The sequence below is a fragment of the Phaeobacter italicus genome (assembly GCF_001258055.1).
GTDB lineage: Bacteria > Pseudomonadota > Alphaproteobacteria > Rhodobacterales > Rhodobacteraceae > Phaeobacter > Phaeobacter italicus.
Genome location: NZ_CVRM01000033.1, coordinates 168,628 through 226,298, shown reverse-complemented (window position 1 = coordinate 226,298; position 57,671 = coordinate 168,628). Strand labels below are relative to the sequence as shown.

Below are 57,671 nucleotides of genomic sequence, written 5' to 3'. Positions count from 1 at the left end.
CGCAGCGCCCGGATCAGTTCCAGCGCCTGCGGCGTCGCTAGCCCGCCGATTTCCGGCGTACCGGTTCCCGGTGCATAGGCTGGGTCCAGGCTATCGATATCATAGGACACATAGACAGGCCTATTTCCGATATCGCGACGAATTTCCGCACCCAAGCCATGCAGAGAACGGTGCCACAGCTCGCTCGCTGGGAAGTGCTGAAAGCCCCAGCGCTGCGCTTCCTTGAAGTCCTCAGAGCCATAGCCCGTGCCGCGCAACCCGATCTGGTAGGTCTTGTCCGGGACAATCAGCCCCTCTTCATAGGCGCGACGGAACACGGTGCCGTGGGTCTCCCGCTCGCCGAACATGTCGTCATTGACGTCAGCATGTGCATCAACATGCACCAGTGCGACAGGCCCGTACTTGCCTGCGATGGCCCGCAGGATCGGCAGGGTGATGGAATGATCGCCACCCATTGCGACCGGGATGACATCGCCTGTCAGGATCGCCGCATAGCTTTCCTGAATGATGCGCAGGCTGTCCGACAGCGAAAATGTGTTGATCGCCAGATCGCCGATGTCACCGATATTGAGGCTGTCAAACGGCGCAGCGCCGGATGTCATGTTGTAGGGACGGATCATCGCACTTTCGGCACGGATCTGTTTTGGGCCAAACCGCGTTCCCGAACGCCAGGAGGTGCCGATATCCATCGGCACGCCCAAAATAGCCACATCCAACCCCTCAAGAGAGGTCGCTTGCGGCAGCCGCATAAAGGTGTTGGGCCCGGAGAACCGAGCAAGATCATTGCCGCTGATGGGCTGATTGAAATCGGTCATCGGCCTGTGATCCTCCAGCCAAGAAGACAAAGGATGCTCATCGCGACATGCGCCCCCGCGATCGCTGTCGCACCTGTGGTGTCAAAGGGCGGCGAGACCTCGACCACGTCGCCGCCGAGAATATTGATCCCGCGCAGCTCCTTGAGGATCGCCTCTGCCTGCGCAGAGGTGAGGCCACCCCAGACCGGCGTGCCTGTCCCCGGTGCATATGCGGGATCCAGACAGTCGATATCAAAGGTCAGATAAACGGGCCTGTCCCCCAGAACCTCGCGGATGCGGCGCGCGGTTTCGACAGGGCCGATGGCATGCACGGTGGGCGCATCAATGGTCGGAACGCCCAGATTGTCTTCGTTCGTGGTACGAATGCCCACCTGGACGGATGTTGCGGGATCGATGACCCCGGATTTCACCGCCTTGTAGAACATGGTGCCATGATCGACACGGCTGAAATCATCATCCTGCCAGGTGTCGCTATGCGCATCGAAATGCAGCAGGGAGATGGGCCCGTATTTCTCGGCATAGGCCTTGAGGATGGGGAACGACACATAGTGATCGCCGCCAATGGCAACGGTTGCTGTATCCGTCGCGAGGATCCCGCGGATGTGATCGGTCAGCGTGTCGGGAAAGGCCGCAACATTTGCATAGTCAAACGCCAGATCACCGTAATCCACGATCGCCAGCTCACTGGCCGGGCAGATGTCCCAGCCATATGGTGCATCGGGGCTTTGCAGGGCCGAAGCCTCGCGCACCGCACGCGGGCCCAGACGGGTGCCCGGACGATTGGTCACTGCCTGATCAAAGGGGATGCCGGTGACGGCAATATCCGCATGTGTCAGATCTTTGGTGTAGCGGCGTCGCAGAAAGGACGTGGCGCCCCCAAAGGTGTTTTCAAAGCTCAACCCTTTCAGGTCTTCGCGGGTGAAGGCCTGATCGACCTGTGTTTTTGCGTCTTCTAGCGCCATGCGGACTGCTCCCTCTTCTCGGGTTATGGCCACCTCCTAGCGAAAGCGCGCAGTCTTGTCATCTGAAAGGCCGCGCATTGCCGTCAGATCAGGTTGCGGGCTGTGCTCTTTCGACCAGCCGGGCAAAGAATGACGCGCCAATGGGCGAAATCTCATCGTTGAAATCATACTTCGGATGGTGCAGCCCTGCGCTCTCTCCCTGCCCGAGGAAGAGATAGGCGCCCGGTCGTGCCTGCAGCATGTAGGAAAAGTCCTCCGCGCCCATCTCGCGTCCGCCTTCGCTCTCGACGTTGTCAGCCCCTGCGATTTCCGAGGCCACATCCACCGCAAATGCGGTTTTTGCTGGGTCGTTGTAGGTGGCGGGATACCCCTCCTCATAGTTCAGCTCGGCCTCGACACCATAGCTGGCAGCCTGGCCTGCCACGATTTCCTTCATGCGCTGCATCACCATCTGCTGCACATCCGGGTCAAAACTGCGCACGGTGCCGTTGATGTAGGCCGTATCGGGCACAACGTTGTCGGTGGTGCCTGTGTGGATTTGGGTCACGGACACCACGAGATCCTGCAGCGCATAGTGGTTGCGGCTGACGATCGTCTGGATCGCCTGCGCGATGCCGCAGGCTGCCATCACCGGGTCGCGCGTCTCATGCGGCATGGCGGCATGCCCACCGCGCCCGTTGATATGGATGTGAAATTCATCCGTTGCGGCCATCAGCGCACCGGGCGTTGTCAGGAATGCCCCCACCGGCAGGCCGGGTGCATTGTGCAGCGCATAGACCTCTGAAATGCCAAAGCGGTCCATGATGCCTTCTTCCACCATGATGCGCGCACCGCCAATCGCCTCTTCTGCGGGCTGGAAGATCAGCGCGACACGACCGCTGAAATTGCGCGTCTCCGCAAGATACTTGGCAGCGCCCAAAAGCATGGTTGTGTGCCCGTCATGCCCACAGGCGTGCATGTTCCCCGCATGACCAGAGACATAATCGACCCCTGTTTCCTCCGGGATGGGCAGGGCATCCATATCCGCGCGAAGACCGATCGTGGGGCCAGTGCCTGCATCATTCCCCTGCCCGTTGATGATCGCCACCATGCCGCTGGTCGCAATCCCTTCGTGCAGCTCATCCACCCCGAATTCGCGCAGGCGTTCAGCCACAAAAGCGGCTGTCTTGGGCAAGTCCAGCGCCAGCTCTGGTATCTGGTGCAGGTGCCGACGCCAGGTCTTCATCTCTTCGGCGTAATCGGCAATTCGGTTCACAACCGGCATTGGGGTGGACTCCTTGGTCAGACTCGGGATTGATGCATCTGACACCGGAATAAGTTGGCCTGCAATGCAAGAAAATCACCTCATTCACGATGAAACTGCCGGAATTGAACGGCTCTTGGAAATCATGCGTCGCCTGCGTAACCCAGAGGGTGGCTGCCCCTGGGATATCGAGCAGGATTTTGCCAGCATCGCGCCTTATACCATTGAAGAAGCATACGAAGTTGCCGACGCGATTGAGCGTGAGGCGTGGGACGAACTGAAGGGAGAGCTGGGCGATCTGCTGTTTCAGTCGGTGTTTCATGCCCAAATGGCGGCAGAGGCCGGGCATTTCACCTTTCAGGATGTGGTCACAACCATGTCAAACAAGATGGTGTCGCGTCATCCGCATGTCTTTGGCGATGAGAGCCGCGAGAAATCGGCCGAACAGCAGACAGCCGATTGGGAAGCCATCAAGGCGGCAGAACGCGCTGGAAAGGCGCAGCAGGGCACGTTGGATGGTGTGGCAGTCGGCCTTCCTGCGCTCTTGCGGGCATACAAATTGCAAAAACGCGCAGCGCGTGTCGGGTTTGACTGGCCCACGACCAATGAAGTCATCGACAAGATCGCGGAAGAAGCCGCTGAGCTTGTTGAAGCCCGCGACAGCCTCTCCCAGGATGAGGTTGAGGAAGAATTCGGTGATCTGATGTTTGTCATGGCCAACCTTGGTCGTCATCTCGGCGTAGAGCCCGAAGCCGCCCTGCGGCGGGCAAATGCCAAGTTCATCCGACGGTTTGAGGGCGTGGAGGCGAAACTGGCGGCCCGCGGCAAACGGCCGGAAGACAGTGACCTTGCAGAGATGGACGCCCTCTGGGACGAAGTGAAGGCAGACAGCCGCGCCGAGAGCAACAGCTAGCTTGCCCCGACCCCCTTTGCCCCCCATATCTTTGTCATGCTTCGCTTAACCCCAATTCTCCTTGCCGTGATCTATGGTCTCGTGATGTACCGCTTCTCCGTGTGGCGGACGCATCGGGCACTGGATCAGCAATCGACACAGCTGGCAGATGCCCGGCTGCGGCAGCTGACCGACCAAATGGCCGCCGCTCTGGGAGTGAATTCCATCCCGGTCTATATTTACGAAGTCGACCCTGTGAACGGTCTCGCCGCCCCTGATGGGCGGATCTTCATCACGCGGGGCTTTTATCGAAAATACCGCAACGGCGAGGTGAGCGATGCCGAACTCGCCTCGGTCATTGCGCACGAATTGGGCCATGTCGCCCTGGGTCATGCAAAAAAGCGGATGATCGACTTTTCCGGTCAAAATGCCCTGCGCACGGCGCTGATGCTTATCATCGGGCGTTTTGTTCCCTTTGTCGGTCCTTGGATTGCCAATCTTCTCACCACCTTGCTGGCCGCGCGGCTGTCGCGCAGTGATGAATACGAAGCCGATGAATATGCCGCCGCACTTTTGGTCAAATCAGGCATCGGAACGGAACCGCAAAAGAGCCTGTTCCGCAAGCTGGAAGCCCTCACAGAAGCTCGCGCCGGGATGGCGCCGGCCTGGTTGATGAGCCACCCCAAAACCGAAGAGCGGATTGCTGCTCTCGAACGGCTGGAGGCCAAATGGGACAAGGCGTGAAGATGAGCTTCACCCTGTAACCATTTGCAAAACATGGTTAACACAAGTTAACCACCCCCTTTTGCCCCTTACCCCTTGCCGCCGCCCCTAACCTTCCCCACATGGGAAGGTAGTATTTCACTGCCGCCCTTTTCTTGGTGCAAACGGGCGGCACATTTGCCGGAGCCTCCATGCGCTATTCTGTTCTTGATCTTGCCCCCGTACCTGATGGGCAGACTATCGCGCAGTCCTTGCACAACAGCACAGAGCTGGCACAGAAGGCCGAAGCCTGGGGATACCACTGCTATTGGCTGGCCGAGCATCACAACATGCCGGGCATTGCCAGCGCGGCGACAGCGGTTCTCATCGGCCATATCGCAAGCCAGACGCAGACAATCCGTGTCGGGGCTGGCGGCATCATGCTGCCCAACCATGCGCCCTACATGGTCGCCGAAGCCTTTGGAACATTGGCGAGCCTGCATGGCGACCGGATTGATCTGGGGTTGGGCCGTGCACCGGGCACCGATATGCAGACTGCCCGCGCCCTGCGACGCGGCATGGCCTATGACCATGCCTCTGGTGACAGCTTCCCACAGGATGTTCTTGATCTGATTGGTTTTCTTGGCGCAGATGATCCACACCGCCCGGTTCGGGCTTTCCCCGGACAGGAGACATATGTTCCGGTCTGGATCCTCGGCTCCAGCCTTTATGGGGCGCAGCTGGCCGCCAACCTGGGACTGCCTTACGCCTTTGCGTCTCATTTCGCCCCCGCTGCACTGGAAGAGGCGCTGGAGGTCTATCGCCGTCAGTTCCGCCCATCTGCTACGCTGAGCAAACCGCACGCGATGATGGCAATCAATGTCTTTGCAGCTGACAGCGACGCCGAAGGCAGCCGACTGCGCACGACCATGCAGCAGGCCTTTGCGCGTCTGCGTCTCGGAAAACCTGGAAAACTCCCCGCGCCCGTTGATGATATCACCGACCACATACCAGCGCCGGTGCTTGCTGGCGTGAACGAGGCGCTGCGGATCTCGGCCACTGGCAGCAAAGACACGGTCCGCGCAGAGCTATCCACCATTGTCGCGCGCTATCGCCCGGATGAGGTGATCATCACGGGTCAGATTCACGATCATGAGGCGCGGCTGCGCTCTTTTGAGACAGCGGCAGAGATCCTGAGCGAGATCTGAGCCAGAGCGTCAGGCCGCAAGCGCCTTGGCCAGCCGTGGCAGGCGGGCCTTTTTCAACAGGGGGCGCATGTCCCAGCCGCCATCTGACAGGCGGTTGGCCTCGTCCAGCACCCTGCCTGCAACCTCGGCAAGGCCGTCGGGATCCTTGAGCCAGAAATCATAGAGCAGTTGATCGGGTCCGATACGGTCCAGCCCCTCCTCTGCCAATGTGTGGCGGGGGAAGTCCTTGTTGTTGACCGTGACAATCGCATCTGCGTGCCCTGCAACCGCAGCGGCCAGAACGTGGATGTCGGCCGGATCCGGCAACCAGAGCCGTGCCTCGACCCCTGCCACCGGTGGAACGCTCGCATTTGGCCAGGCCCCACAGATCAGGGCGATTTCCGCGCGCGCCTGCGCCTCTCCCGTCGGGCCGATCTTGCGCGCGGCGCGGGCCCATTCCTCAAGGATGCGGGCAGACCACAGCGGTTCAAAATGCCCCTGACGGGCCGCGCCCAGCAGCATCTCCCGCATCACGGTTGGATACAGAACACAGGTATCAAGAAGCAGCTTCATCGGGCGCGCCCCCTTGCAAGAGGTCTCAATCGAGCCGGAAGAACACAGCCTTCAGATAGCCGCTCTCGGCCAGTTGCGGCAGCTGCGGATGATCCGGCCCGGCATAGCCCGTGTGCAACAGCTGGCCACGACGCCCACCCCGGCCAATGCCACGCGCAGATGCGTTGCGGAATTTCGACAGATCTGCAGCATGTGAACACGAACAAAGCCCCAGATAGCCACCCGGGGCAACCAGTGGTGCCGCCAGCTTAGCCACGCGTTCATAGGCGCGCAGGCCCGCTTCAAGCGCGGGTTTGGACGGGGCAAAGGCCGGCGGATCACAGATCACCACATCAAACTGCGCTCCCTCCTCGCCAAGTTTTGTCAGCTCTTCAAAAGCATCGCCCTGACGGGCCACAAAACGGTCAGCCATGCCGCCCGCCGCAGCCCCCTGTGCAGCCAGATCCAGCGCGGGAGCAGAGCCGTCCACACAGGTCGCCTCAGATGCCCCCGCTGCCAGCATCGCCAAACCGAACCCACCCACATGGGAGAAAACATCCAGAACCTTGGCACCGGGTTTCACCAGCCGCGCGGCAAAGCCGTGGTTTTCCCGTTGGTCATAGAACAGGCCGGTTTTCTGCCCGCCCGTCAGATCCGCCATATAGGTTGCACCATTCATGCCCACGGCAATCGGCGCCTCAGGTGCGAGCCCCAAAAGGGTTGCGTTCTGATCGTCCAGCCCTTCCAGACCGCGGGCGCGGCCGGTGGCGTTTTTCAGGATGGTGGTGACACCTGTGACCGCGGCCAGCGCCTCGGTCAGGGCCTCCAGGTGACTCTCTGCCCAGGCCGCGTTGGGCTGCACCACGCAGGCATCTCCAAAGCGGTCGATCACCACCCCCGGCAGACCATCGGATTCGGCGTGAACCAACCGGTAGAATGGCGCATCATAAAGCTGCTCGCGCAACTCCAGCGCGCGGCGCAGGCGAATTGCAAACCAGTCGGTGTCGATCACCGCCGCCGGATCGCGATCCAGAATGCGTGCAATGATCTTGCTCTCGGAGTTCATCGCAACCAACCCAAGCGGGGTCATTGCCTCATCCTCCAGCACCGCCAAAGTGCCGGGGGCAAGCTTGCGCGTGCGCCGGTCAGTCACGAGTTCATTGGCATAGACCCAGGGAAAGCCGTGGCGCAGAGCACGGGCGTTTGCCTTGGGTTTCAGTTTTACGCGGGCGCGCTCAGGCGCGGAGGAAGAAGCTGTCATGCGCCTCTCTTACCTGCAAGATCTCCGCGTTGGAAGAGCGTCCCACACGCAAGACATCGACACACGCAAGACGCCAACGCCCCCATCCAAGCCACACCGCTGCACTGCGCGGCGCAGAAGACGCTAGCGGTCGCGCGATCGCCAGCCGCCGCGCCTGCGTGGTTTTGCAGCGGCCTCGGCTCCGGCGCGCAGCACCTGCGTCATCGGATGATCGGGCTGCGCTTCACCGTAGGCTGCGAGCAAGCCGGGGATTGCCGCCCGGCTGTCCTGACCATCGGGCAGGCTCAGAGCCCAATCAAGAAAGATGCTGCGACATTCCCCTTCGGATATGCCGTCCATGCGATAGGATTCGCGGATCAGCCCCTTGGGATCAAGGGCCGGATCCTGGCCGGTCGGCCCGCTTGTGGCGGTTGTGCTGTCTTGTGTCTCACTGCTCATGATCTGCCTCGCCCCTCCCTGTTCAGATGCCGCTTTGGCCTGTAGCCTTGGCCCGCGGCGGTGGTCCGCATCCATCGGACGATTGTAAAATCTGGCCCCGCAAAGCCAGCCACAGATATGCCAACCCCAGCTCGCCCCGTCCGTTCTGGATATGCCCTGACCCTGTCCGGTTTCAAGGCGATCCAGTTTTCAACCCAGGCCAGTTTTTACCGCTGCCCTGTCAGGTCTCATCGGCGTCATGAGCCCCGACCTGTGCCAATCCCTCTGCGATGATCTTCGCACAGGCAGCATAGGCCGTTTCCAATGCTTCGCGCAGCTCCGCCAAACTGTCATGGCCTGTGCTGCGACACAGGAACTGCGCACCACCCTCACCCATCGTATCCTCGTCGATCGCCTTGCCAGACACCAGCCGCGCGGCGGTCTGCACGGACCAGAATAGGTCGTAGCCGCGTTGCAACTCTGCCGCTCCAGCGGCATCCAGCCATCCGCAGGCGACAGCGCCGCGCAACCCGCTGGCCACATCCTGCGCCGTTTCCCCGCTCAGCAAAACACCGGCCTGCCCGATCAGTTCGATATCCAGCATCCGCCCTGCCCCGGTCTTTGCGTCCCAGGGGCCTGCGGGCGTTTTTGCAGCCGCCAATCGCTCACGCATGCTTGCCACTTCTGCCAGAACCGTGTCGCGTGGCCGGGGCTGTGACAGGAACCGTTGGCGAAATGCGCGGATGTCATCGGCGAGCGCCTCGGAACCGGACTGATCTTCCCCGGCAAGGGAGGCCACGACACGGGCGCGGGTCAGGGCCAGATGCTCCCACACCCAGGCATCGTTTTCCTGATAGGTGGTGAAGCTGTCAAAACTCGTCGCAACGGGGCCCTGTGTGCCAGAGGGGCGCAGCCGCATGTCCACCTCGTATAGACGCCCCTGTGACATCGGCGCGGTGAGCGCGGTAATCAGGGCTTGGGTCAGGCGCGCATAATACGGCCGGGTTGCCAATGCTCGCGGCCCTTCCGAGGCCTCCTGGCCAGCGGCGTCGTAGATCACGATCACATCCAAATCGGACTGGGCGTTGATCCGCCCCGCGCCAAGTGACCCCATCGCCAACACAGCCGCCCCGCGCCCCGGAGGCGTGCCGTGTTTGCGGGCAAACTGCGCCACCACCAGCGGCGCCAAAGCCGCAATCACCACCTCGGCAAGCTCGCTGTATTGTTTTCCCGCTGTTTCAGCGTCGATCAGGCCGCGCAGGTGATGGACACCAATGCGGAAATGCCATTCCTTGCACCAGCGCCGGGTCGCATCAAGCTGGCTTTCGTAATCCTCCTCGCGCGACAGCACCGCATCCAATGCGGCACGCAGCTCTGACCGCTCCGGCCAGGCATCAAAGAAGGATCCACCAAGAACCGCATCAAACACCCCTGAATTGCGCGACAGGTAACTTGCCAACGTCCCAGAGGTGCCAACGATGTCGATCAGCAGGTCGATCAGCTGCGGGTTCGCCTCAAACAGCGAAAACAGCTGTACCCCTGCTGGCAGACCCGCCAGGAAACCATCCAGCGCCACCAGCGCCTCACCCGGCTGTGCAGTGCGCGACAGACGGCTGAGAAGCTCCGGCTTCAACCGTTCAAAGATCTGCGCGCCCCGTGCTGATCGCAATGCCGGATAGGTTGGCCAGCGCGCGATGATATCGCCATCCAGCTCTTGGGGGACCGCAACCACCGGCGCGGCAGGCTGCGCATCCGGGGCAAAAAAGCCCTCCGTCAGCTCATGCACCTCGCTCAGGCGGGCTTTGACGTCTGCCATCAGATCATCGACATCCCGTCCCATCAGGCAGGCCACACGAGCAATGCCATCTTCGGACTGGGGCATCCGGTGGGTCTGGGCATCATGCACCATCTGAATGCGGTGTTCGACCTCTCGGTGGGCCACATAGTGGTCGATCAGCTGATCGCAGACCTCCTGTGGCACCCAGTTGCGCGCAGCCAGCGCCCGCAACCCATCAAGCGTTCCGCGCGGGCGCAGGGTTTCATCCCGCCCCCCGGCAATCAATTGGCGCGTCTGGGTAAAGAACTCGATTTCGCGGATGCCGCCGCGACCCAGCTTCATATCATGTCCGGGCACCGTGATCGGCCCACCGGTGCCTTTGTTCTCTCGGATCCTGAGGCGCATGTCATGGGCGTCCTGGATCGCCGCGAAATCAAGATGGCGCCGCCAGACAAACGGGCGCAGCGTGGTCAGGAACCGCGCGCCTGCCTCAAGATCCCCCGCACAGGGGCGCGCCTTGATGTAGGCGGCACGCTCCCAGGTGCGGCCAAGGCTTTCATAGTAGCGCTCTGCCGCCTCCATCGCCATGGCAACAGGGGTCACCGACGGATCCGGGCGCAGGCGGAGATCCGTCCGGAAAACATACCCATCCGCCGTACGTTCGCTGAGCGTGGTGCACATATTGCGGGTCGCGCGCACCATGCCCTGCCTTGCCTCGTAGAAATCCGCCGGATCAAAACGGGTTTCATCAAACAGGCAGATCATGTCGATGTCCGAACTGTAGTTCAGCTCATGCGCGCCCATCTTGCCCATCGCAAGAAGGGTCAGCCCCCCGGCACTCTCGACATCGTCATCCGACAATCCCGGCAGCTTCTTGCGCCGGATCAGCGCCGCGATCTCGACCTTGATCGCAACATCGGCACAAAGTGCTGCAAAATCGGTGAGCGTGCCAGTCACCTGCATCAGATCCCAGGCCCCAGCCAGGTCACACAGCCCGCTCAACAAGGCAACGCGCCGCTTGGCCTGCCGCAGGCCCGGCTTCAGCTGATCTGGTGCCAGTGCACGCACATCCCCCATGACAGCGGATATCGCCGCGTCTGGGTCGGCCAGCGCCTCTGGCAGCCAGCCCGCCTCTCGCAGCGCGAGTTCCTTGAGATAGGGGCTGGAGCCGGCCGCCCCTTTCACAAGCGCGGCTTGATCGCCGGAAAGATCCGGCAGAGAGACCAGCGCGTCCTCGCCCAGATCTGGATCAAAAGCGCGTGGAAGGCGCTGAATATCAATAGGATGTGCCATAACGCGAGACTGTGCAAATCCACCCGCAAGGTCAATCTGTGAAAGCGACGCAATGGTCTGGAAAAAGGACTGATGTGCCAACACATGACCCAAGGGTGACGCTGGGTAAGGAATACCGGAATGGTTGCTGGCTGGCAGTGCCGCTAAAACGGTCTGAGTGGTTGCGTCCGTCACGCCGGGGGTAAGTCGGGCGTATTTTTTTGACGAGTGATTGATTGCCCTACTCACATTTAGGGGGTGGACCAACTCTCGATCTGTCCAGAGCGCTGAGTGGCCCGCCAAAGGGAACGCAGCCCGACGACGCGACGCAACCGCTGTTCCATTCCTCTCAGCAGCTTTTCGAGATGATAAGGGGGCCCGCGCTGGCCATGCAGTTGCCCCTACTCCTGCCTTCGTTTTGTGGTTCTTTTACGCCCGTCGGCAGGATACGTTGGGGGCGGCGGCCAACCACCGCACAGTGACGATCAAGGGCCAGACGACAGATGAAAAGATCCAAGCCACCCACGCCGCGACCTCGCCGGGCAAAAGGGGCCAAACGGGCAACCGGTCGCAGACCTGGCATCATCTTCAACGCCCTACCAACCCATCGTGATATCCAAGTCCAGCTGACGCAACGCGGCGAACCAGTGATGATTTTCCCCGGTCGCACAGTGCTGTTTGACGATATGAAGTCCTATCTGGCCCGCCTTTCGCGCCCTTTCTGGCATCCAGGAAGCGAAGGACAGACCCTTCGCAACTTCGACTGGATCGTCAATATGCTTGCCGATCCGGATCATTACGATCAAGCCCTGCGGTTTCTGGACAGGAACTTTGCCGCGAACCCTCTGCCAATCTTCAATCGTCCCGCCGAAGTTCTGAAGACCCGGAGAGATCTCGTCACACATCACCTATCGGGTATCGACAGCCTGATCTGCCCGACATGCCTGAGGTTCAGCCCAACATCCCCGCAATGTTTCAGGGAAACATTCGAAAAGGGAGAGTTCGCCTATCCAGTTCTGATCCGACCCGCGGGCTCTCACACAGGGCATGATCTGCTGAAGATCGACACAGCAGAGGATTGGGACAAAATCCACCAGATCCCTTGGGGTGGGCGGACGTTGTACATGACGCAATGGATAGATTTCCGCTCGGACAAGGGGGAATGGCGCAAACTTCGGTTGTCGATCACCTCGGAAAGCGTCCGGTTGCGCCACATTCTCTATGGGGACAGCTGGCTGATCCACTCTGCCCATCGTGACACCGATATCGTGAATCGCGAACTGGACATACTTCTGAACGCCGATGATTGGGCCGCGTTGCAAACCCTCGGGCAGAACATCCGAAGCCGCCTGAAACTGGATTTCTTTGGCGTCGATATCGGCTGGAAATCCGACAGTGCCTTTGTCCTGTTCGAGGCAAACCCCTCTATGTCGATCCTATCTTATCACAACATGCCAACCCTGCGCCGCGAAGACTACACCGCCAACCTGCAACGCATCGAACAAGATGTCTGGCGGGCACTTGAACGTGTCACCAAGATCAAGCGCACCGGTAAGATCGGCAAATAATACAGCACCCACACCCCTTAATTCCCCCATCAAAACAACGACCCACCCTAAAAATGTGAAAAACATTTACATACACGCTTGAAAGCCGACGGGGCAATGCCGATATGCATTGATGTGAAGCGCATTAACATTGCGACGGCACATCAACGCTAACCTGGAGACCGCAATGACGAGTTACACTTCTACCGCCCCGCACCCGTCCGAACAGGGTTGGTTTTCCCGCACGGAGGCCTGGCTCGACCACAAGGGCAAAGGGGCCTGGATTGCCGCAATGGTTCTGGGCTTCGTCTTCTTCTGGCCTGTCGGCCTCGCCCTCTTGTTTTACATGATCTGGAGCAAACGCATGTTCTCGAAATCCTGCCGCCGCCGCACCTCCTGGACCCGCCACGGCATGTCGGCGATGAAATCCAGCGGAAACAGCGCCTTTGACGCCTACAAAGCCGACACGCTGCGCCGCCTGGAACAGGAGCAAAACGACTTCGAGGCCTTCCTGGAACGCCTGCGCGCTGCCAAGGACAAGTCTGAGTTCGATCAGTTCATGGACGAACGCGCGTTGAAAGCAGACGAGGATACACGCCTTGATGAAGACGACAGCGACGACGACGGCCCACGCGGCGGAAAACGTCACTGACAATCTGATCCACAGGCCCGGATTTTCCGGGCCACCGTGGACGCCAACGCCGAACAGAACGACCCGGGGGCGCCCCCATCCCGCCCCTGCCCTGCCCTGACCTGACCTGACCTGATGCACACCCAACCTGTCGATTGCTATCCAGAAAAGGAAACGCCGATGTCCGCCCTGCCTGACCCCGACTACCAGGCTGAATTCTATCAGTCCGTCGCCTCCAAGCGGCTTCTTGCCTGGGTGGTGGACAGTGTGTTCATCTTCATCCTTGCAAGCCTTGCCGTTGTCCTGACCGCCTTTACCGGGCTGTTCATCTGGCCGCTGCTCTATCTGGTGATCGGTTTTGTTTACCGGGTCGCCACCATTTCAAACGGTTCCGCGACCTGGGGGATGCGATTTGCTGGCATTGAGCTGCGCGACCAGCGCGGGCGTCGACTGGACGGCTCCCTCGCGCTTTTGCACACGGCCGGATACTCGATCTCGGTTGCGATCCCGGTGCTGCAGGTGATTTCCGTCCTGATGATGTTGACCTCCTCTCGTGGTCAGGGCCTGACCGACGCGCTGCTCGGAACCGTAATGCTGAACCGTCGGGGCGTCCGCCTGTAACTGCGAGATGCCAGACCTGCACGACCATGACGCGGCTGGGGTGAGACCCTGCCACAGCATCTTGTAAACCTTAATGCGATCTGGCCCCTTGGCGCAGTGCAGAGCCGTTGTTATCATCCAGACAAACCCTGCGGCCAGATCGCCCCGCGCAACCGCGAGCCATTCGCGGTTCCGGGGCGTTTTGCCCACCCCAAACGGATCACCGCGACCCGATGCGCCATACACTGCCCATTGCACCCCAGTTCTATGTGACCGCGCCCCAACCCTGCCCCTATCTGGATGGCCGGATGGAGCGTAAGCTGTTCACGGCGCTGCAGGGCGATGGGGTGGAGCAGCTGAACAACAGCCTGTCTCAGCAGGGCTTTCGCCGCTCGCAGAACGTGCTTTACCGTCCGTCCTGCTCCGAATGTTCGGCCTGCCTGTCGGCCCGGATCGACGTCGCGGCCTTCACCGCCAGCCGCAGTCAAAAACGCACACTCAAGCGCAACGCCGATCTGGAGCGGCGCGCCACCTCCCCCTGGGCGACCGAGGATCAGTACAGCCTGTTTCGGGACTATCTCGACAGCCGCCATGCAGACGGTGGCATGGCTGACATGGACGTCTTTGAATATGCCGCCATGATCGAGGAAACCCCGATCCGCAGCCGCGTGGTGGAATATAATGACCGCGAAACCAATGCGCTGACAGCCGTATCCTTGACCGATGTGCTCGAAGACGGGCTGAGCATGGTCTATTCCTTCTACAGGCCGAACCTGCCGCAGCGATCGCTTGGGACCTTCATGATCCTCGACCATATCGAAATCGCGCGCGAGGCGGGGCTACCCTATGTCTATCTCGGCTATTGGGTTCCGGGCAGCGCCAAGATGGGCTACAAGGCCAAGTTCACCGGACTTGAAGTCTATCACGGCGGCTCCTGGCAGGTGATGTCCGACCCGAGCGCCTTTGAAGATACGGCGCATCCGCTCTCGACCGACCCAATCGCTGAGCAGGTCGCCAACATCCACTTGCCGGAAACGCGCAAACCATACAGGTAATCCATGCAATTTCTTCATGCAGTCACGCTGGTCGTCCCCGATTACGACCCGGCGATCGAATTCTATTGTGGCACGCTTGGCTGGCAGCTGGCCGAAGATGTCGATCAGGGCGGCAAGCGGTGGGTGCGTATCCTGCCGCCGGGCGCAAGCCAGGGCAGCCTGATCCTCGCGCGGGCCGATACGGACGCGCAACGCGCCATCATCGGCAACCAGTTCGGCGGCCGCGTGGGGCTATTCCTGACCACCGACGATTTTGCCCGCGACCACGCCGCAATGGTGGCAGCCGGTGTGCAGTTCAACGAAACCCCTCGCCACGAGCCCTATGGCACTGTTGCAGTCTGGCAGGACCCTTTTGGCAACCGCTGGGATCTGATCCAGCCAGCCTAGGCACGGCAACTTGGCAGGCGTCATCTGTCATCAGAAACACCCACACGCAAAAAAGGGCCCTCCGATGGAGGGCCCTTTTTCAGTCATATGGATCGCAAGATCAGTTCGGGATCAGCGCCGGGACAATCGTCACGATCGACGGGAAGGTCCACAGAATGCCCAGACCAACCACCTGGATCAGCACGAATGGCAGGATCCCGCGGTAGATATGGCCAGTCGTCACCTCTTTTGGCGCAACCCCGCGCAGGTAGAATAGCGCAAAGCCGAAAGGTGGCGTCAGGAACGAGGTCTGAAGGTTCACCGCAACCATGATCGTCACCCACTTCGGATCGAAGGAACCACCGTAGATAACCGGACCAACGATGGGGATCACGATGTAGATGATCTCCAGGAAGTCGAGCACGAAGCCCAGGATGAACAGAACCACCATGACGATCAGGAAGACCTTCAGCTCGCTGTCAAAGCTCTTGAGGAACTGCTGGATGTAGTGTTCGCCACCAAAGGAGATCACCACCAGGTTCAAGAGCTGCGAGCCGATCAGGATGGTAAACACCATCGAGGTCACCTTGGCCGTTTCGCGGACAACTGGGGTCAGAACCCCGCCCTTGAACAGCACCCAGCAGCCGTAGATCAGACCGAACAGTGCAAAGATATATGCACCATATGCCACACCAAAGGCGATGACGGTTTCGGCGCTGACACCTTCCTGGCCGTTGATGCGCAGATCGAAGTTCACGCCAACCAGGATACAGATTGCCACGGCAAAGGTTGCCCAGATGATGATCTTGCCCGATTTGCCCTGATCCTGCAGCTTGCGATAGGCTGCCAGCATGATCGCGCCACCTGCACCCAGGGCCGCTGCGGGCGTCGGGTTGGTGATGCCACCAAGGATGGAGCCAAGCACGGCCACGATCAGAACCAGAGGCGGGAACACCACGCGGATCAGATCATTCTTGGCACAGCGCGCAGCTGCGGCCTTGCAGCCGTAAAGGACCAGAAGCGTCGGCAGAGCAATCAGCAGAACCGTCACACCCGGGCTCGTCGTCGGGGCAATCGCCACCACGTCGACCAAGGCAATCAACAGAACGCCGATGGCGCCAATGATCAGCGGTTTGGGATCAGCCGAGGGCGACACGCCGCGACCCACTGCCAGAACCAGACCTGCCATGACCATCAGGACAGTCAGACCGGTGCCGATCGGTGCAGCTGCTTCGATCTTCGCGATGCGGGCCGCTTCCAGTTCTTCTTCGGTCAGCTTGGTCGCCTCTGCCACGCCGCCAGCCGCGTCGATGGCTTCCTGTTCTGCAACCGCAGTATCCCAGGCCTCCTGACCATGCAGATCGATCATGGCCGCCTTACAGTCTTCGCCGACGTTGGTGCGCAGCGATGCTGTCTGACCTGCGTCAGAGAAGGCAGAGACGTTGACGTTCTGGCTGCCGATCAGGTTCACCTGACCAAGAAGCATCGCACCTGCAATGATTGCCACCGGAACACCCAGGAACCAGGTCAGGCCTTCGCCACGGGTGATTGGCTCGCCGGTCCCGCCTTCCAGCACCACAGCCGGGGCCTTGGACGGGTTCAGCATGGCATAGCCAAAGGCATAAAGCGCATAAAGCAGAGCCAGCATGATGCCTGGCAGCAGCGCCGCCTGGAACAGTGTCCCAACCGAAACAACGGCCGGCTCACCCAGATAGGTCAGCGCATCAGAGCAACCAAACTCCTGCGCGCGCGTTTCCTGCGCGGTGGAGTAGAGATCCCCCGCCAAGGTGCCGAGCAGAACGATAACGATCGAGGGCGGAATGATCTGCCCAAGCGTACCGGAGGCTGCGATCACCCCTGTCGCCAGTTCCGGCGAGTAGTTGTTGCGCAGCATGGTCGGCAAGGCCAGCAAGCCCATGGTCACAACCGTCGCGCCCACGATGCCGGTGGAGGCCGCCAGGAAGGCGCCCACAACAACGATGGACACAGCCAGACCGCCGGGCAGCGGGCCAAAGACGCGCGCCATGGTGGTCAGCAGATCGTTTGCAATCTTGGAGCGTTCCAGAGTGATGCCCATCAGAACGAACATCAGAACCGCCAGCAGGGTCTCGATCGATGCACCGGCCAGAACACGTTCGTTCATGCGGTTCACGATGAAGGAGATGTTGCGGTCCATCGCAACTTCCCACCCCTGCGGGAAGACCGGCTCGCCAATTCTGGGCAAGTCCGGATATCTGAATACCGAGACTGCATCTGTTTTCACGCCAGTGGCGAGCAGATCCCGATAGGCCTGCGACGAGGTGTCGATGGCCTGGTGGATCAGGATCCCCGCGCTGTCCAGCGCGGCAATGATCCCGAAGGAGATGACCCCGGCACCACCGATGGCAAAGGCCACCGGAAAGCCAGAGAGGATACCCCCGAAGAGGCAGAAAAAGACAATGATTAGGCCGATTTCAACGCCATCAAGTCCGAATAGCATGGGTGCCGTCCCTTATTTAATGCGCGCCTTCATAGGCTTCTTCACCTTCACCAAGGCTGTCCTTGTCGAGGTGCTTGTTCTCGCTGCCCTGACCTTCCACGAACTCAAGATATGAGCGGTAGAAGAAGGCAATCGCGTGCAGGAAGACGATACCGGCGAATGTCACCAGCAAGATCTTGAAGAGGAAATAGCCGTTAAAGCCGTTGGGGCTGAAACCGATCGTTTCCACGTTCCAGCGCAGCGCGCGGGATTTCATGACCAGACGCTCCAGCGTGTCAGAGGCCGACGGCTTTGGTACGATCAGATGACGCCACAGGAAATACCAACCATACATCCAGGTCAGAACGGCCGCAGGCATCATGAAGATCAGCGAACCGATCATGTCCACCATGCGCTTGGCGCGAAAGCTGATGCCCGAATAGATCAGGTCAACGCGCACATGTCCGCCCTGTACAAAGGTGTAGGTGACGCACAGGCACACCACGAGGGCGTTGTAGAGCTTCAGCTCTTCTGCGAACCAACTGATATCCTTTTCCAGCGCGATGCCGAGACCAAAGCTCATGTCCGGGCGGGCAAACACCCGCTGCATGAACACGATAACGATCTGCTGCAGCACCATCAAAAGACCCGCCCAGGCAAAGAGGCGTCCCAGCGTGTTGGCAAAGCCCTCCAGCCCGCGCACCACGCCCCACATGATCGAACGACGATACATGCCAACAGCCGTCAGCAGCAGGAATGCGGTGAACACCACAAAGAAGAACTCGACCGACCCGCCATAGTAGACGAACCGCATGATGGAGGCTTTGTCCGACCAGTCCAGCCACAGCTGCGGGTGGGTGACGGCATAGCCAAAGTTGTAGAAGGCGCCAGCGATGTTCTGGATCAACCAGTACAGACCGCCGAATAGGGCCCCGAAAAAGGAAATGCCACTTTCGTCCTGCATTTTTCCCTCGATTGATTGCGTGCAGCGCGGGCCTCAGGCCGGAACGGGTGAACGTTCGCCGGGCGCGTTCGGGACGGGCGGTTCATGCCACCGGTGCCTGCTGCAATTGCGAAAGATCCCCCGCACATCGCGGGGGATCCGATTTAAACCGTCCTGCGGGCTTAGCCCAATACGCGGTCGCGCTGCGCGGTGTAGGCGCTGGAGGACAGGTTGTGCCAGGCCGAAGACGCCTTCATGGAGGCCATCGCGCTGTCGTAGATCTTCTTGTACAGCTCGTCGCCCAGGTTCTCTTCGTGCACTTCCATGGAGGCCTTGCCGAATGCGTCCCAAACGCTGTCCGGGAATTCCATGACCTTGACGCCACCAGCCTGCAGACGCTGCAGAGCGGCACCGTTGTTGGCCAGGAACTGGCTCAGGTTCCACTGGTGTGCTTCAGCTGCAGCCACTTCGATGATCTTCTGGTGTGCCGGGCTCAGGCCCTCGAAGACGTCACGGTTGGTTGCAACAGACAGACCTGCGCCCGGCTCGTGGAAGCCCGCGGTGTAGTAGGTCTTGGTGATTTCCTGGAAGCCGGCTTTCTCGTCCGCCCAGGGGCCGATCCACTCGGTGCCGTCAATCGCGCCGGAGGACAGCGCCTGATACACTTCGGAGCCCGGAATGTTCTGAACGGATGCGCCCAGTTTACCCAGCGCCTTGCCACCCAGACCCGGCATACGGAACTTCAGGCCGTTGAAATCTTCGGGGCTGTTGATCTCTTTGGAGAACCAGCCACCCGCCTGCGCGCCGGTGTTGCCCGCCAGGAAGGACTTCAGACCAAAGATCTGGCCCAGCTCGTCATGCAGCTCCATGCCGCCGTCCTGGTAGTACCAGTTCACCAGTTCCTGAGCGGTCAGACCGAAGGGAACAGCGGTGAAGAAGGCATAACCCGGATGCTGACCCACGAAATAGTAGTCCGCACCGTGGTACATGTCGGCCTGACCAGAGGTCACGGCGTCAAAAACTTCGAATGCACCAACCAGCTCGCCTGCGGCTTTCAGGTCAACGGTCAGCTGACCATCGGACATGGTGGTGATGTTGTCTGCAACACGCTGAGCAGAGTCATGCACACCTGCCAGGCCACGGCCCCAGGTGGTGACCATGGTCAGGGTACGCTTGCCCTGTGCATAGGCCGGTGCTGCCAGAGTGGTTGCAGCAGCTGCGCCGCCACCCAGCGCGGATGTCTTCAGAAAAGAACGACGATCCATAGGTTTCTCCTCCCATTTATTTGGATAACCCCGAACCAGACGGCCGGAGTGGATCTCATCGAGTGGAGCAAGCCTATCCAGACCGCGCAGCATGTGAATACCTACTACTGCGTAGAAAGTCGCAATTTGGACAACTTTTTTGTCCAAAATCCATGCACCCCGCAAAGCCTGCCCCTGCCCTCAGGCAGGTGTTAGCGGCCGACTGTGCGCCTTGCGCACGTTTCTGGGCTTTGATTCCTCAATCCGATTGCGTAACGATTCGACCATGCGTCTGATCCCGGAATTCCTGCGCCCCAATTACGCGCAAAAGCTGTCTCTGCTGGCGACCCTGCCCCTCATCGTGGCCGGAGCCGCCATCGCGGTCCTTGTTTCAATCCAATCCCGCGAGCTGGCGGAACGCGAAATTCAGGCGCTGGAAAAACAACTCCTGCAAGCTAAGATGGCGGAACTGCGCAATTATGTGACACAGGCGCGTAACGGCTTTTCCCACATCTACGGGCTGGCAGCACCGGATGACGCCGAAGCCAAGGAACAGGTCACCCAGATCCTCAGCGCGATGATATACGGGCGGGACGGGTTCTTCTTTGTCTATGATTATGACGGCACCAATCTCGTCAGCCCACGCCAAACCGACTACATCAACAAGAACTGGAGCGGGCTGACAGACAGTCGCGGCACACCCGTCGTGGATGAATTCATCCGCCTCGCCCGTCAGGGCGCGGGATGGCACACCTTCATGTGGGAAAAACCCTCAACCGGTGAGGAAGCCCAGATGGTCGCCTATGTGATGGGGCTGCAGGACTGGCAATGGGCGATCGGCACCGGTGTTTTCATCGATGACGTGCTCGCCTCCGTTGCGGCCTCCCGCGCGGATGTAGAAAGCCGGATCCAACGGACCTTTTATTACATCGGTGCGATCACGCTGTTTGCGCTTGGCCTGGTCTTTGCCTCTGGGATGGTTCTGAACATCCGGGAACGCCGCCTTGCCGATGCCAAGCTGAAAGAGCTGACCCAGCGGGTGTTTGATGCCCAGGAGGAAGAGCGCGGCCGCGTCGCGCGAGAGCTGCACGACGGGATCAGTCAGCTCTTGGTTGGGGTGCGCTATGCCCTCGACAATGCCCGCAGGCGGCTGACGCGCGGTGATTTTGATCGGGTCGAAGCCCCCCTCAACAAAGGGATCTCCAACCTTGGCACCGCAATCACCGAAGTTCGCCGCATCAGCCGCGATCTGCGCCCCGGTGTTCTGGATGACCTCGGCCTTGGCCCCGCACTGAAAGCCCTGACAGATGATTTCGCGGCGCGCACCGGGATCGAAACCCGTTTCAGCACGGTGGTGTTCCGCAACCGTTTGGACGAAGAGGCCAAAATCGCGCTGTATCGCATCGCGCAGGAGGCGCTCACCAATATCGAGCGCCACGCCGAGGCAAGCGAGGTCACGATGGATCTGCGCGGGCACGCACGCGGGGCCACCATGCGCATCACCGACAATGGGCGCGGCCTGCCTCCCGCCCAGGACCGCTCTGGCCCGGGAATTGGGCTGCGCAACATGCAAGAGCGGATTGAACAGCTTGACGGAACCCTGCGGATTTTGTCATCACGTGGGGCGCAAAGCGGCACGGTGATCGAAGTTCTGCTGCCACTGAGCCACCTGCTGCCCCCCGGAGAGGCGTCAGCATCCAAGTGGGTCTCCTGACCTGCGCAACATGTTCGGACCCCCGCGTCCGGACGGCTCCTACCGGGCCACCAGACCAAGACGAGAGCAGCCATGCCAGACACCATCCGCGTTCTGATTGTAGATGATCACCCCATGGTCGCCGAAGGCATCCAGTCCATTCTGGAAAGCTATGACGATATTGAGGTCGTCGGCATTCCCTCCAACGGCGAAGAAGCGGTGGCCCAAGCTCGCGCGCTCAATCCCGATGTGATCCTGATGGATCTGAACATGCCGAAACTGGGCGGGTTGAGCGCGACCGAGATCATCCTTGAGGAAGCCCCCAAAACACGGATCCTGATCCTGTCGATGCATGACAGCCCGGAATACATCTCTTCTGCCCTGTCCCATGGTGCGATGGGCTATGTGCTGAAGGATGTCCCCACCGAGGAAATCCGTCAGGCCATTGATGCCGTCATGTCCGGCGAAACCTACCTCTGCACGGGAGCGGAGGGCTCTCTCAAACCCAAGGACAATCCCGACCGCGAGGCGTTGACCGGGCGCGAACAGACCATTCTGCTGGAACTCGCACAGGGCAAATCCAACAAGGATGTTGCGCTGGCGCTTGATATTTCTGTGCGCACTGTCGAAACCCATCGCAAGAATATCAAACGCAAACTGGGGATCTCCTCTACCGCGGGTCTGACGCGATATGCGTTGGAACATGGCGTTTTGCAGGGGACCGGTCACAGTTTCTGACCCGCCGGGCTGGCCCCTTTCCGCACGTTCCACCAATCTGCTGCGACGCAGCGCTCCCCGCGCCAAAATACGTCCGCAATGGGACCCTTTTTTCAGGATTTCGGCATCTCCCCCTCTGGCAGCACCGCCAACCGAGAGACAAAACTCGCAGTTGAGACCGAATTGAGCAGCATTTCCGCACTCAAAAACCTGAAAATGTCGCAAGCCAACTGGCTCACGCAAGAAAATTTCTCAAAACCGGGTGTTTTGATCTCTTTTGCCTGTTGACGCCCCCTCCCCCCCGGTCATAAGGTCCGCTTCAACGCTAAGAGGAGCCAGCGCGATGAAAACCCTAGTCGTAATCGTAGGAACCATGCGCATGGGCCGGTAACGGTACACCATAATCGAACCCATGCGCCTCCGACCTGAAATCGGGGGCTTTTTTTATGCGAAACGGACGATGCCGCCAATTGGAGCAATAAGCAGATGACACGTGAGATGACCGGCGCAAAAATGGTTGTTCAGGCCCTGAAGGATCAGGGGGTCGACACCGTCTTCGGCTACCCTGGCGGGGCTGTGCTGCCGATTTATGACGAAATCTTCCTGCAGAATGACATTCGCCACATTCTTGTGCGCCACGAACAGGGGGCGGTTCACGCCGCGGAAGGCTATGCACGCTCGACCGGCAAGCCGGGCGTTGTGCTCGTGACCTCCGGCCCTGGGGCAACCAATGCGGTAACCGGCCTGACGGATGCCCTGCTTGATTCCATTCCGCTGGTTGTTCTCACAGGTCAGGTGCCAACCTTCATGATCGGCTCTGACGCCTTTCAGGAAGCAGACACCGTGGGCATCACCCGTCCCTGCACCAAGCACAACTGGCTGGTAAAGGACACCGAGAAGCTCGCAGGGACCCTGCACGAGGCCTTTCATGTTGCAACCGCCGGCCGTCCCGGTCCGGTGCTGATCGACATTCCCAAGGATGTGCAGTTCGCCACAGGCACCTATCACGCGCCGAAACCGGCAGCCTCCCATTATCAGCCTCCGGTCAAGGGCGACCTCGACGCCATCACCGAACTGGTGGCCGCGCTGGAAACCGCCAAGCGGCCAGTGTTCTACACGGGCGGCGGCGTCATCAACTCCGGCCCCGGCGCCAGCCAGTTGCTGCGTGAACTGGTGGATGCGACAGGCATCCCGGTCACCTCGACCCTGATGGGCCTTGGCGCCTATCCTGCCTCTGGCAAGAACTGGCTTGGGATGCTGGGCATGCATGGTCTCTACGAGGCCAACATGGCGATGCACGACTGCGATCTGATGATCAACATCGGCGCCCGTTTCGATGACCGGATCACCGGTCGTCTGGATGCCTTCAGCCCCAATTCGATCAAAGCGCATATCGACATCGACCCGTCGTCCATCAACAAGGTGATCCGCGTCGACATCCCCATCGTCGGCGATGTGGGGCATGTGCTGGAAGACATCCTGAAAATCTGGAAAAGCCGCGGCCGCAAGGTGGACAGCGAGTCGATCGCCAAGTGGCAGTCTCAGATCACCGAATGGCGCGATGTGCGTTGCCTTGCCTACACGGCATCCGAAGGCACCATCAAACCGCAGTACGCCCTTGAGCGGCTTGAAGCCCTCACCAAAGGTCACAACCGGTACATCACAACCGAGGTGGGCCAGCACCAGATGTGGGCGGCGCAGTTCCTTGGGTTTGAGGATCCGAACCGTTGGATGACCTCCGGTGGTCTCGGCACGATGGGTTATGGCACGCCGGCCTCTATCGGGGTGCAGGTGGCGCATCCCGATGCTCTGGTCATCAACGTCGCGGGTGAGGCCTCTTGGCTGATGAACATGCAGGAAATGGGCACCGCCGTGCAGTACCGCCTGCCGGTCAAGCAGTTCATCCTCAACAACGAACGTCTCGGCATGGTGCGCCAGTGGCAGGAACTGCTGCATGGCGAACGCTACAGCCACTCCTGGTCCGAAGCCCTGCCCGATTTCGTGAAACTCGCCGAAGCCTTTGGCGCCAAGGGCATCTGCGTCAGCGATCCCAAGGATCTGGACGACGCAATCATGGAAATGATCAACTATGATGGTCCGGTCATCTTTGACTGCCTGGTGGAAAAGCATGAGAACTGCTTCCCGATGATCCCCTCGGGCAAGGCGCACAACGAGATGCTGCTCGGCGAGGCCGAAACCCAAGGCGTCATCCAATCCGGCGGCGCGGTGCTGGTTTAAGCCGGTTCAGGAACAGATACTGCGGGGCGACATCGCCCTGCCCCGATTTTTAGGAAAGGGACGTAAATGTCTGCCCTACACATCAAAAAAGGCTCCACCAGCCACTCCGCCTATAACCTACGTCCGAATTTCTCGGATGTTCAGGAACGTCACACCATCACCATTCTGGTGGAAAACGAACCCGGTGTTCTGGCGCGCGTCATCGGGCTGTTTTCGGGCCGCGGCTACAACATCGACAGCCTCACCGTGGCCGAGGTTGATCACACAGGCCACCTGTCGCGCATCACCATCGTCACCACCGGCACCCCGCAGGTGATTGAGCAGATCAAGGCACAGCTGGGCCGGATCGTTTCGGTGCATGAAGTCACCGATCTCACCGTGGCCGGTCCCTTTGTCGAGCGTGAATTGGCCATCGTCAAAGTGGTGGGTGAAGGTGACAAGCGCGTCGAAGCCATGCGCCTGGCAGAGATTTTCCGCGCCAAGGTGGTAGATACCACGCTCAACAGCTTCATCTTTGAACTGACCGGCGCACCGGACAAAATCGACGCATTTGCCGAAATGATGCGGCCCTTGGGGCTGACCAAAATCGCCCGCACTGGCGTTGCGGCACTGCTGCGCGGCAACTGATCGATCAGCAGCCCACAAAATCAAAAGGCGGCGCAGATGCGTCGCCTTTTTTCGTTCCGTGCAGGTGGTGATCTGCCTTCAGGCGCGCCGCGCCTGACGAGCTGCCCGTTCCGCCTGATCTGGAAAGGAGATGACGTTGCCCATCTCTTCCGCCCCATCCAGCGCCACTGCAGGGGCGTCAGGCTCTCCCAAGGAAGGCATATCGATAAACAGAGGATCCTCGCGCGCTTCGGCCCAGGTCATGACCGTCCCACTATTTGCACTGGTCAGATCAATTGGCCCTGGCACCCGGAAATCTGCCTCCTGCGCAGGATGTGATGCATCAAGCCGCCGCCCCCACGCCAACTGAGCACTGAGATCATTTGACTGCTCTGTGCCCAGCCGTTCCAGATTGCTGGCGATCCGCAGGCTTCCCTCGATGGTGATGGAGAAGGACACGCAATCCCCCTTCGTCAGTGCAAGCGGGGCTTCGTCGGTAGTCCAACGATAATACGCAAGGTCGCCATGATCCTCGCACCAGATCATGGCCTGACGTAGATTTCGATCCGCCCAAAGAATGACGCCAATCATATCAAGCCTCGCATAAGTCTGCCTATATTTTGTGATAAATCACATCCGTGGGACACCGTGAACCTCGAAAAACCAATTGATCACTTTGTGTCCGATTTATGCTATTTTGACGCTAGTTAGCATCAGCAGACACGATTTTCCAACGAACCTGTGCTATTTTGTTCAGAACAACGGTTAACAAATTTCAAAACAAGACCTCTAACCACCATCAAATGATTGATCTGCATGAGTAAAAATCAAAGATCTCCGGTTGAACTGCGATCCATGTTTGGTGCGAATCTGCGCCAGCTTGCCCAGCAATATCCGTCGATCTCTGAACTTTCTCGCCGTTTGGGCATCAACCGGACGCAACTCAACCGATATCTCACTGGCGAGAGTTTTCCTCGACCTGACATCCTTGACCGGATTTGTAGCTTTTTTGACGTGGACGCGCGCATTCTGCTCGATCCTGTCGATCAACTCGCCACCAAGGGGCAGATCCTTCAGGGGCCCGAACTTGCGGATTTTCTCGGCGCGGGGATCACGCGGCTGACGGATGATTTCTTTCCATCAGGCCTCTACCGATTTGTCCGACGCAGCTTTGTCCGTCAGGATCGTTACGTTCAGGGATTGGTCTACGTGTTTCGCCGCGATAGCGTGACCTATGTACGCGGCTACGAGGCCAGGGCCGCGATGCTGTATCAGGGCCTGCCGGTTGATGCCCGTTCCAGAGAGTTTCGCGGGCTGGTCACCAGTCAGGACGATGGCGTCGCCTTTCTGATCGCGCGGCGCGGATCGGTCACTGCGACCTTCAACTACCTGACCAAAGTGCCAACGATGGAGGGGCATTTCTGGTCAGGCTATCTTGCCCGTACCACGCACGAAAGCGACCACGGGGATCGCGTGGCCAGAATGCTCTATGAATACCTCGGCCAGGACACCGCAGCCGTGTTGCGCGCGGCCCGCTCGGCGGGGTTCCTTGCGGAACAGGCGCTGACCCAGTTTGAACGCCGCCTGCTGAACCCCGGACGCCAGTTTCGCTAAAACGTGTGGATCAGGCCGCCCCCTCCGGCTGCGAGATCAACCGATAGACATGCCAGCTGGCGTGGCCCAGCAGAGGCAACACCAAGAACAGCCCCAGAAACCCCGGCACCATCGCCACAAAGGTCGCAACCGCTATTACCGCCGCCCAAATCAGCATCATCAGAAAATTGCTTTGGACGTAGCTGAAGCTGGTGATCATAGCCGTGACGAAATCAACCTCCCGGTCCAGCAACAGCGGAAGCGACAGGACCGTAATCATGAACAACAGCAGGGCGAACACGGCCCCCACCCCGGTGCCCACAGCCAACATCAAGAGCCCGTTGCCCGTCAAAAAAACGTCGGCCGAGGTCGAGATATTGGTCATCGTGGAATGCCCCAGAAACAGGGCAAAGATCATATGCCCCAGAAAAAACCAGAACAGAAAAACGATAACGATGATGGCACAGATCGACGGCAGCTGGCGGCGGCGTTGATGCAGCACAACGCCCAGAATATCGCGCGTGGTCATGGGTTGGCGTTCATCCAGTCGATGGGAAACCTCATATAGGCCGACCGCGGCAAAGGGGCCGATCAGCGGAAATCCGATTGCCGCAAGGACCAACCAGAAGGTCGTGCCAGTCGCCATCGTGACCCAGGCCATCATCCAGCCCGCGAGCACATAGACACCAGCAAAGAACAGCCCGAAACCGGGGCGCGCCCGGAAATCTGCCCAGCCCCGCGCCAATGCCTCCCGCAGGATGCCGGCTGACATGGGCCGCAGCTGCGGCACTCCGAATTCCTTTTCCTCCATCAGTTGACGCTCCTCCTCTTTCTGGCCTGTCTGCTGCTCTGGCCCTTCTGCCGCTGTGGCCTGTCGGCTGTGCTGTTGCGATCCGTCAGGGGTTGGGCCCCGGCGGCGGACGGCGGTTGGGCCAATCCGTGGCCTCATGATATTGCTGTGCCAAGGCCAGCAGCGCCCGATCCCTGCCATGAGCTCCAAACATCTGAACACCGATCGGCAGGCCCTCGTCTCCAAAACCTGCAGGCACCGCCACAGAGGGCAGGCCAAGCAGGCTGACCGGGACAACCACCTCCATCCAGCGATGGTAGGTATCCATCGCCACCTCGTTGATGCGCGTCGGATGGCCCATCTTGATGTCAAAAGGCCAGCATTGGGCGGTGGGCAGGATCAGCGCGTCGTAGCGTTCAAACAACCGCGCAGCCGAACGCTGCCAGTCTGAGCGCAGATCGGACGCAGACTGGACCTCCTGACCGGTCAACGCCAATCCACGGTCCAGCTCCCATTGGGCGCTGGCCTTCAGCTGCCCGCGCTGACCTGCGAAAATCCGCAGGCTCGCAGCCAATGCATAGCTGCGCAAGGTCGACCAGGCCTGCCAAATCCGATCCGCCGGGAATGGCGGCTGAACCTCTTCGATCCTGTGCCCGAGATCGGCCAGCACATCCAGGCTGGCCCGCGTGGTTTCAAGAATGCCCGGCTCCATCGGATAGGCTCCGCCCCAGTCCCCCAGCCAGCCAATCCGCATGGGTTGCGCGGTCGGCAGCGGCGCTGTGGGGCTGTCAGCCCAGCAGGTCGCCGACAGGGGCTGGCGTGGATCAGCACCGGACATCACATCCAGAAGGATTGCGAGATCCTCGGGGCTTCGGGCCATCGGGCCGATTGTGGCGAGAGGATGCAGAAACAGATCCCCCCGTGGTTGGCTGGGCACCCGCCCCCACGTGGGACGGAACCCATAGACGTTGCACCAGCCCGCAGGGTTGCGCAGCGATCCCATCATGTCAGAGCCATCCGCCAGCGACAGCATTCCAGTCGCCAGAGCCGCCGCCGCGCCCCCAGAGGAGCCCCCGCAACTGCGCGTGGTATCATAGGGGTTGGCCGTAGCGCCATGCACGGGGTTGAACGTATGCGACCCAAGCCCAAATTCCGGCGTGTTTGTCTTGCCAACGATGATGGCACCCGCCGCGCGCAGCCGCGCAACGAACAGCTCGTCCTCGGCCGGAACGAAATCCCGCAACATGGGCGAGCCCTGCGTCGTCGTCAGCCCCGCCACATTGGCAAGATCCTTGATCGCAATCGGCAAACCATGCAGTGGCCCGCGGGTGCGGGCGTGATCGGCGGTTTCAGCCTCTTTCATCAGCTCCGCCCCATCGCGCCTGGCGACGATGGCGTTGATGTCGGGGTTCAGCGCATCAATCCGCGCCAGCGTGTGCTCCATCAGCTCTGCCGCCGTGAGCTTGCGCGTCGCAAGATCGCGCAGAACCTGACGTGCGCTTTGGAAATGTGCTGACATGATCGCCCTCGCCTGCTGTACAAAAACAGCCTAGCGACCCGGAAAACCAAAGAAAACCCGCTTGCGACGCAAACGGGTGATCTAATTTCAACGTTGGATTGAATAGACCCGATGTCGGGCCTGTCGCGACCTCAGTCGCCCTGCGCCTCAGAGCGGCTTTTGCCCGCGACATTCAACGCAAGTGTGGCCGCCATGAAACCATCCAGGTCCCCATCCAGAACCCCCTTGGTGTCTGAGGTCTCGTGGCTGGTGCGCAGATCTTTCACCATCTGGTAGGGTTGCAGGACATAAGACCGGATCTGGTTGCCCCAGCCAGCATCGCCCTTGGCTTCATGCGCGGCGTTGATATCGGCGTTCCGACGGTCCAGCTCCTGCTGGTAAAGCCGGGATTTCAGGGCCTTCATGGCGATATCGCGGTTCTGGTGCTGCGACTTTTCGGAAGAGGTCACGACAATCCCGGTCGGAATGTGGGTGATCCGCACAGCCGAGTCGGTGGTGTTCACGTGCTGACCGCCGGCACCGGAGGAACGATAGGTATCAACGCGGATATCGGCAGGGTTCACATCGATTTCGATGTTGTCGTCCACAACCGGATAGACCCAGACAGAGCTGAACGAGGTGTGCCGCTTGGCTGCGGAGTCATATGGCGAGATCCGAACCAGACGGTGAACGCCGCTTTCGGATTTCAGCCAGCCATAAGCGTTATGGCCGGAAATCTTGTAGGCAGCGGATTTGATGCCCGCTTCGTCGCCTGCGCTTTCGGACTGCAGTTCAACCTTGTAGCCCTTTTTCTCGGCCCAACGCACATACATCCGCGCCAGCATGGAGGCCCAGTCACAGCTCTCGGTGCCGCCTGCGCCTGCGTTAATCTCAAGGAAGGTGTCGTTGCTGTCCGCCTCACCATCCAGAAGCGCTTCAAGCTCCTTCTCGGCGGCCTTCTCCTTCAGCGCAACAAGCGCCTCTTCGGCATCCTTGACGACCTCGTTGTCATCTTCCATTTCGCCAAGCTCGATCAGTTCGATGTTGTCGGCGAGCTCTTGCTTGATCGACTTGTAGGTATCGATCGCATCCACCAGCATCTGGCGTTCACGCATGAGCGCCTGCGCCGCGTCGGCGTCATCCCACAGGTTGGGGTCTTCGACACGGGCGTTGAATTCCTCGAGGCGAAACTCCGCGGTTTCCCAATCCAGACGCTGAGCCAGCAGCTCAAGCGACTTTTCGATATCGGTCACGATGTTCTGAGTCTCGGCGCGCATGGCAATCCCTTGAAGTCACGTATCAGGCCTGCGTGATAAACCACCCGCGCGCTGCGGGCAAGCCAAGGCGAACCTGCGGTCTCAATGAAAAGACCGGAGAGGGTGTCGCCCCTCCCCGGTCCCAAAAACACTGCGGAAAAACCTGGCGTCAGTACAAGCCGCCAGAGCTGATGGTGCCAAAGTTCGCCTTGGGCCCAAGCACGGCAGTTCCACCATCAGATGTGGTCACCCGCCGCCCGGACTGTTGCACTTCCTCAAACAGCGGCAGGTTTGATCCCATCGCAAAGCCGCCGTCAAACGCCAGGCCAAAGATCGGTTCTGCACCGTCGCGGAAATACTCTGCCACCACGTTTGCACCGGAGGCTTCATCAGGCAGACGCGCCCCGGTAAAGCGGTCGATCTTGATGAAATGTCCGCCTTCCGGAACCTTGAACGGGCCACCACCGTATTTCTCGGTCGCTGTCTTCATGAACTGCTGGAACACCGGACCACACATGGTGCCACCGTAAGCGCCACGCCCCATCGGCCGCGGTTGGTCAAACCCCATGTAGCAGCCTGCCACAATGTTGGAGGTAAAGCCGACAAACCACACATCGCGGGAGTCATTGGTGGTGCCGGTTTTACCGGCGGTGGGCACCGGCAGGTTGATCACGCTGGAGGCGGTACCGCGGTCGACCACACCTTTCATCATCGAAGTCAGCTGATACGCGGTGATCGGATCCATGACCTGTTCACGATTATCAACGATGCGAGGGGACTGGCCCGCAGGCAACAGGGGCGACGAGCAGTCAACACAGTCGCGATCATCGTGACGATAGATCGTCTCGCCCCGACGGTCCTGGATGCGGTCCACAAGCGTCGGCTGAACCCGCTCGCCACCGTTGGCAAACATCGCATAGGCTGCAACCATCTGATAAAGCGTCGTTTCTTCAGCCCCAAGCGAGTTGGCAAGAAACGCACCCATGTTGTCATAGACACCAAAGCGTTCGGCATAGCCTGCGATGACCTCCATGCTGACCTCTTGGGCCAGACGAATGGTCATCAGGTTCCGCGATTGTTCGATCCCGGTCCGCAGAGGGGTCGGGCCGTAGAATTTATTGGTCGAGTTCTTGGGCCGCCACAGGCCCTGCGGCGTATTGATCTCGATCGGAGCATCCACAACGATGGTCGCAGGGCTGTAACCGCTGTCCAGCGCCGCCGCATAGACGAACGGTTTAAAGGCGGATCCCGGCTGTCGCTGGGCCTGGGTGGCGCGGTTGAACACCGAATGCTGGTAAGAGAAACCACCCTGCATCGCCAGAACACGGCCGGTGTTCACATCCATCGCGACAAAGCCACCCTGAACCTCCGGCACCTGCCGCAGCGACCAATGGTCGATCACACCGTCTTTTTCGACGGCGCGAACATGGACCACATCGCCGACAGACAGGTTGTCCCGGAAACTGCCCTTCATCCATTTGATATCGGCCCGCGGGACAGAGCCGGTGCCATCAACACCCTCAACACCAACTTCAAGGTTTTGGTCCCCAACGGACAACACCACAGCCGGATGCCACTTGCCGCCAAGGGTGATGTCGCGGGGCACTTCCGCCTCGCTCAGTGCAGCGCGCCAGGTGGCTTCCTCGGCCAGCGCTTCTTCAGGCAGGCTCACACCTGTGCCACGCCACACCCCGCGAGAGCGGTCGTATTTCTCAAGCCCACCACGCAGCGCTTCGGCAGCTTCGGTCTGCATTTCCTCGTCGATGGTGGCGCGCACGGTAAAACCACCGGTAAAGAACTCTCCCTCGCCAAAGTCCTGCGACAGCTGGCGGCGGATTTCGTCGGTAAAATAGTCCCGCGGCGGCAGCGCATTGCGGAAGCTGTCAAAATCGCCGTTCTGAACCGACCGCAGCGGCTGTTCCACCTCGACCTTGTAGACCGCATCAGAGATATATCCGTTCTCGCGCATCTCTCGCAGAACGTAATTGCGGCGGGCCAAAAGGCGGTCGCGCTGCGTCACCGGATGATATTTCGACGGCGCCTTTGGCATGGAGGCCAGTGTTGCGGCCTCATGCGGGGCCAGCTGGCTCAGGGTCTTGTTGAAATAGGTCTGGGCAGCGGCGGTCACACCATAGGAATTCTGACCAAGGAAGATCTCGTTCAGATACAGTTCCAGAATGTCTTCCTTGCTCAACGTGTCCTCAAGACGCGACGCCAGGATCAGTTCTTTGACCTTGCGCTCAGCCTTTCGGTCGCCCGAAAGCAGGAAGTTCTTCATCACCTGCTGGGTAATCGTGGAGGCGCCGCGCACGTTTTCCCCGCGCGATCGCACCGCTTCAACCGCCGCAGCGGCGATGCCGCGCATGTCATAGCCTTTGTGGCTGTAAAAATTCTTGTCCTCCGCCGAGATAAAGGCCTGTTTCACCAGATCGGGAATTTCTTCGGACGGGGTGAACAGACGCCGCTCCTGGGCGAATTCGTCAATCAGCTGCCCTTCACCAGAATAGATGCGGCTGATGGTTGGCGGCTGGTACTGGGCCAGCGACTCATGGCTGGGCAGGTCGCGCCCATAGATCCAGAACACCGCGCCGATGGTCAGCGCGATCATCGCGATGCCCAGCGTGATGGTGCTGAAGATGGAACCAAAGAACGATAGAATAAATCTGACCACTGTAGAGCCTTTCTCGCGCAGTGCCGCCTATATAGGCGCAGCGATGCGTGGGGTCAAAACGGGAAACAGCATATAGGCGCCACCTGCCCTGCAAAACCAGCAGAAACCCTCGCAAACTGCGGGGAATGGCTGCGCGCCCCTCCCCCTTTGTTGCCAACACGGCGAATGCGGTATCGGTTCCGCGCGTGTGGCATATATCTGTATCATAACACCAAACTGGGCCACCCTGCCCCCGAATGCGGGCTCAGGCGGCCATTTTTTGCCAACAACGCGTCACTGTCGCCGTCACTGTCGAACCAATGCCCGCGTCGCCTCGTCTTCGATCCGCCAGGCGATCAGCCCGTTCAGGATGCCCCGCGCCGTCCGTCGACGCCAATCGGGGTCCAGAATGTTGTTCAGATCCCGAGGGCTGGACAGAAAGCCGGCTTCAACCAGAACAGAGGGAATATCGGCAGACTTCAGCACCGAAAAACCCGCCTCGCGCAAAGGGCGACGGTTCATGTCACCGCCCTGCGCCTTGAGGCCTGTCACCAGCGCGCGCGCCAGTGCTTCGGAGCGGGGATGGGTTTCCTGCCGGGCCAGATCCAGCAACACATCCGTCACCCTGTCATCCACATGGCTTAGGTCACTGCCCGCCAACAGATCGCCCCGCTCGTGGCGTTCCACCAATGTTGCAGATGCAGCGTCAGAGGCATCATCAGACAGGACATAGACGGTCGTCCCATGTGCGCGGCCTTCGGACAGGCTATCTGCATGCAGCGACAGGAACAGATCCGCCTCCGCCTGATGCGCCAACGCAATCCTGCGTTCCAGCGAGACAAAGTAGTCGTCATCCCGCGTTAGCTGCACGTCAAACTGCCCTGAACGCACCAGCATTTCGCCCAGTTCAATCGCAAACTGCAGCATCAGGTCCTTTTCCTGAACAAGCCCCGCGTCGGCTTCGGCCTCAGCCCCCGGATCGATCCCCCCATGTCCGGGGTCGATCACGATCAAGAGCGGTGCCAGCGAATCCTTGCTGTCAGGCGCTGTCATCGGGGTCGGCGCGGGCAGATCCCAGCGCGCATCGCGCGGCGCGCCCGCCTTTGCGGCAAACTGCTCTGCCGTGGTATCGCGCAAGGCCACCGCCAGTGTCGCCGCAGCGCTAACCTCATCCACGTCCATCGCCACCCCGTCAACACCCATGGGGCGGGCCAGTTCCAGCACCAACCGGGACCAGCCGGGCACATAGGTTCCAAACTGCGCATTGCGGATGCCATCCGCTGTGGTCAGGGCATCGGCAGACAGCCCCGACCAATCGACCTCTTGGAAATCGACAACCACACGTGGCGGCTCTGTCAGGGTGAACACGCGGAACGGAACCCCTTGGCTCAGCCCCAGAGACAGATCGACACCGCCGCGGCGATCCTCTGCCGCTGTCGCGGAGGCATCAATTCGCGCAAGACCGCTAAACGCCTGCCCCTTCGCCGTTTGTGCCTCGGCCTGGCCCGGTCCAAAAGGCGCTGCCAGCACCCCAGCCGCCACCACAGCCGCCATCAGCGCCTTGTTGAATTTTCCTTGGATCATCCGCCTGCCCGTTTTCTGAACGTTTCCAGCCCGTCTCTTGCCGCCATCCTACGCCGCCAGCGCCGATGCAGGCCAGCAAAAGCCGCCTTTCTCAGCCCCCAATCAGCGCAAGACTGCCCAAATGGCCTAGCGCCCGCGCCGCTCCATAAAGGTTTTCAGACGCGACAGCCCCTCTTCGATATCCGCGGTGGAACGCGCATAGGAAAACCGCAGGGTCGTCGCCCCGCGCTTGGGATCGAAATCCAGCCCCGGCGTCACCGCAACACCCGCCTGATCCAGGATCTCCTTGGCAAAGGCCCGACTATCATCTGTCAGATCGGACACATCCGCATAAACATAAAACGCCCCATCCGGCGGCGCGATCCGGTCAAAGCCGGCTTTGGGCAGCCCCTCCATCATCAGGCGACGGTTTTCGGCATAAACCGCAAGATTGGCCTGCAACTCCTCTTCGCAGTCCATCGCTGCAAGGGCGGCAACTTGACTGGCGTGAGGGGCGCAGATGAACATGTTCTGCGCGATCCTTTCCACGACACGCACATGGTCATCCGGCACGACCATCCAGCCAACCCGCCAACCCGTCATGGAAAAATACTTGGAAAAGGAGTTGATGACATAACAGTCATCCGTCACCTCCAGCGCAGTCACCGCCTTCGCTTCGTATTCGATACCGTGATAGATCTCGTCTGAAATGAACGCGGCCCCCTGCGCCTGTGCCGCCTCGATCAAAGCCGCCATCGCAGGCTTGTCTAGCATGGTGCCCGTGGGGTTGGCAGGCGACGCGACCATCAGACCGGCCAGATCCAAACCGGCAAGATCCTGAGGAACCGGCTGCAGGCGATGATCAAGCGAGGTTTCAATATCAACCGGCGTCAACCCCAGCGCATGCAGGATCTGGCGATAGGACGGATAACCCGGCGCCCCGATCCCGACCCGATCCCCACTGTCAAACAGCGCCGTAAAGCTGAGAAGGAACGCCCCCGAAGAGCCCGGCGTGATCACCACGCGCTCGGGGTTCAGATCAACATTGTACCATTCGCCATAAAGCTGGGCGATCCGCTTGCGCAATGCAGGCAGCCCAAGCGCGACGGTGTAGCCAAGTGCATCCTGATCAAGCGCCTTGGCCAAGGCGTCGCGCGCCGCCGCAGGTGCGCCGGTCGAGGGCTGGCCCACCTCCATATGGATAATATGACGACCAGCATCTTCTGCCTGACGGGCGGCTTCCATCACATCCATCACAATGAAGGGATCGACGTTGGACCGGGTTGAGTTTCGCATGTTGATCTCCCATGGTGCAGCCATGACCTTTGACCGTTTCTCTCGCCTCGCGTCAATCCCGGCCCTGGCTCTTGCCGCGCTGTGTTTTGTCGCGACCACGCTGGCGACGACGGCGCAGGCTGCATCTATTTCCCTGCTGCGTGATCCTGACATCGAACGCGGGCTGAACGAGGTCGCAGCCCCTGTGCTGCGGGCCGCGGGCCTGAATGCCAAACGGGTCCGGGTGCTGGTGGTGAATGACTCTTCGTTCAATGCGTTCGTGATCGATTCTCAAACGATTTTCATACATTACGGGCTGATCCTAAAGGTTGACCGACCAGAGATGCTGCAGGCCGTCATCGCCCATGAGGCAGCTCATATCACCAACGGCCATATCGCAAGACGCACGCAAAACCTGCGGTCTGCCCAATCGGCCGCCGGTTTTGGCGCGGCGCTGGCTGTGCTTGCGGCAGCGGCCGGCGCTGGCGAAGCCGCCGCGGGAATTGCTCTTGGGACGCAGGCCTCGGCGGTGCGCGGATTTCTCGCCCACACACGGGCCGAAGAGGCTTCGGCCGACCGCAGCGCCGCCGGCACGCTGCGACGCGCAGGGATCAGCCCAAAGGGGCTTGTCGATCTGCACCGGATCTTTGCCGGACAGGAAGTGCTGAGCGCAGCCAACCAAGACCCCTACATGCGTTCCCATCCGCTCAGCCGCGACCGTATCCGCGCGGCAGAGGCCTATCTGGCCAGCCATGGCGACACCAGCAAGGCAGATCCCAATGCGCAGTACTGGTTCGCCCGTCTGCGCGGCAAGCTGTCGGCCTTTACCAGGTCTCCGAAATGGACACTTCGCCGCGTGGGTGAGGAACGCTACAAGGATGTTCGCCTGATGCGCGAAGCTGTCGCCCATCACCGCCGCAACAATCTGAACAAGGCGCTTGGCGCCATTGACGGTGCATTGGCGGTGCGTCCCAACGACCCTTACTACAACGAGCTGAAGGGCCAGATCCTGATGGAAAACCGCCGCTGGGAGGCCGCCCTTGGCGCCTACCGCCGCGCGGCGAGCCAAGCCGGACGCGATCCGCTGATCCTCGCGAGTCTCGGGCGCGCGCAACTTGCCGCTGGTCAGCCAAAGTCCGCGTTGAAATCCCTCGAAGCCTCCCGCAGTCTGGATTTTCGCAATGCCGGAATGCTGCGCGACATGGCTCAGGCCTATGCCAAGATCGGACAAACCGGTATGGCGGCCCTTGCAACAGCTGAACGATATGCCCTGCAGGGGCGGCTAAAGGATGCAGGTGTTCACGCCAAACGCGCCACCGGCCTGCTGCCCACGGGATCCCCCGCATGGCGACGCGCGCAGGACGTGCTGATCGCCGCCGAACAAGATCAAAAAAGGAAACGCAAATGATCCGTCTTTCTCTGCCCCGCACCGGCCTTGCCTGCGCCGCTGCTCTGGCCGCCGCGCTAAGCTTTGGCCCCGCTGCACAGGCCTTTGACCTCAGCCAGATGAGCGAAGAGGAACGCGCAGCCTTTGGCGCCGAAGTGCGGGCCTATCTTCTGGAAAACCCCGAAGTGATCCTGGAAGCCGTCAACAAACTGGAACAGCAACAAGCCGCAGCCGAAGCAGCCCGCGATGACGCGCTGGTCGCCGAGAACCTGAACGCGCTGCACAACGACGGGTTTTCCTATGTTGGCGGCAATCCAGACGGCGACATCACGCTTGTGGAGTTCATGGACTACCGCTGCGGCTATTGCCGCCGCGCCGCCCCCGAGGTTGAAAAACTGCTGGCTGCAGACGGCAATATCCGCCTGATCATCAAGGAATTCCCGATCCTGGGTGAGGCATCGGTCCTGGCGTCGCGATTTGCGATTGCCACCAAACTCGTGGCCGGAGACGAGGCCTACAAGAACATGCATGACGCGCTGATTTCGATGGGCGGCGCGCCAAGCGAGGCGACATTGCGCCGCCTTGCCGAGGGGCTTGATCTGGACGCTGACGCCATTCTGGCGCGGATGAGCGATCCCGAAATCTCGCGCCAGCTGCAGGAAACCCGCGCTCTGGCACAGCAGATGGCGATTTCGGGCACACCAACATTTGTTCTGGATCAGGAACTTCTGCGCGGCTTCCTGCCGGCCGATCAGATGGAGATCATGATCGCCGAAATCCGCGACGCCCGCGGCTAAGCCCCCTCGTCCCCGAGACAGAGCCCAACCTGGGGGCCAGCCCCCAGACACAGCCTAACCTGGGGGCCAGCCCCCAGACCCCCGGAGTATTTCGGGAAAGATGACAACCGCAAGACCAGACAGAAAAAAGGCGCCGGGAGGATCCGGCGCCATTTTTTGGTGGAACAGCGGTTGCGGTTATTCGGCAGCGGCGGCTTCAGCTTCGATCTGAGCGGCTTTCTTCTCGACTTCCTCAACGATGTGATCGACCATTTGTTCGTTGGACATCTTGTGGCTCGCCTTACCGGCCAGATAGACCATGCCGGACCCTGCGCCTCCGCCGGTAAAGCCGACATCGGTCATCAGCGCCTCGCCGGGGCCGTTGACCACGCAGCCGATGATCGACAGGCTCATCGGGGTCTTCACATGCTCCAGCCGCCGTTCCAGCGTTTCAACGGTTTTGATCACATCGAACCCCTGCCGCGCACAGCTGGGGCAGGAGATGATGTTGACGCCGCGGTGGCGCAGACCGAGGGACTTGAGGATCTCAAAGCCCACTTTGACCTCCTCCACCGGGTCGGCAGAGAGGCTGACGCGCAAGGTGTCACCAATGCCCATCCACAACAGTTGGCCCAGGCCAATTGCGGATTTGATGGTGCCGGAGACAAAGCCGCCGGCCTCGGTCACGCCCAGATGGATCGGGGCGTCGGTGGCCTCGGCCAGCTGCTGATAGGCCGCGGCGGTCATAAAGACGTCCGAGGCCTTCACCGAAATCTTGAACTCATGGAAGTCATGATCCTGCAGGATGCGAATATGGTCGAGACCGCTCTCCACCATCGCCTCAGGGCAAGGCTCGCCGTATTTGTCCAGCAAGTGCTTTTCGAGACTGCCTGCATTCACCCCAATGCGGATGGAACAGTTGTGGTCGCGGGCCGCCTTGATGACCTCGGCCACGCGCTTCTCATCCCCGATGTTGCCGGGGTTGATCCGCAGACAGGCAGCGCCTGCCTCAGCCGCCTCGATGCCGCGTTTGTAGTGGAAATGGATGTCCGCCACGATCGGCACCGGGCTTTCGCGCACGATTTCCTTCAGCGCCTTCGAGGATGCCTCATCCGGGACCGAGACCCGCACCAGATCTGCGCCCGCCTCTGCTGCCGCCTGAACCTGCGCCACGGTGGCCGCGACATCCGTGGTCAACGTGTTGGTCATCGTCTGCACCGCAATCGGCGCGTCCCCCCCAATCGGCACGTTGCCAACATGGATCTGGCGGCTTTTGCGGCGCTCGATATGGCGCCAGGGACGGATGTGATTGATCGACATTATCGGTGGCCCTGAGCTGCTGGGAACTTTGGGGTTAGATACGCGCTCTGTGACGGGGCTTCAATGGGGCGCAGCCGCGCAGACGGGCAAATCAATCGGCAGTCATGGGCAGATTGGAACAGGACACTATAGCGCCAAGGGCCGTGACCACCGCCGGGACAGTTGGGACAATCCGGACAATGGTCCAGACAGGTGCGCGATCAGTCGGTGATTTCGGGCGCCACATCCGCAGAGAGCGACGACGCCTGCAGTTCAGCAACCAGCGTGGCCAGCGCGCTGTTTTGATCCGCGCTCAGATCTGCCAGTTGGAACCGTTCCGTCAATGCATCAGAGGACAGAACCACATTCTTGGTCACCTGACCCCGATTGCCAACAGGACCATAATGGGCGCCGTTGACGGCAAAATAGATCGCCCCGCTTTCACCTGTCCGCAGCAACGGGGGCTCTTCGGTCAGCGGAATTTCGAAATGCTGCCCGGGCTCCATGATGGTTTCATAGATCACGCTGCCATCAGCGGCCGTGACCTGCACCCAGGAAGGCCGCACCGCAACCATCTGCAGGGCTGGAGCCACCTCTTCCACGACCTGCGGCACAGCCGGGCCAGGCAGATCCGCGCTCAGACTGGCCTCTGCGAGCGCCAGGCTAGGCAGTTCCGGCAGGGCAAAATTCCCAAGCCCGCGGGGATCAAGGGTTGCAATCGGGCCATCACGGGGGATCAGCACCGGAACATCCAGCGCCTGGGGCCGGTACAGCCGCGCCAGGGCCTCTGTTGCCGGATCTTCGCCCTCGGCCGTGGGTCCCTCGGCACCTGTCAGCGGGTCGAGATCAGCCAGCACGATGGGGGTCTGGTCAACAGGTGCCATCTGGACCTGCTGGATTTCCTTAAGCACCGCCCAGCCGCCATAGCCGATCCCGCCGATCAGCGCGACCAGAACCGCCAGAGAGCCGAGCGCGCGGGGCTCAACCGAGCTGAAGAAGCTGCTGGACGCTGGCACAAATGGCGTATTGGGAGAGGTGAATGCATCACTGCGCAGCCCGCCCATGCCCGTGGCGATCGGGGCGGCCGCAGATTTGCGAACCGACGCCTCGGCAGACATGCCGTGGGCCACCTGAAACCCGCTTTCCTGGCAGAAGGCGGCAAAGGTCGCATCGGGATCGAGGCTGAGGTAGCGGGCGTAAGACCGGACATACCCGGCAATAAAGCCCGGCGTGTCAAAAACGGTCGGATCGGCGTTTTCGATGGCGGCAATGTAAGAGGCCTTGATCCGCAATTCGCGCTGCACATCCAGGAGCGATTTGCCCATGGTGGCCCGCTCACCGCGCATCATATCACCCAGTCGCAGTTCGTAATCGTCAAAACCCTTCGGTTGCGACGACTGTTCGTGCGTTTTCTGCTTGCGCTGAGTGAGGCGCCCGATCATGCCTGCTGTCCCATGTTAGCCTGCCGTATTCGACATTCTGGGTCGTTTAGAAGCCGGTTGCCGCGACTCGCTTACGTCCCTTTGATTACAGCTACCGTAACATAAAAACGCAAAAGTGACACAGAACTGTGAATCACCCCGCCATTTCGGCACGATTCAGCGCACAATGGGACCAGAGTGCGTCCATTGCCTTGACCAACGCATCAATCTCCCTAGGGCCATGCACCGGTGACGGCGTAAACCGCAGGCGTTCCGTGCCGCGCGGCACCGTCGGGAAGTTGATCGGCTGGACGTAAATTCCGTGCTCCGACAAGAGCATATCGCTAAGTTTCTTGGTGTGCACGGGGTTGCCGACAATCACAGGGACGATGTGGCTGCCATGGTCGATGATCGGCAGGCCAAGCCCCTTGAGGCGCATCTTCAGGATCCGCGCCTGCATCTGATGCTGCTCCCGCAGTTCCGGCGCGGTCTTGAGATAGGCGACAGATGCCGCAGCCCCTGCCGCAACCGCCGGCGCAAGCGATGTGGTAAAGATGAAGCCCGGCGCATAAGAGCGGATGGCGTCACACATTTTTGCCGATGCAGCGATGTAGCCGCCCATCACACCATAGGCCTTGGCCAGGGTGCCGTTCACGATATCGATCCGATCAATCAGACCGTCCCGCTCTGTCACGCCACCCCCACGGGCACCGTACATGCCCACAGCGTGCACCTCGTCGATGTAGGTCAGCGCGTTGAATTCCTCGGCCAGGTCGCAGATCTCTGCGATTGGACCAAAATCACCGTCCATCGAATAGACCGACTCAAATGCGATCAGCTTGGGTGCGGCAGGATCGTCCGCCTCAAGCAGTTCACGCAGATGCGCCACGTCATTGTGGCGGAAGATCCGCTTGGACCCGCCATTGCGGCGCACGCCCTCGATCATCGACGCGTGGTTCAGCGCGTCCGAATAGATGATGAGACCGGGAAACAGTTTGGGCAGTGTCGAAAGGGTCGCGTCATTGGCGATATAGGCCGAGGTGAACAGCAGCGCGGCCTCTTTCTGATGCAGATCCGCCAGCTCCGCTTCCAGCTGCTTGTGATACACCGTGGTGCCAGAGATGTTGCGCGTCCCGCCCGAGCCAGCGCCCGTGGCATCAATTGCCTCGTGCATGGCGTTCAGGACAACAGGATGCTGGCCCATCCCCAGATAATCGTTGCCACACCACACTGTAATGTTCTGTTGGCTGCCGTCGGGGCGGGTCCAGACCGCATGGGGGAACTGGCCGTTCTGGCGCTCGATATCGATGAACGTCCGGTAGCGGCCTTCCGCATGCAGCTGTTCAATCGCAAGGTCGAGTTTCGCGGTATAGTCCACCGGCATCTCCATGGCATAGTGTGGCACCAGCGGATCTGGCGCGGCTGTGGTCAGGTTCTTTATATTCACAATAGTGAATGGTTAAACCATCCCCTCCGTTCGATCAACCGAATACGCGCGGCGGTCTGGCTCAGCCTTGATGTAGGTCAAATAAACCTTTGGGCCGGGGGCGGCAACAAGCGCGGCCCGCAAATCACCGCACCACGGGGCGCAATTCGACGCAGGCACGGCCAAACGGGCGCATTTTCACTACATTATGACCACTATCAGCGCCCCGCCACAGGCAGACGCCCATCTCCGACGCCCGATTTGGCACAACCGACACCCGCCAAACGCGGCGCAAGCCAGCGGCACAGCCCCCAAATCTGCAAAACCGCATTTGCATGATGCCCGCTGGCCCCTCCCCGCGGGCGCTGCTAGGCTCTCGCAGAATTCAACAAAAGCCTCAGGAGACACCCATGTCATTGAACGACGTACTGGACCGGATCGACAGCGATCTGGACGCTGCAACCAACCGCCTGATGGACCTGCTGCGCATCCAGTCGATCTCCACCGATCCGGCCTACAAGGAAGACTGCGACAAGGCAGCAGACTGGCTGGTTGCGGATCTGCGCTCTATCGGGATCGACGCGCACAAACGCCCGACCCCCGGCCACCCGATGGTTGTGGGCCACGTCGGTCCCAAAGACGACGCGCTGCCGCATGTGCTGTTTTACGGCCACTATGATGTGCAGCCCGTTGACCCGCTGAACCTGTGGAACACCCCCCCCTTTGAACCAAAACTGGAAGAGACCGAGCGTGGCACAGTCATTCGCGGGCGCGGCGCCTCTGACGACAAGGGCCAGTTGATGACCTTTGTCGAGGCCTGCCGCGCCTGGCAGGCGGTGAACGGCTCCCTGCCCTGCCGCATCACCTTCTTCTTCGAAGGCGAAGAAGAAAGCGGCTCGCCCTCGCTGGTGCCCTTCATGGAAGAACACGCCGCCGAGCTGAAGGCAGATCTTGCCCTAATCTGTGACACTTCCATGGTGTCGCGCGGTGTGCCGTCCATTTCCTCGCAGCTGCGCGGCATGTTGAAGGACGAGTTCACCCTGATCGGCCCCCGGATCGATCTGCACTCCGGCCACTACGGCGGCCCCGGCCTGAACCCCCTGCGCGAAGTCAGCCGCATCGTCGCGTCCTTCTATGACGAGGACACCGGCAAGGTCGCCGTCGAGGGGTTCTATGAGGGCGTGCATGAGGTGCCAGAGGACCAGCTGCGCCAGTGGGAAGGCTGCGGCTTTGACGAAAAGGACTACCTCTCCAACGCAGGCTACACCCAGGCCCACGGGGAAAAGGACCGCACGGTTCTGGAACAGCAGTGGGCCCGCCCGACGCTGGAAGTGAACGGCCTCTGGGGTGGCTACAATGGGGCGGGTTCGAAAACCGTGATCCCGTCAGAGGCGCATTGCAAGATCACCTGCCGTCTGGTCGGTGACATGGACCCGGACGCGCTGCGCCTGAAGATCCGCAAACACGTCGAAGAGCGGCTGAAGCCCGACTGCAAGGTGGTCTGGGACAACGATCTTGAAGGGTCGCGCGCCTCGGTGATGAACATCGCCCGCCCCGAATTCGAGGCCGCCCGCGGCGCGCTGTCTGATGAATGGAACCGCGAGGCTGTCTTCTGCGGCATGGGCGGATCCATCCCGATTGCGGGCTTCTTCAAATCGATTCTCGACATGGATGCGATGCTGATTGGCTTTGCCAATGAAGACGACGCCATCCATTCCCCGAACGAGAAATACGATTTGGAGAGCTTCCACAAAGGTATCCGCTCCTGGGCGCGGGTGCTGGATGCTCTGACCACGAAATAACATGACCAGTGGTGTGCGCCCCGGCGCGCACCACGCCCCCACCCTGCTGGCAACTGCGACCACGAGATACGCAAATCGCCATGACCACAGGCCGCAAAGGACAGAGGCCACAAACGCAAAAACCCTTCCAAAGAAGGGTGCGTTCATCCGTATTCTGGAAGAAAGTGGCGCGGTTGACGGGGCTCGAACCCGCGACCCCCGGCGTGACAGGCCGGTACTCTAACCAACTGAGCTACAACCGCGCATGGGCCTTTCGGCAAATCAGACGCAGGCGCCTGATATATGTTTCCCCTCCGGGGCGGACCCTGACCACCAGGGCAGTGAATGAAAGTGGCGCGGTTGACGGGGCTCGAACCCGCGACCCCCGGCGTGACAGGCCGGTACTCTAACCAACTGAGCTACAACCGCGCATCATTTCATTTGGACCCTTTGACCCGGATCCGGGGCTTACAGCAGTGGCGCGGTTGACGGGGCTCGAACCCGCGACCCCCGGCGTGACAGGCCGGTACTCTAACCAACTGAGCTACAACCGCTTGCTGTTCCATCCAACGTCGCCGCTGAATGTTGGGCTGTAATATTCCTAGCGCTCGGGTATCGTCAAGCGGTGTTTTGGCATTTTCTTCCGTTTCGGTGAAAAAAAATGCCAAAGCCCCCTCTCCACCTATCAACCCATTGATTTTCCCGCATTCCTAAGCGGTTAGAGCAGGAAGTTATCCACAAAACCAACCGAGAGTTGGCCGCACGTGAGGGAGAGATGGGAAATCGATTCCGCAAACGCCGCGCGACTTGTCAGGCAGCCAAATCATAAAGGGCCACCGCCTTCGGCGTCTGGTAGAGCTGAACATTTCCAAGGGGAGAATGGTGGGTCGTGAGAGGCTCGAACTCCCGACATCTTCGGTGTAAACGAAGCGCTCTACCAACTGAGCTAACGACCCGGTGAGCGCTGATTTAGAGAAAGCGCGCGGAGGGTGCAAGAGCGAAATTGAAGTTTTTTGAAAAAAACTTCACTCCACCCTCAGAACGAATTCCTCACCGTTTTCCAGCACATAGACACAACCCTGCTCATTCGGCAGCGCGGCCATCTCTGCGCGGCCTAATCCACAGATGATCCCTCGCAGCACCTGACCCCACAAACCATGCGCCACCAGCACGGTTGGCTGCTCAAGCGACATCAGCACCGATCTGATGCGCGCCTCAAAGGCGTCGAATCCCTCTCCGCCCGGAGCCTCGCAAAAGAGATCCAGCGCATGGGGGTGGGCGGAACTGATATCCGGATGGCTCTGTGCGATCTCGTCCAGCGTCCGCCCCTCGAAGACACCGGCCATCGCCTCTGCAAGACGTGGATCCGTCTCGTAGTCACGGCCGCCAAGCGCAATGCGGGCGGTCTGTTGCGCCCGGCGCAGGGGCGATACCAGACAAGGGATCCCCCGATCTTTAAGAACCGGCGCCATCAGCATCGACTGCATCTCTGCCTGCATCCGTCCCTTGCGGGTCAGATCAGATTCCTTGCGCCCCTGCACACGCTTCTCCGCGTTCCAATAGGTTTCCCCGTGGCGCAGGAACCAGATCTTCGGAAATTCAGACATTGCAAGACCCTTCTCGAAAATACGCCAAAACAGCTAGCGTCGGCGCTGTGTGATGGAAAGCGGTTTTCGCGGAAAGGGCCAGGGTTGCGGGCTCAGCTCGGCGCGAAATGAAATAAATTTCAGAATTCAGAAAAAATTTCGACCCGCGTTGACCGAAGCGACGGACGGCTCCTAGGGTCGGCTTACGCAACAAATTGCGGGACGTGAAAAGACTTGCAGGGAGGCAGGTCATCGCGGCCTTATCAGGGGTAAACCACCCCAGCACTTGGGAGGAAAATATGAAGAAAACCGCCTTTGTCGCGGCTTTGGCCCCGGCCGCAGTCGCATTGTCGATGGCATCCGCCACTCCGGTTCAGGCAGAAAGCGGCCTGCGCTGCGAACCCGGTGAGACGTATATCATGAACGTCATGGTCTCTGGTCACCCCTATTGGGTTCCTGTCTATCAGGGCTTTAAACAGGCGGCCGAGGCCTTTGGCTGCGAGACGATTTTCTCGGGCACACCGGATTACGACATCACCAAGCAAATCGCGTCCTTCGAACAGGACATGGTGAAACAGCCCGCAGGCATCCTGGTGCATCCGATGCAGTCGGATCCGTTCATCGAACCGATCAACCGCGCCATCGAAAACGGCACCGAGATCGTCACCTTTGCGGCAGATTCCCCAAAATCCAACCGCACCGCCTATATCACCTCCGACAATCTCGCCGAGGCAAAATTTGCCGCCGATGAAATCGTCAAGCAGATCGGTGAAAGCGGCCAGTATGCCGTTCTGGAAAACCCCGGCCAGTCCAACCACGATCTGCGCGTCACTGCTCTCATCGACTATATGGAGGCAAACTATCCGGAGATGAAACTGGTGGGACGTCAGGCCACCAATCAGGACAGCACCGCCGCCTATCGCGCCACCGCATCGATCCTGCAGGCCAACCCCGATCTTGGCGCGATCTGGATCCCCGAAGCAGGCTCTGCCGAAGGTGCGGTTGCAGCCATCCTGGAAGCCAAGTCCGACGTCTTGGTCATGCACGCCGATATCACCCCGGTGACACTGGAACACATCAAGGCAGGCAATATCCACATGGCTTTGAACCCCAACCAGGGCATGCAGGGCTTCATGGGTTTCCTCGCCACCTTCATGGCGTCGCATTCCGATGTGTTTGACCCGTTCAACGACTACAAGGTCTCTGGCTACAATCCGGTTCAGATCCCCTTTGTCGACAATGGGTTTGCAGTCATCACCAAGGCAAACGCCGACAGTTTTGACCTGAACACCTACATGGAAGGTCGCGACCCCAGCTGACCTCAATGGCGGGCCGCACTGGCCCGCCTCCGCCCTCTAGCCCGGACCGGCCCATGCAAGACGACGTGATCCTGAACATCTCTGACCTCCACAAATCCTTTGGCGCGGTGCGCGCCCTGCGTGGGGTCAATTTCGAACTGCGCAGGGGAGAGATCCATGCCCTGGCCGGGGAAAACGGTGCGGGCAAATCTACCTTGATGAATATCATCGACGGCATCCTACAGCCCGACAGCGGAACCATCTGCTGGAACGGCACCCCCGTCAGCATCGCCTCGCCCACCGAAGCCCAGAAACTGGGGATCGGGCTGGTGCATCAGGAAATTGCTCTGTGCCCGGATGTGAGTGTTGCCGAAAACATCTTTATGTCCGCCACCAACATCAGCCGCCGCCTGCTGATGGACTATCGCGCCCTGGAAGACCGCGCGCGCAGCATCCTCGGACAGCTCGCCGATATCGACTCGGCCATGCTGGTGCGTGATCTGCCGATTTCCCATCAACAGCTGGTTGAGATCGCCAAGGCCCTGACCCTCGATTGCAAGGTGCTCATCCTAGATGAACCCACCGCAGCCCTGACTGAACGCGAAGCCCAGATCCTGTTTTCGATCATGCGGCGTTTGGCCGATCAGGGTATTTCCATCATCTATATCTCCCACCGAATGGTCGAGATCTTTGACAATTGTGATCGGGTCACGGTGTTTCGCGATGGCCAGTACATCACCACACAGACTGTCGCGGATATCGCGCCATCAGATGTGGTCAACGCGATGGTCGGGCGGGTGGTCGACACGCTTTATCCGGACAAGATGCGCCCGCAGGATTGTGCATCGGATAGGACACCACCGATCCTTGACGTGCGCAACCTCAGCGAAGCGCAGCGCTTTCGCGACATTTCCTTTCAACTCAAACGTGGCGAGGTGCTGGGGCTGGCAGGTCTGATTGGCGCCGGACGCAGCGAGATCGTCAAAGGCATCTGCCAGCTGGAAGGCGATGTTTCAGGTGACATTTCGCTCAACGGCACTCCCCTGTCGATCAGAACCTACGGGGACAGCATCCGTGCAGGGATGGTCTATCTTTCCGAAGATCGCAAAGGCGACGGTGTCTTTCTCGACATGTCGATTGCCGAAAACATCTCGGCCCTCGACCTCGGGCTTGTCGGCAACCGGGTCGGCACCATCGATGCCGCGCGCGAAACGGATCTGGCTGAAACGCTCGCCGCCAAGCTGAACATCAAATACGGCCGCCTCAGCGATCCGGTTTCCTCGCTCTCCGGGGGCAACCAGCAAAAGGTGGCCATTGCCAAGATGCTGTCGGTCGACCCCAAACTGATCTTTCTGGATGAGCCGACGCGCGGCGTCGATGTGGGCGCCAAGGCCGAAATCCACCGCATTCTGCGTGACCTGGCGCGCTCTGGCGTGGGCATCGTGGTGATCTCATCGGAACTGCCCGAACTGATCGGGGTCTGTGACCGCGTGCTGGTCGTCCGGGAGGGACAGATCAGTGGCGAAGTCAGCGGTGAAGACATGACCGAAGAAAACATCATGCATCTGGCCTCCGTTCTGGACGCCGCCGATGCCCAACTGCAAAGCGCCTGAGGGAGGCACCCGTGGAAAAGTCGATCAATCTGGCACCGCCTGCAACACAGGGCATGGGTGCGCTGAAGAAACTCCTCAGAATGCGCGAGACAGGGCTGATCCTGATTATTCTGGCGCTCTGTATCGGGATGTCCTTTGCCTCGCCCTACTTTCTGACCTGGGTCAACATCCGCGCGATGGTCATGGCCTTCGCGGTTGAAGGCATCGTGGTGGTCGGCATGACCATTCTGCTGATCTCAGGCGGCATTGATCTGTCAGTGGGCTCTGTCACGGCACTGGCTATGGTGATTGCAGGCTGGCTTTTCCTGCAGGGCATCGACCCTTGGGTTGCCTCGCTCATCTCGATTGCCGCCTGCACCGGCATTGGCGCTTTCATGGGGTTTTTCGTCACCCGCGTCGGCCTGCACCACTTTATCGTCTCCCTCGCAGTGATGGTGATTGCCCGTGGCGCCTGTCTCTTGTTCACCGGCGGTCGCCCCATTGGTCTCTTTACCTTGCCTGCTGAGTTCAAATTCATCGGTCAGGGGGCCATTGGCCCGATCCCGCTGGTCATTATCATCTTTCTGATCGTGGTCCTGGCCTTTGACTTCATGCTGCGCCGCACCACCGCATTTCGCAAAGTGTTCTATACCGGCAGCAACGAAAAGGCCGCCGCCTATTCCGGCATCCGCACGAAAAAGGTCATCTTCCTCACCACCACGCTCTGCTCTGCGCTTTGTGGTGTAGCGGGCATCATCTACATGGCCCGCTTTGGCTCGGCCCAGCCGACCTTTGGACTTGGGATGGAACTGAATGTCATCGCCGCCGCCGTGATCGGTGGGGCCAGCCTCAATGGCGGCTCCGGCACCATCTTCGGTGCCATCCTTGGCGCGGTGCTGTTGTCGGTCGTCTCCAGTTCCCTCGCCCTCCTCGATGTCTCGGTCTACTGGCAGGACATCATCCGAGGCTCGATCCTGTTGGCGGCGGTATCCATCGACCACTACCTGAACAAGCGGCGGAGGTGAGCAGATGGCCGATCCAAGCCCCGACTTTCAACTGACCCGACAGATCCACACTGTTCTTGTCCTGCACTTCATCGAAGGCATGAAACAGTCCGAAATCGCAACCAAACTGAACCTCTCCACCTCCAAGGTGAACCGCCTGATCGCCCAGGGCCGCAAACTGGGGATGGTCAAGATCGACATCGAAAGCCCGTTTGAGAGGCTGTCAGAGCTTGAGGCCCGCCTGGTTTCCGCCACCGCCCTCAGCTCGGCGATGGTGACCCCAACGGTGTCCGGCAATGCCGACACCAAGCTGCAGCAGGTGGGCAAGGCAGCCGCGAACATGCTGATGGAGACGATCCGCGACGGCGACGTCATTGCCATCACCGGCGGCAAGGCCGTCAGCGCGGTGGTCGAAAACCTCTCGCCTGAGCGGGCGCTCGACGTGACGGTGGTGCCGCTGACGGGCGGGGTTCAGGGGAAATTCTACACCGACGTAAATCACCTCGTGACACGGATGGCCGAACGTCTGGGCGGCAAGCCGATGTTGGTGCATGCCCCGCTCTTTGCCGAGAACACGGAACAGCGCAACATGCTGACCGACATGGCGTCCATCAAGGAAGTCTTTGATCTGGCCCGCAGGGCGGATGTGGCGCTGACGGGGATCGGGTCGGTAGAGCCGCGCGGCTCCAGCTACTACGACCTCAACCCGGTCCCCGAAGCCGATCGCAAGATGCTTGTCAGCATGGGGGTCACGGCAGAATTCATGGCCCATCTGATCGGACGCAACGGTCAGCTGGCAGACTATGGGCTGAACCGGCGTCTCGTCGCCCTCAGTCCCGAGGAAATCCGCAGCTGCCGCACCGTGATCGGCGTGGCAGCAGGCCCCCACAAGGCCCGTCCCATCCAGGCGGTTTTGAACGGGCATTTGGTCAACAAACTGGTTTTGGACGAGGAGACCGTGACAGCGGTCCTCGCACAGATGGAAGGAACAGAACATGCAGCATGACATGATGAAACGCGCCATCGGCCGCTCCGGCATCGAGGCCTCGGTGATCGGGCTTGGCACCTGGGCCATTGGTGGCTGGATGTGGGGCGGCACGGACGAAGAGGCCTCGATCTCGGCCATTCAGGCCACGGTGGATGCGGGGGTCACGCTCATCGATACGGCCCCGGCCTATGGTCAGGGCCTGGCCGAAGAAATCGTCGGCAAGGCCTTGCAGGGACGGCGGGATGAGGTCGTGCTGGCCACGAAATGCGGGCTCGTCTGGCACACCCAGAAAGGCAACCACTTCTTTGACTACGATGGCGCGCCGGTTCACCGCTATCTGGGCAAGGACGCGATCATCTACGAGGTCGAACAAAGCCTGCGCCGCCTGCGCACCGATTACATCGACCACTACATCACCCATTGGCAGGATCCGACCACGCCGATCGACGAAACGATGGAGGCGTTGGAGCAGCTCAAAACGCAGGGCAAGATCCGCTCCATCGGGGCCAGCAACACCACCACCGAAGACATCGCCGCCTATGTCGCGGCAGGCCAGCTGGACGCGGTGCAGGAAGAATACAGCATGGTCAAACGTGACATTGAAACCTCGCTTCTGCCCCTGTGCAGCGAGCATGGGGTTTCGGTGCTGAGCTATTCGTCGCTGGCGCTTGGCCTGCTGAGCGGCAAGGTCGGACCGGATCGCGTCTTTTCCGGCGACGATCAGCGCAAGGACAATCCGCGCTTTTCGCAGCCCAACCGGCAGAAGATCGCCGCCATGATGGAGGACATCGCCCCGGTCGCGGATCAACATGACGCCAGCCTTGCGCAGATCGTGATTGCCTGGACCGTGCAGCAACCCGGCATCACCTTCTCGCTCTGCGGGGCGCGAAACCCGCAACAGGCCCGCGAAAACGCCGCCGCCGGGAGATTGCGGCTCAGCGCAGAGGAACTCGACCTGATCAGCCACGCAGCAGCGCGGCATCTGCGCGACCTAGACGCCTAACCCCAACCCGCCCCCTATCCGCCATTGCAACGCCGGGACACGCAGTCCCGGCGAACGGAAGAGACTTGCCCATGACCCGACAGGACGACTTCGACCGCATCCGCCAGAATGGCGACTTTGACGTCCTTGTCATTGGGGGCGGGATCAACGGCCTTGGCGTTTACCGGGATCTGTCGCTGCAGGGGCTGCGCGTGCTTTTGGTGGAAAAACACGATTTCTGCTCCGGCTGCAGTGCTGCCCCCTCCCGGATGATCCACGGCGGGCTGCGCTACCTTGAAAACGGCGAATTTGATCTGGTCCGGGAATCTCTGGCCGAGCGGGACGCCCTTTTGCGCAACGCACCACATCTGGTGCAGCCCCTGCCGACCACCATTCCGCTGACCACGCATCTGTCCGGCCTGTTCAACGCCGCAATCAGCTTTTTCGGCTGGGCGGGTCGTCCGGCCCAACGCGGTGCGCTCCCTGTGAAGGTGGGCCTGTCGCTCTATGATTTTGTCACCCGCAAGCGCCGCCAACTGCCCCCCCACCGCTTTCGTACCGCGCGCGCAACCCATCGCAAGTGGCCTGCTCTGATGCAGGATCTGCGCTATTCCGCGACCTATTATGATGCGTGGATCTCCATGCCCGAACGCCTGGGGATCGAGCTGATCCGCGACACAAGGCACGCGGCCCCGCACTCCATCGCGCTGAACTACGCCGAGGCCCGCCCCATTGGGGACGGATTTGAAATCTGCGACCGGGAAAGCGGCCTGAGCCATGCGATCCGCCCCAAACTGATCATCAACGCCTCGGGGGCGTGGCTGGACGAGGTACGCCATAGTCTTGCCCCCCCGAAACCGGGAAACATCGGCGACCGCAGACCGCTGGTTTCCGGCACCAAGGGGTCACATCTCATCCTTGACGCGCCAGAGCTGTTCCGGGCGCTGGATGGGCATATGATCTTTTTCGAAAATGCCGATGGCCGGGTTTGCATCGTGTTTCCCTATCTCGGCAAAGTGCTTGCAGGCTCCACCGATATTCGCGTCGACACTGTCGGGCGGACCCGCTGCGAAGACAGCGAACGCGACTATATTCTGGCCTCGCTGCGCCGCGTCTTTCCCGATCTGGCCCTTACGCCCGATCAGGTCGTCTTCAGCTATAGCGGCATCCGTCCCCTGCCCCGCAGCGATCAGGAATTCACCGGGCGGATCTCACGCGGCCACTTCACCCATCGGATCGACGGGGACATCCCCCAAATCTGCATGGTGGGTGGCAAATGGACGACCTTCCGCGCCTTTGCCGAACAAACCGCAGACGAAGCGCTGGAGATGCTTGGAACAGCGCGCAAATGCTCCACGCAGGATTTGCCGATTGGGGGGGGGCGCGATTTTCCGCGCGATCACGCAACCCTTGCCGCCACATTGGCGCAGACCTTAGGACTGGGCCAAGAACGTGCCCACCACCTTGCCCAGACCTACGGCACCTCTGCCCACGAACTGCTGCGCCAATGTTCGCTGCAATCAGCCCCCCTGCCCCAGGACGCGGATCAGGCTGTCAGCAGCGGCGAAATCGACTGGTTCGTGACCCATGAATACGCCCGCCACCTCTCTGATGTGGTCCTGCGCCGCACCAGCCTGGCCATCACCGGTCGGATTTCCCTGCCGATGATCCAGGACATCGCCATGCAGATGGCAAAGACACTCGGCTGGAGTGGCGACACCACCCAGACAGAAATCGAAACCCTCATCACCGAGCTGCACCAATATCACGGCGTCAGCGCCGAAATGCTCGCACAAAGATCAAGACCAAGGAGTACCCAATGCGCCTAAGCACCAAAGCCCGCATGAACCGTCTTTTCACCCACGGCGGTTGCCTCGACGTGGCGATCGATCACGGGGTCTGCAATGAACCCAGCTTCATGGTCGGACTGGAAGACATGCCGGCCGTCATGAACACGCTAATCGACGCCCGCCCGGACGCCATCCAATGCGCCTATGGTCAGGCCGATCTGCTGCAAAGCCGTCCGGAAAAGGACAAACCAGCACTGGTCATGCGCATCGACATGGGCAACCCCTACAATGACCAGCGTCACCGTGTGATGTGGTCGATGCTGCAAAACGCAGACGAGCCGATCATTGGTGCCCTAGAAATGGATGCCGCCGCGGTTGTTGTGAACCTGTTCATGCTGCCGGACGAGCCGGAACTGTTTCGCCAATGCGTCGAAAACATCTCGCGCGTGCGCGCAGCCTGCCACAAATACGGCATGCCACTGATGATCGAACCGCTGGTCATGCTGCCCAATGACGTGCGCGGCGGCTATCAGGTTGATGGCAACGCAGAGAAAATCGTCACCCTCACCCGTCTGGCAAGCGAGATGGGCGCAGACATCATCAAGGCCGACCCGACCGAAAACCCCGAAGACTTTCACCGCGTAATCGAAGCAGCGCGGGTGCCAGTCCTTGTGCGCGGCGGCGGCAAGGAAGACCTCAAGACCGTGCTGATGAAATCGGCCGCTCTGATGGCGCAGGGCGCAAAAGGCATGGTCTATGGCCGCAATATCTATCAGCATGACAACCCAAAGGCCGTCGTGTCCGCTCTCATGGCGATGATCCATCAGGGCGCAAGTGGCGAAGAAGCATGGGATATCTACAACCGTGGCTGACACTAGCGAATATCTGTTGGGGCTGGATGCCGGCAACACCGTGATCAAGGCCGTCCTGTTTGATACGGACGGCCACCAGATCGCCATGGCGGCCCTTGATGGGGCCTCCCAAACACCTGCCCCCGGTCAGGTAGAGCGCGATCTGGATGAACTGTGGGACAACGCCCGCCAGGCCATCCGCGCCTGCATCACCAAGGCCGGGATCCGGCCAGAGCAGATCCGCGCCATTGGCTGTGCGGGCCACGGCAATGGTCTGTATCTCATTGACCGAGCGGGAGAGCCGGTCATCGGCATCCAGTCCCTTGATACCCGCGCCAGCGCGCTTGCTGCGCAGCTGGACGTAGAGGCAGGCGATGCGCTGCACGAAATCTGCCTGCAGTCGCCCTGGCCCTCGCAGACTCCGGTTCTGCTGGCCTGGGTTAAGCAAAACCGCCCCGATCTCTATAGCCGCGCGGCGACCTTGCTGATGTGCAAGGATTTCGTGACCTTCCGGCTCACCGGGCAGCGGCGCAGTGATCTCTCCGACATGTCGGGCTGCGGGCTGCTGCGCCTGCCTCAGGCCCGTTATGACAGCGACCTGCTCGCGCTCTACGGCCTTGAAGACGCCGCCGCCCTGCTCCCCGATCTGGCGGACCCGGCCGATATCATCGGCACCGTCACCCAAGAGGCCGCCGCCAGCACTGGCCTGGCCGAAGGCACACCGGTGATTGCAGGGTATTTCGACGTGGTATCCAGCGCGATGGGCTCTGGTGTGGTGGAACCGGCAGAGGCTTCTATCATCGCGGGCACCTGGAGCATCAATCAGGTCTTTTCCAAGGAACCGGTGCGCAACCGCGATGTCTTCATGGTCGCAGCCTTTGGCGCAGGCCGGTATCTCAATATCGAATCCAGCGCAACGTCAGCGGCCAATCTGGAATGGTACGTCCGCGAATTCGTCGAACGCGGCGGCCATCACGATGATCCCTTCGGCTACTGCAATGCCCGCGTCCAAGAAATCACACCGGCGGCGGATGACCCGCTTTTTCATCCCTTCCTTTATGGCTCGCGCGAGGGAGCATCCTTTCGGGCCGGATTTTACGGCGTGGCCGGCTGGCACGGAGAAGGCCACATGTTACGCGCCCTGTTTGAGGGGGTGATGTTTGAACACCGCCGCCACATCGAAGTGCTGCGCGCAGCCGGCGTCACCTTCGACAACGCAGCCCTGTCGGGAGGCGGCGCACGCAGCCCGGTCTGGCCACAGATTTTTGCCGATGGTCTGGGCGTACCCGTTCGCGTCGCAGAAGCGCAGGAAACCGGGGCGCTTGGCGCGGCGATTGGCGCCGGGGTCGGTACCGGACTGTTTGGTGACTACGAAAGCGGCCTGCGCCAGATGGTCCGCACCCGGCAGACCTTTGTCCCCGACCCGGACATGGCCGCGCATTACGAAACCCGCTACCGCCGTTACCTCGCGCTTCGCGACGCCCTTCGCCCGCTATGGGCCGAAACGCATCTCTGACCCACAAGAGAGCAACAGACAGAGCGACCCTCCGCCCCCGCTGCAGGACATCACAGCAATGACAACGACCCAACCGCACGATCGCGGCGACTACGACTATATCATCATCGGCGCAGGCACTGCGGGCTGCGTTCTTGCCAACCGGCTCAGCGCGGACCCCAAAAACCGCGTCCTGCTCTTGGAGGCAGGCGGATCGGACAATTACCATTGGGTCCATATCCCGGTCGGCTATCTCTATTGCATCGGCAATCCGCGAACCGACTGGATGATGAAAACCGCGCCGGAACCGGGGCTGAACGGGCGCAGCCTCGCCTACCCGCGTGGCAAGGTGCTGGGGGGCTGCACCTCGGTCAACGGCATGATCTACATGCGCGGCCAGTCCAGCGACTACGACCTGTGGCGCCAGCTGGGCAATCCCGGCTGGTCTTGGGAGGACGTGCTGCCCTATTTCCGCAAATCCGAAGACCACCACGCAGGCAAAACCGCCCTGCACGGGGGTGGCGGCGAATGGAAGGTCTCGCGGCAGAAATTGAAATGGGACATCCTTGATGCCGTCCAGGAAGGCGCAAAGGAGTTCGGCATTCAGCCGCGCGCCGATTTCAACGACGGCAACAACGAAGGCTCTGGCTTTTTCGAAGTGAACCAGAACAACGGCGTGCGCTGGAACACCGCCAAGGCCTTTTTGCGCCCCGCCAGAAACCGCAGCAACCTGCGCGTCCTCACCCATGCAGAAACCCGCCAGATCCGACTGGATGGCAAACGGGCAGAGGCGGTGATCTTTCACCACAAGGGCCGCAACTGTGTCGCGCGCGCACGCCGCGAGGTGCTGTTGGCAGCAGGTGCAATCAACTCGCCAAAGATCCTTGAACTCTCCGGCATCGGCAATGGTGATCTGCTGTCCTCACTCGGGATCGCGCCGCTGCATGATCTGCCGGGGGTTGGCGAGAACCTGCAGGACCATCTGCAGATCCGCACGGTTTTCAAGGTGAAGAACGCCAAGACACTGAACACATTGGCCAATTCCACACTCGGCAAGCTGAAGATCGGCGCGCAATATGCGTTCAATCAAAGCGGGCCAATGTCGATGGCGCCCAGCCAATTCGGCATGTTCACCAAATCCGACCCCTCGCTCGAAATGCCCGATCTGGAATATCACGTCCAACCCCTGTCCACCGACAAACTGGGGGATCCGCTGCATCCCTTCCCGGCGATCACTGTCTCGGTCTGCAACCTGCGCCCGCAAAGCACCGGCAGCTGCCATATCGCCACGCCGGACAGCAGCCGTCAGCCTGACATTCGCCTGAACTATCTCTCCAGCGAAAACGACAAACGCGTAGCCGTTGCCTCAATCCGCCAGGCCAGAGAGATCATGACCGCAAAGGCGCTTGCCAAACATGAGCCTGAGGAAATCCTGCCCGGCCCCAAGATCCAGAGCGATGCCGATATTCTGGAGCAAGCGGGAAATATCGCCACCACCATCTTTCACCCCGTCGGCACCTGCCGCATGGGCACCGATCCCGCCGCCGTGGTTGACCCGCAGCTGCGCGTCAATGGGATTTTCGGGCTAAGGGTTGTCGATGCCTCAATCATGCCAAGGATTGTCTCGGGCAACACCGCCTCGCCGGTCATCATGATCGCAGAAAAAGCCGCCGACATGATCCTGTCAGGCCAATGACATCAGCACAAAACCACGCAACAGCGACCGCTGTGACACAAGACAAATTGGGGAGGATGGTGGGTGATAAGAGATTTGAACTCCTGACATCTTCGATGTGAACGAAGCGCTCTACCACTGAGCTAATCACCCGTGAGGGCGGTATTACCGGGCGGGCTTCTGCGCTGCAAGAGGGAGGGCGCAAAAATTTTCGGTCGCGGGCAAATTTCTGCCCCGCCCCTGCCCGCGCGGGAAACCGCCGTGCCCCTAGCCCAGCGGCAGTTGGTTGCGATCAATCATGGTGCGCAGCGTAAAGCTGGAGCGCGTGTTGCGAATACCGGGCACCCGCATCAGGCGGTGCTCAAGAAACTGGTCGAAATCCGTCAGATCCCGCGCCACCACGCGCAGCAGAATATCCCGGCTACCCGTCATCAGATAGCACTCCATCACCTGATCGAACCGCCGCACCGCCGCCTCGAACGCCTGCAGCGCTTCGGTGGATTGCCGTTCCAGCTCG

47 protein-coding genes and 5 tRNA genes (2 of these 52 only partly in view) are annotated in these 57,671 nt (G+C 60.5%); 25 read left to right on the top strand and 27 right to left on the bottom strand.

The features are described 5' to 3' along the window. The 3 genes from speB (NIT7645_RS15995) to NIT7645_RS15985 all read right to left on the bottom strand — a co-directional run. On the bottom strand, positions 1 to 815 hold the 5' portion of the coding sequence (speB, locus tag NIT7645_RS15995) for an agmatinase (protein WP_050687504.1). Its footprint begins 133 nt before the window's first position; only the first 815 of its 948 coding nucleotides appear in the window; the start codon lies at positions 813 to 815; the stop codon falls past the left edge of the window. Further along, entirely contained in the window at positions 812 to 1,777 is a 966-nt protein-coding gene (gene speB / locus NIT7645_RS15990) for an agmatinase (protein ID WP_008561171.1), read from the bottom strand. Before speB (NIT7645_RS15990) ends, speB (NIT7645_RS15995) begins: the two co-directional genes overlap by 4 nt. Before the next feature lie 88 nt (positions 1,778 to 1,865). Then, on the bottom strand, positions 1,866 to 3,041 hold the full coding sequence (locus tag NIT7645_RS15985) for a M20 aminoacylase family protein (RefSeq protein ID WP_008562410.1): 1,176 nt from the start codon (positions 3,039 to 3,041) through the stop codon (positions 1,866 to 1,868). A 64-nt stretch (positions 3,042 to 3,105) separates the two neighbouring features. Between NIT7645_RS15985 and mazG the strand changes: the two genes are divergently transcribed. The 3 genes from mazG to NIT7645_RS15970 all read left to right on the top strand — a co-directional run bounded on the left by mazG (position 3,106) and on the right by NIT7645_RS15970 (position 5,822). Next, positions 3,106 to 3,933 (top strand): nucleoside triphosphate pyrophosphohydrolase, encoded by an 828-nt coding sequence (mazG, locus tag NIT7645_RS15980; RefSeq protein WP_050687502.1) that lies wholly within the window; start codon positions 3,106 to 3,108, stop codon positions 3,931 to 3,933. Positions 3,934 to 3,969: 36 nt separating this feature from the next. Then, entirely contained in the window at positions 3,970 to 4,656 is a 687-nt protein-coding gene (locus tag NIT7645_RS15975; RefSeq protein WP_037302227.1) for a M48 family metallopeptidase, read from the top strand. Positions 4,657 to 4,826: 170 nt separating this feature from the next. Then, complete coding sequence (locus tag NIT7645_RS15970; RefSeq protein ID WP_050687500.1) at positions 4,827 to 5,822, top strand: LLM class flavin-dependent oxidoreductase; 996 nt, start codon at positions 4,827 to 4,829, stop codon at positions 5,820 to 5,822. A gap of 9 nt (positions 5,823 to 5,831) precedes the next feature. On the opposite strand, the gene NIT7645_RS15965 is transcribed toward NIT7645_RS15970, so the two are convergent. The 4 genes from NIT7645_RS15965 to glnE all read right to left on the bottom strand — a co-directional run bounded on the left by NIT7645_RS15965 (position 5,832) and on the right by glnE (position 11,101). Next, a complete protein-coding gene (locus tag NIT7645_RS15965; protein WP_008560908.1) occupies positions 5,832 to 6,374 on the bottom strand; it encodes an RSP_2648 family PIN domain-containing protein in 543 nt (180 codons plus the stop codon). A gap of 25 nt (positions 6,375 to 6,399) precedes the next feature. Further along, entirely contained in the window at positions 6,400 to 7,614 is a 1,215-nt protein-coding gene (locus tag NIT7645_RS15960; protein WP_008562674.1) for an RSP_2647 family RNA methyltransferase, read from the bottom strand. A 123-nt stretch (positions 7,615 to 7,737) separates the two neighbouring features. Then, complete coding sequence (locus tag NIT7645_RS15955; protein ID WP_008563235.1) at positions 7,738 to 8,052, bottom strand: hypothetical protein; 315 nt, start codon at positions 8,050 to 8,052, stop codon at positions 7,738 to 7,740. A 220-nt stretch (positions 8,053 to 8,272) separates the two neighbouring features. Then, the gene (gene glnE, locus NIT7645_RS15950) at positions 8,273 to 11,101 is read right to left on the bottom strand and encodes a bifunctional [glutamate--ammonia ligase]-adenylyl-L-tyrosine phosphorylase/[glutamate--ammonia-ligase] adenylyltransferase (RefSeq protein WP_037302226.1); all 2,829 of its coding nucleotides are present in this window, start codon (positions 11,099 to 11,101) and stop codon (positions 8,273 to 8,275) included. A 482-nt stretch (positions 11,102 to 11,583) separates the two neighbouring features. Between glnE and NIT7645_RS15945 the strand changes: the two genes are divergently transcribed. The 5 genes from NIT7645_RS15945 to NIT7645_RS15925 all read left to right on the top strand — a co-directional run bounded on the left by NIT7645_RS15945 (position 11,584) and on the right by NIT7645_RS15925 (position 15,300). Next, the gene (locus tag NIT7645_RS15945; protein WP_008560635.1) at positions 11,584 to 12,648 is read left to right on the top strand and encodes a hypothetical protein; all 1,065 of its coding nucleotides are present in this window, start codon (positions 11,584 to 11,586) and stop codon (positions 12,646 to 12,648) included. Positions 12,649 to 12,814: 166 nt separating this feature from the next. Then, positions 12,815 to 13,279: a DUF2852 domain-containing protein gene (locus NIT7645_RS15940; protein WP_008559886.1), complete on the top strand. Its 465-nt coding sequence runs from the start codon at positions 12,815 to 12,817 to the stop codon at positions 13,277 to 13,279. 159 nt (positions 13,280 to 13,438) lie between these two features. After that, on the top strand, positions 13,439 to 13,879 hold the full coding sequence (locus NIT7645_RS15935; RefSeq protein WP_008561940.1) for an RDD family protein: 441 nt from the start codon (positions 13,439 to 13,441) through the stop codon (positions 13,877 to 13,879). A gap of 212 nt (positions 13,880 to 14,091) precedes the next feature. Further along, a complete protein-coding gene (locus tag NIT7645_RS15930; protein ID WP_008561314.1) occupies positions 14,092 to 14,913 on the top strand; it encodes an arginyltransferase in 822 nt (273 codons plus the stop codon). Positions 14,914 to 14,916: 3 nt separating this feature from the next. Continuing rightward, positions 14,917 to 15,300 (top strand): VOC family protein, encoded by a 384-nt coding sequence (locus tag NIT7645_RS15925; protein WP_008560597.1) that lies wholly within the window; start codon positions 14,917 to 14,919, stop codon positions 15,298 to 15,300. A gap of 100 nt (positions 15,301 to 15,400) precedes the next feature. Here the strand turns inward: NIT7645_RS15925 and NIT7645_RS15920 are convergent, their stop codons facing one another. The 3 genes from NIT7645_RS15920 to NIT7645_RS15910 all read right to left on the bottom strand — a co-directional run bounded on the left by NIT7645_RS15920 (position 15,401) and on the right by NIT7645_RS15910 (position 19,945). After that, positions 15,401 to 17,758, bottom strand: a complete 2,358-nt coding sequence (locus NIT7645_RS15920) for a TRAP transporter large permease (protein WP_008563261.1) — start codon at positions 17,756 to 17,758, stop codon at positions 15,401 to 15,403. A gap of 16 nt (positions 17,759 to 17,774) precedes the next feature. Beyond that, positions 17,775 to 18,701, bottom strand: coding sequence for a TRAP transporter small permease subunit (locus NIT7645_RS15915; protein WP_008559242.1), 927 nt, complete (start codon positions 18,699 to 18,701; stop codon positions 17,775 to 17,777). A gap of 161 nt (positions 18,702 to 18,862) precedes the next feature. Beyond that, positions 18,863 to 19,945, bottom strand: coding sequence for a TRAP transporter substrate-binding protein (locus NIT7645_RS15910; RefSeq protein WP_008561043.1), 1,083 nt, complete (start codon positions 19,943 to 19,945; stop codon positions 18,863 to 18,865). A 265-nt stretch (positions 19,946 to 20,210) separates the two neighbouring features. On the opposite strand from NIT7645_RS15910, the gene NIT7645_RS15905 reads away from it, so the two are divergent. The 4 genes from NIT7645_RS15905 (at position 20,211) to ilvN (ending at position 25,199) form a co-directional block, all read left to right on the top strand. Further along, a complete protein-coding gene (locus NIT7645_RS15905; RefSeq protein ID WP_008559508.1) occupies positions 20,211 to 21,638 on the top strand; it encodes a cache domain-containing protein in 1,428 nt (475 codons plus the stop codon). 72 nt (positions 21,639 to 21,710) lie between these two features. Further along, positions 21,711 to 22,355 carry a response regulator transcription factor gene (locus tag NIT7645_RS15900; RefSeq protein WP_008562152.1) on the top strand — a complete coding sequence of 215 codons (645 nt, stop codon included), beginning with the start codon at positions 21,711 to 21,713 and terminating at the stop codon, positions 22,353 to 22,355. Positions 22,356 to 22,820: 465 nt separating this feature from the next. Then, a complete protein-coding gene (locus NIT7645_RS15890) occupies positions 22,821 to 24,572 on the top strand; it encodes an acetolactate synthase 3 large subunit (RefSeq protein WP_008562228.1) in 1,752 nt (583 codons plus the stop codon). A 66-nt stretch (positions 24,573 to 24,638) separates the two neighbouring features. Next, positions 24,639 to 25,199 (top strand): acetolactate synthase small subunit, encoded by a 561-nt coding sequence (gene ilvN / locus NIT7645_RS15885; protein ID WP_008559839.1) that lies wholly within the window; start codon positions 24,639 to 24,641, stop codon positions 25,197 to 25,199. 78 nt (positions 25,200 to 25,277) lie between these two features. Here the strand turns inward: ilvN and NIT7645_RS15880 are convergent, their stop codons facing one another. Continuing rightward, on the bottom strand, positions 25,278 to 25,769 hold the full coding sequence (locus NIT7645_RS15880; protein ID WP_008560274.1) for a hypothetical protein: 492 nt from the start codon (positions 25,767 to 25,769) through the stop codon (positions 25,278 to 25,280). 225 nt (positions 25,770 to 25,994) lie between these two features. On the opposite strand from NIT7645_RS15880, the gene NIT7645_RS15875 reads away from it, so the two are divergent. After that, entirely contained in the window at positions 25,995 to 26,792 is a 798-nt protein-coding gene (locus NIT7645_RS15875; RefSeq protein ID WP_173644471.1) for a helix-turn-helix domain-containing protein, read from the top strand. A 10-nt stretch (positions 26,793 to 26,802) separates the two neighbouring features. On the opposite strand, the gene NIT7645_RS15870 is transcribed toward NIT7645_RS15875, so the two are convergent. The 6 genes from NIT7645_RS15870 to NIT7645_RS15845 all read right to left on the bottom strand — a co-directional run bounded on the left by NIT7645_RS15870 (position 26,803) and on the right by NIT7645_RS15845 (position 35,824). After that, entirely contained in the window at positions 26,803 to 27,582 is a 780-nt protein-coding gene (locus tag NIT7645_RS15870; RefSeq protein ID WP_008562927.1) for a DUF2189 domain-containing protein, read from the bottom strand. Between the two features lie 85 nt (positions 27,583 to 27,667). Then, positions 27,668 to 29,080, bottom strand: a complete 1,413-nt coding sequence (locus tag NIT7645_RS15865) for an amidase (RefSeq protein WP_008562769.1) — start codon at positions 29,078 to 29,080, stop codon at positions 27,668 to 27,670. Between the two features lie 131 nt (positions 29,081 to 29,211). Beyond that, a complete protein-coding gene (gene prfB / locus NIT7645_RS15860) occupies positions 29,212 to 30,336 on the bottom strand; it encodes a peptide chain release factor 2 (RefSeq protein WP_008562926.1) in 1,125 nt (374 codons plus the stop codon). 148 nt (positions 30,337 to 30,484) lie between these two features. Further along, a complete protein-coding gene (locus tag NIT7645_RS15855; RefSeq protein ID WP_050687498.1) occupies positions 30,485 to 32,986 on the bottom strand; it encodes a penicillin-binding protein 1A in 2,502 nt (833 codons plus the stop codon). 285 nt (positions 32,987 to 33,271) lie between these two features. Beyond that, on the bottom strand, positions 33,272 to 34,549 hold the full coding sequence (locus tag NIT7645_RS15850; RefSeq protein ID WP_050687496.1) for an N-acetylmuramoyl-L-alanine amidase: 1,278 nt from the start codon (positions 34,547 to 34,549) through the stop codon (positions 33,272 to 33,274). Between the two features lie 126 nt (positions 34,550 to 34,675). Further along, positions 34,676 to 35,824, bottom strand: a complete 1,149-nt coding sequence (locus NIT7645_RS15845) for a pyridoxal phosphate-dependent aminotransferase (protein WP_008561422.1) — start codon at positions 35,822 to 35,824, stop codon at positions 34,676 to 34,678. Here NIT7645_RS15845 and NIT7645_RS15840 point away from each other — a divergent pair. Both NIT7645_RS15840 and NIT7645_RS15835 read left to right on the top strand, forming a co-directional pair. Further along, positions 35,823 to 37,211, top strand: coding sequence for a M48 family metalloprotease (locus NIT7645_RS15840; RefSeq protein WP_037302222.1), 1,389 nt, complete (start codon positions 35,823 to 35,825; stop codon positions 37,209 to 37,211). The two genes, NIT7645_RS15845 and NIT7645_RS15840, sit on opposite strands and share 2 nt — an antisense overlap. Beyond that, entirely contained in the window at positions 37,208 to 37,987 is a 780-nt protein-coding gene (locus NIT7645_RS15835) for a DsbA family protein (protein ID WP_008559932.1), read from the top strand. The genes NIT7645_RS15840 and NIT7645_RS15835 overlap by 4 nt, the downstream gene beginning before the upstream one ends. A 177-nt stretch (positions 37,988 to 38,164) precedes the next feature. On the opposite strand, the gene ispG is transcribed toward NIT7645_RS15835, so the two are convergent. From ispG to hemA, 3 genes are all read right to left on the bottom strand, one after another. Beyond that, positions 38,165 to 39,286: a flavodoxin-dependent (E)-4-hydroxy-3-methylbut-2-enyl-diphosphate synthase gene (gene ispG / locus NIT7645_RS15830; RefSeq protein WP_008561725.1), complete on the bottom strand. Its 1,122-nt coding sequence runs from the start codon at positions 39,284 to 39,286 to the stop codon at positions 38,165 to 38,167. Between the two features lie 200 nt (positions 39,287 to 39,486). Beyond that, the gene (locus NIT7645_RS15825; RefSeq protein WP_008560370.1) at positions 39,487 to 40,707 is read right to left on the bottom strand and encodes a helix-turn-helix domain-containing protein; all 1,221 of its coding nucleotides are present in this window, start codon (positions 40,705 to 40,707) and stop codon (positions 39,487 to 39,489) included. 133 nt (positions 40,708 to 40,840) lie between these two features. Next, positions 40,841 to 42,064, bottom strand: a complete 1,224-nt coding sequence (hemA, locus tag NIT7645_RS15820) for a 5-aminolevulinate synthase (protein ID WP_008561707.1) — start codon at positions 42,062 to 42,064, stop codon at positions 40,841 to 40,843. A 458-nt stretch (positions 42,065 to 42,522) separates the two neighbouring features. Here hemA and NIT7645_RS15815 point away from each other — a divergent pair, with 458 nt between their 5' ends. Continuing rightward, positions 42,523 to 43,914 carry a M20/M25/M40 family metallo-hydrolase gene (locus NIT7645_RS15815; protein WP_008559247.1) on the top strand — a complete coding sequence of 464 codons (1,392 nt, stop codon included), beginning with the start codon at positions 42,523 to 42,525 and terminating at the stop codon, positions 43,912 to 43,914. A gap of 165 nt (positions 43,915 to 44,079) precedes the next feature. Here NIT7645_RS15815 and NIT7645_RS15810 read toward each other — a convergent pair. From NIT7645_RS15810 to NIT7645_RS15790, 5 genes are all read right to left on the bottom strand, one after another. Beyond that, positions 44,080 to 44,156: transfer RNA gene (locus NIT7645_RS15810), tRNA-Asp, on the bottom strand. An 89-nt stretch (positions 44,157 to 44,245) separates the two neighbouring features. After that, positions 44,246 to 44,322 (bottom strand) — tRNA-Asp (locus tag NIT7645_RS15805). A 48-nt stretch (positions 44,323 to 44,370) separates the two neighbouring features. Continuing rightward, positions 44,371 to 44,447, bottom strand: a tRNA-Asp gene (locus NIT7645_RS15800). Between the two features lie 326 nt (positions 44,448 to 44,773). After that, positions 44,774 to 44,849, bottom strand: a tRNA-Val gene (locus NIT7645_RS15795). 69 nt (positions 44,850 to 44,918) lie between these two features. After that, positions 44,919 to 45,500 (bottom strand): histidine phosphatase family protein, encoded by a 582-nt coding sequence (locus tag NIT7645_RS15790; RefSeq protein WP_008558756.1) that lies wholly within the window; start codon positions 45,498 to 45,500, stop codon positions 44,919 to 44,921. A 278-nt stretch (positions 45,501 to 45,778) separates the two neighbouring features. Here NIT7645_RS15790 and NIT7645_RS15785 point away from each other — a divergent pair, with 278 nt between their 5' ends. The 9 genes from NIT7645_RS15785 (at position 45,779) to NIT7645_RS15745 (ending at position 57,175) form a co-directional block, all read left to right on the top strand. Continuing rightward, positions 45,779 to 46,798 carry a substrate-binding domain-containing protein gene (locus NIT7645_RS15785; RefSeq protein ID WP_008561443.1) on the top strand — a complete coding sequence of 340 codons (1,020 nt, stop codon included), beginning with the start codon at positions 45,779 to 45,781 and terminating at the stop codon, positions 46,796 to 46,798. A 53-nt stretch (positions 46,799 to 46,851) separates the two neighbouring features. Next, positions 46,852 to 48,390 (top strand): sugar ABC transporter ATP-binding protein, encoded by a 1,539-nt coding sequence (locus NIT7645_RS15780; protein WP_008560234.1) that lies wholly within the window; start codon positions 46,852 to 46,854, stop codon positions 48,388 to 48,390. 11 nt (positions 48,391 to 48,401) lie between these two features. Beyond that, positions 48,402 to 49,394 carry an ABC transporter permease gene (locus NIT7645_RS15775; RefSeq protein WP_008561771.1) on the top strand — a complete coding sequence of 331 codons (993 nt, stop codon included), beginning with the start codon at positions 48,402 to 48,404 and terminating at the stop codon, positions 49,392 to 49,394. A 4-nt stretch (positions 49,395 to 49,398) separates the two neighbouring features. Beyond that, on the top strand, positions 49,399 to 50,379 hold the full coding sequence (locus NIT7645_RS15770) for a sugar-binding transcriptional regulator (RefSeq protein WP_008559998.1): 981 nt from the start codon (positions 49,399 to 49,401) through the stop codon (positions 50,377 to 50,379). Further along, positions 50,369 to 51,364: an aldo/keto reductase gene (locus NIT7645_RS15765; RefSeq protein ID WP_008561247.1), complete on the top strand. Its 996-nt coding sequence runs from the start codon at positions 50,369 to 50,371 to the stop codon at positions 51,362 to 51,364. Before NIT7645_RS15770 ends, NIT7645_RS15765 begins: the two co-directional genes overlap by 11 nt. Before the next feature lie 71 nt (positions 51,365 to 51,435). Further along, the gene (locus NIT7645_RS15760; protein WP_008561904.1) at positions 51,436 to 53,172 is read left to right on the top strand and encodes a glycerol-3-phosphate dehydrogenase/oxidase; all 1,737 of its coding nucleotides are present in this window, start codon (positions 51,436 to 51,438) and stop codon (positions 53,170 to 53,172) included. Beyond that, the gene (locus NIT7645_RS15755) at positions 53,163 to 54,005 is read left to right on the top strand and encodes a class I fructose-bisphosphate aldolase (protein ID WP_008560665.1); all 843 of its coding nucleotides are present in this window, start codon (positions 53,163 to 53,165) and stop codon (positions 54,003 to 54,005) included. Before NIT7645_RS15760 ends, NIT7645_RS15755 begins: the two co-directional genes overlap by 10 nt. Beyond that, entirely contained in the window at positions 53,998 to 55,500 is a 1,503-nt protein-coding gene (locus NIT7645_RS15750) for an FGGY-family carbohydrate kinase (RefSeq protein ID WP_008560942.1), read from the top strand. The genes NIT7645_RS15755 and NIT7645_RS15750 overlap by 8 nt, the downstream gene beginning before the upstream one ends. A 58-nt stretch (positions 55,501 to 55,558) precedes the next feature. Further along, complete coding sequence (locus NIT7645_RS15745; protein WP_008560841.1) at positions 55,559 to 57,175, top strand: GMC family oxidoreductase; 1,617 nt, start codon at positions 55,559 to 55,561, stop codon at positions 57,173 to 57,175. Positions 57,176 to 57,232: 57 nt separating this feature from the next. On the opposite strand, the gene NIT7645_RS15740 is transcribed toward NIT7645_RS15745, so the two are convergent. Further along, positions 57,233 to 57,307: transfer RNA gene (locus NIT7645_RS15740), tRNA-Val, on the bottom strand. Positions 57,308 to 57,421: 114 nt separating this feature from the next. Continuing rightward, a protein-coding gene (locus NIT7645_RS15735) for an Lrp/AsnC family transcriptional regulator (RefSeq protein WP_008559052.1) crosses the window boundary here: on the bottom strand, positions 57,422 to 57,671 show its 3' portion. It continues 206 nt past the right edge of the window; only the last 250 of its 456 coding nucleotides appear in the window; its start codon lies beyond the right edge, outside the window; its stop codon occupies positions 57,422 to 57,424.

What these genes read in the sequence shown, in the direction of transcription:
- NIT7645_RS15920 (WP_008563261.1), bottom strand. Translation starts at nt 17,758, where the DNA reads ATGCTATTCGGACTTGATGGCGTTGAAATCGGCCTAATCATTGTCTTT.
- NIT7645_RS15785 (WP_008561443.1), top strand. Translation starts at nt 45,779, where the DNA reads ATGAAGAAAACCGCCTTTGTCGCGGCTTTGGCCCCGGCCGCAGTCGCA.
- NIT7645_RS15780 (WP_008560234.1), top strand. Translation starts at nt 46,852, where the DNA reads ATGCAAGACGACGTGATCCTGAACATCTCTGACCTCCACAAATCCTTT.
- NIT7645_RS15915 (WP_008559242.1), bottom strand. Translation starts at nt 18,701, where the DNA reads ATGCAGGACGAAAGTGGCATTTCCTTTTTCGGGGCCCTATTCGGCGGT.
- NIT7645_RS15910 (WP_008561043.1), bottom strand. Translation starts at nt 19,945, where the DNA reads ATGGATCGTCGTTCTTTTCTGAAGACATCCGCGCTGGGTGGCGGCGCA.
- NIT7645_RS15745 (WP_008560841.1), top strand. Translation starts at nt 55,559, where the DNA reads ATGACAACGACCCAACCGCACGATCGCGGCGACTACGACTATATCATC.
- NIT7645_RS15850 (WP_050687496.1), bottom strand. Translation starts at nt 34,549, where the DNA reads ATGATCCAAGGAAAATTCAACAAGGCGCTGATGGCGGCTGTGGTGGCG.
- NIT7645_RS15925 (WP_008560597.1), top strand. Translation starts at nt 14,917, where the DNA reads ATGCAATTTCTTCATGCAGTCACGCTGGTCGTCCCCGATTACGACCCG.
- ilvN (WP_008559839.1), top strand. Translation starts at nt 24,639, where the DNA reads ATGTCTGCCCTACACATCAAAAAAGGCTCCACCAGCCACTCCGCCTAT.
- NIT7645_RS15765 (WP_008561247.1), top strand. Translation starts at nt 50,369, where the DNA reads ATGCAGCATGACATGATGAAACGCGCCATCGGCCGCTCCGGCATCGAG.
- NIT7645_RS15835 (WP_008559932.1), top strand. Translation starts at nt 37,208, where the DNA reads ATGATCCGTCTTTCTCTGCCCCGCACCGGCCTTGCCTGCGCCGCTGCT.
- NIT7645_RS15905 (WP_008559508.1), top strand. Translation starts at nt 20,211, where the DNA reads ATGCGTCTGATCCCGGAATTCCTGCGCCCCAATTACGCGCAAAAGCTG.
- NIT7645_RS15870 (WP_008562927.1), bottom strand. Translation starts at nt 27,582, where the DNA reads ATGGAGGAAAAGGAATTCGGAGTGCCGCAGCTGCGGCCCATGTCAGCC.
- NIT7645_RS15965 (WP_008560908.1), bottom strand. Translation starts at nt 6,374, where the DNA reads ATGAAGCTGCTTCTTGATACCTGTGTTCTGTATCCAACCGTGATGCGG.
- NIT7645_RS15840 (WP_037302222.1), top strand. Translation starts at nt 35,823, where the DNA reads ATGTTGATCTCCCATGGTGCAGCCATGACCTTTGACCGTTTCTCTCGC.
- NIT7645_RS15825 (WP_008560370.1), bottom strand. Translation starts at nt 40,707, where the DNA reads ATGATCGGGCGCCTCACTCAGCGCAAGCAGAAAACGCACGAACAGTCG.
- NIT7645_RS15955 (WP_008563235.1), bottom strand. Translation starts at nt 8,052, where the DNA reads ATGAGCAGTGAGACACAAGACAGCACAACCGCCACAAGCGGGCCGACC.
- NIT7645_RS15875 (WP_173644471.1), top strand. Translation starts at nt 25,995, where the DNA reads ATGAGTAAAAATCAAAGATCTCCGGTTGAACTGCGATCCATGTTTGGT.
- NIT7645_RS15960 (WP_008562674.1), bottom strand. Translation starts at nt 7,614, where the DNA reads ATGACAGCTTCTTCCTCCGCGCCTGAGCGCGCCCGCGTAAAACTGAAA.
- NIT7645_RS15975 (WP_037302227.1), top strand. Translation starts at nt 3,970, where the DNA reads ATGCTTCGCTTAACCCCAATTCTCCTTGCCGTGATCTATGGTCTCGTG.
- speB (WP_008561171.1), bottom strand. Translation starts at nt 1,777, where the DNA reads ATGGCGCTAGAAGACGCAAAAACACAGGTCGATCAGGCCTTCACCCGC.
- NIT7645_RS15845 (WP_008561422.1), bottom strand. Translation starts at nt 35,824, where the DNA reads ATGCGAAACTCAACCCGGTCCAACGTCGATCCCTTCATTGTGATGGAT.
- NIT7645_RS15790 (WP_008558756.1), bottom strand. Translation starts at nt 45,500, where the DNA reads ATGTCTGAATTTCCGAAGATCTGGTTCCTGCGCCACGGGGAAACCTAT.
- NIT7645_RS15760 (WP_008561904.1), top strand. Translation starts at nt 51,436, where the DNA reads ATGACCCGACAGGACGACTTCGACCGCATCCGCCAGAATGGCGACTTT.
- glnE (WP_037302226.1), bottom strand. Translation starts at nt 11,101, where the DNA reads ATGGCACATCCTATTGATATTCAGCGCCTTCCACGCGCTTTTGATCCA.
- NIT7645_RS15900 (WP_008562152.1), top strand. Translation starts at nt 21,711, where the DNA reads ATGCCAGACACCATCCGCGTTCTGATTGTAGATGATCACCCCATGGTC.
- NIT7645_RS15890 (WP_008562228.1), top strand. Translation starts at nt 22,821, where the DNA reads ATGACACGTGAGATGACCGGCGCAAAAATGGTTGTTCAGGCCCTGAAG.
- NIT7645_RS15935 (WP_008561940.1), top strand. Translation starts at nt 13,439, where the DNA reads ATGTCCGCCCTGCCTGACCCCGACTACCAGGCTGAATTCTATCAGTCC.
- NIT7645_RS15945 (WP_008560635.1), top strand. Translation starts at nt 11,584, where the DNA reads ATGAAAAGATCCAAGCCACCCACGCCGCGACCTCGCCGGGCAAAAGGG.
- NIT7645_RS15970 (WP_050687500.1), top strand. Translation starts at nt 4,827, where the DNA reads ATGCGCTATTCTGTTCTTGATCTTGCCCCCGTACCTGATGGGCAGACT.
- NIT7645_RS15880 (WP_008560274.1), bottom strand. Translation starts at nt 25,769, where the DNA reads ATGATTGGCGTCATTCTTTGGGCGGATCGAAATCTACGTCAGGCCATG.
- ispG (WP_008561725.1), bottom strand. Translation starts at nt 39,286, where the DNA reads ATGTCGATCAATCACATCCGTCCCTGGCGCCATATCGAGCGCCGCAAA.
- mazG (WP_050687502.1), top strand. Translation starts at nt 3,106, where the DNA reads ATGCAAGAAAATCACCTCATTCACGATGAAACTGCCGGAATTGAACGG.
- NIT7645_RS15930 (WP_008561314.1), top strand. Translation starts at nt 14,092, where the DNA reads ATGCGCCATACACTGCCCATTGCACCCCAGTTCTATGTGACCGCGCCC.
- NIT7645_RS15770 (WP_008559998.1), top strand. Translation starts at nt 49,399, where the DNA reads ATGGCCGATCCAAGCCCCGACTTTCAACTGACCCGACAGATCCACACT.
- NIT7645_RS15865 (WP_008562769.1), bottom strand. Translation starts at nt 29,080, where the DNA reads ATGTCAGCACATTTCCAAAGCGCACGTCAGGTTCTGCGCGATCTTGCG.
- NIT7645_RS15985 (WP_008562410.1), bottom strand. Translation starts at nt 3,041, where the DNA reads ATGCCGGTTGTGAACCGAATTGCCGATTACGCCGAAGAGATGAAGACC.
- NIT7645_RS15940 (WP_008559886.1), top strand. Translation starts at nt 12,815, where the DNA reads ATGACGAGTTACACTTCTACCGCCCCGCACCCGTCCGAACAGGGTTGG.
- prfB (WP_008562926.1), bottom strand. Translation starts at nt 30,336, where the DNA reads ATGCGCGCCGAGACTCAGAACATCGTGACCGATATCGAAAAGTCGCTT.
- NIT7645_RS15815 (WP_008559247.1), top strand. Translation starts at nt 42,523, where the DNA reads ATGTCATTGAACGACGTACTGGACCGGATCGACAGCGATCTGGACGCT.
- NIT7645_RS15755 (WP_008560665.1), top strand. Translation starts at nt 53,163, where the DNA reads ATGCGCCTAAGCACCAAAGCCCGCATGAACCGTCTTTTCACCCACGGC.